This window comes from Collinsella sp. AF04-24 (assembly GCF_003465685.1).
In the GTDB taxonomy this organism is placed as follows: domain Bacteria; phylum Actinomycetota; class Coriobacteriia; order Coriobacteriales; family Coriobacteriaceae; genus Collinsella; species Collinsella aerofaciens_AP.
In genome coordinates this window covers 1-57124 of the sequence record NZ_QSBK01000001.1, presented here as the reverse complement: position 1 = coordinate 57124, position 57124 = coordinate 1, and the positions used below count along the sequence as shown (strand labels likewise).

Below are 57124 nucleotides of genomic sequence, written 5' to 3'. Positions count from 1 at the left end.
CAGCCATATCGAGCAGCATGTGCCACGGCTGCATACCAGGGCATATACCCAGCTCGGCATAGCGCGGCAGATCCTCGGGCTGAACCGTCTCGTTGTGCTCCATGGAGTGGCGGCAACCCCGCTTACCATGCAAGCGCTCGCCCTCCTCAAAGCAATCAAGCACAAAACGCACCGAGCGATCGCCGATCGTATGGACGCGCGTGTCAACGCCCCATTCCTGCGCCCTGACAATGGCGGCACGGATGCGCTCTGGATCCTCCGCGGGCTCACCGCAGGTATCGGGCGCGTTGGAATAGGGTTCAAGCATCCAAGCGGTGTGGTCGGAGCACACGCCATCAAGAAACTGCTTAAAGCCGTGCCACTCGACCTGCGTACCCGAGAAGGCGTATTTCTCCTTGATCTGCTCGAGCGTTAAGGACTCGTTTTCGAACAGATCGGTGTACAGGAACACGCGCAGTGGCAAGTCGCCCTTGGCATTAAGACCTGCCAACACCGCATACGGGTTTTCCATGCTCACAAACGTAGGATTGACCATGCCGACCGTAGTGATTCCCAGGGCATTGGCGCGCCGGGCGGTTTTTGCAAACGACGCGTCAACAACCTCGGGCGCTGGGTCGTAGACCTCGTCCATAAAGAAGACGCCGGCGTTGTTGGAAAACACGCCCGTCAGATTGCCCTCGGCATCCTTAAGGATCTTGCCGCCTGCGGGATCGGGCGTCTGCGAAGTTACTCCCACCTTGTTGATGGCGCAGGTATTGGCGCTAAAGGTATGCAGGTCAACCTGCTGCAGAAAGACCGGGCGGTCCGAGATGTACTCATCGATCATCGCGGCTGTGGGCATCTCGGGGACATCCCACTGGAACTGGATAATCTGGCAGCCCAGAATCCACTCGTTATCGGGATGGTCGGCCGCAAACGCCACGACACGTTCCATCGCCATCTCAAAACTGGTGCAGTCGATGAGGTTGACGGCAAAATCGGGGTCGGTCATAAACGCGCCCTGGGCAAAATGCGTGTGCGAGTCGATCAGGCCGGGCATGACGAGCTGGTCGCCAAAGTCGCGCACCTCGGTATCGGGACCGATAAACGGTGCCAGGTGAGCATCGTCACCGCAGGCAACAATCTTATCACCGCGCACGGCAACGCCGCCCTTAAACGGCTCGAGCCCATCGCCGGTAAAGACGGCGTTGCTCTTGATAACTACATCAGCCTTGTCCATGTGAGCCTCCTCAGGCATCTTTGGTTGCAACGCGGACGCACCGCCCGCGTGGGCACTCGGTTGGGAGCGTAGCGCTCCCGCATCGGCGCGTGCCTACAAGCCGTGCTCGGACGTCTGTCCCACGTCCGCGGCTTCGCGCTACACCCATTGATACACAGGGGCAAATCCGTGCCAAGGCCAGGGATCGCAAACGGTCAGTTTAAGCAGGTTTACACGCTTTACCTGCAGGTTTATTGTCTGAGATTATTACCGCGTCATTACGCCCAACGGCGTGCCCGCCCACACGGCAAGACCCGCATGCAAGGAAGAATAGGACTAGGAACGCCAAAAGGCATCTATGAGGTCATCTCGGTTGGAGACACCGCTTTTAACGTAGATGCGATGCAAGTGCGCCTTGACAGTGCCAGGGCTGATGACCAACTCGCTGGCGATGTTTTGGGCGTCGTTGCCCTTCAGCACCAGCGCGAGCACCTCCTGCTCGCGCCGCGACAGCTTATGGGCATCGGCATAGATCACAACGCGTGATGCTAGATCGTCCCCAGAGCGTGCGCTCTCGGCCGCCACGTCCTCATCGGCACGCGGATGACGGGCATACACGCGCAGGATATGGCTAAACTGGCAAAAGAGTTGGACCGCGCATGCCATGAGCAGCACGTTTTCGGAGATATTGCGCTCGGACAGATACCACAAAAAGAGGCTGATGACGGGGTTTTGAGAGTCGGGGCGACAGAGCAAAATCATGTAGGTGTCCTCGGCGATTACGCAAAACGCAAGAACGAGTGCCACCTTCCAAAAGAGCTTTGAGCGGTCGAGGTCGAGTTTCTCAACACGCGTGGCCCTGTGCCGGTAATGCCAGGCGGCATAGGCAAGACATCCTACATTGCCCAGGTCACGCGTGAGCCAAAAGAGATACTGCTGCATCTCTCCGGCAGCACCGCTGCGAGGCACCAGCACCAATTGCAAGATTGAAAACGGCACGATAGCAAGTCCGAGCATGCGCGACGTCGGCCTTTTGCGCAAGCGCGCAAACATCCACAGTACCACGCAGGCATAGATGGCAATACCGAGCACGCAGCGCAGCAAGGGGTGCTGCAACGGCTCGCTAAAGGTAACAGCGTAGTCGTATTTGAGCCGATTGTACTCGTCAAAAAAAATGACCGACATATCGAGCATGTAGAGCAAAAAGCCCGCCGCGGCCACCAGGCTGTCGCGACGGCGCGTCATGAGCCAAACCACCAATGCCACGGCACTGGTCACCAGAGCCACACCCATGATAATCGTGGTGTAGATATAGAACGCGAAACTCATGCCCGCCTCCCCTGTCTAGATGCCGTGAGGATGTTGACAGATTCTTTGCCGCAAGATTAGACTCACCGATTAAACGTACTGTATCGTTTAGATAAACAAGCTGTGTCTCACCGATGAAAGGAGATGCCATGGCGCCTATCGCACCGCTCAAAATACTCGTTGCCCCTGCCGCCAAGGCCATCGTCCACCTGTGCGACTCACTTACCTACAATGACGTCCCCTGTGTCGTCGAAGAGCGTTCGGACAGCTGCCCCTACCTGGGCCACGTCCCCTACTTTGCACCCAAGCTCGCATCTGATCCCGAGCAGCGTGAGCAGTAATCCAAGATGCATCTAGCACCGCACAACTCGCGGCGCTACTGTTTTGGTGCAAAGCGACCTGTCCCCCTTGCGCCAACGCCGGGATTGTCGATGCTGCGGCCGCGGCGCGATATGAGGCGCGAAACCTCGCCCAGCAACACGCCGATCACCACACCCATGAGGATCGGCAACTTTGCCATCTCGGCAGGTGAGCTGTTGAGCGGCACAATCGTAGCAACAATCGAAAGCACGAGCTCCACCACGGGAATCGCAAGCGCCACCGCGAGCACCTTGCCCTCGAAAGGCGCACGGAACACACGCGAGCGATTATCGTGCTTGCGCAGACGCCAAAACGCTGGGAACATGGGGATATAGCTCATGAGCAGAAAGACGACGTTCATCGAGAAGAAGACCCAAAAGACGTCGGAACCCTCACCCAGCGGAATCTGGAGCAGCAGCACCAGACTGGCAAAACAGCCGTTAATGAGCGCCGAGCCGTTGGGCATGCCGGTCTTTTTGGACACCAACGCAAAGGGACGCGGCATGTTGCCATGGCGCGCGGCATAGCTCGCTACGTTGTTGACGCCAAAGCTCCAGCAGATCATATTGGCGAACAGCGTCACCAAAAAGGCCACGCCCACGACCATCGTCAGCGGGTGGGTGCGCCCCACCATAGCGGCGACTGCGTCCACAATGCCCGAATCGAGTGAAAGATGCTCGGTGGGAACCGCGGCTCCAATGCCAATGCCACAGATGATGTAGATCGCCGCAATGGCCACGCCACCGGCAATAACCGCCTTGGGGATATCACGCGACGGGTTCTTCATCGTGCTGGCAAAGGTCGCGACCACCTCAAAGCCCATAAAGTTGAACAGGATAATCGATAGGTACGTCAACGAATTGGTGTCGCCCAGATCTGGAATGAAGGTCTTAAACGACATGTCGTTGGCAAAACCGTTGTTGCAGGCAAACCAGATGCCGATGATTCCCACCACGGCGGTAATGAGCACCTTGATGACGGCGCCGCCATCCATGACCCAATCGGCCTCGGCCACCGGCTGCATTGCCATGACCGTGACGCCCCACACAAAGGTAAGCTCGATGGCAATTCGGACCCCAAGCGAAAATTCGATGCCCCATACCGCATTGATGACACTGGGGAACATGCAGGCGATACTTGCCACCCACAGTGGAAAGTTGACCCAATAGCACCAGGAGCAGCGTGCACCCCAACGGTCTCCCAAGCCCAGGCGAACCCAGTCGTACAGGCCGCCCTCGGAATCGAACGCCGTACCGAGCTCGGCCACCACCAGGCCATAGGGAAGCAAAAACGTAATGATAAGGAAGATCCACCAGAAGAACTGCACGTTACCCATGGCAGATGCCGGAGCAGCCGCCTCGATGGTAAAGACAACGCAGATAACCGAGAGGATGACCTCGAACAGGGAGAACTTTTTACCTGCCATGGCACGCTTCCCCTACAGCAAAAAGGATGGCATCTGTACCGAAGGCGCAGCCCAAGGTAGGGTTGCAGGCCGCGTCACCGGTGCAGGTGCCATCCCAAAGAGAAGAGAGGATGCAATTGTTGGACCAACGCTCGCGGAACAGGCGCGTGTAGATAACGATACGCTGGTACATAGATACTCCGATCAAAACGGCCGCGATTGCGACCGGAATCTTTTGGCAATTGAAGACGCGTCTGACCTGGGATATTCAAGCGAACAATTGGCCTAACCCGCAATAAATCCCAGATCAGACGCGTACTCAATCAAAGAGGCGGGCACTCCGAAGTGGAGGCAACGGAGTGCCCAAAGAAAAACCCAGCCGACCAAGACATCGAATAAACCGACCATCAATGCCCCGAGATGGTCACGGTGCGATTCACCGACTGTCCGATTGATCGGCTGGGTTCCCGAAGCATCACGGCTCGGAAAGTCAGACGTTTACTCGGCGTTCTCAGGTGCGCCAGATTGGCGCGAACGAGGAGCGTAGCGTACTGACGCTACGTAAGCGACGAGTGAACGCCAAGGTGGCGTGCCTGAGTTACGCCGAGGGCTCCTGCTGGGTAATGCAGTGGATATTGCCGCCACCGAAGACGACCTGCTCGGACTGAACGCCGACGCACTTGTAGACACCCTCGCCCCAGACCTCGTCGTAGATCTTCTGGAGCGTGTCGACGGCCAGCTGGTCGTTCTCGTCGCCGTACTGCGGGACGATAACGCCGTGGTTGGTCACGAGGTAGTTCATGTAGGAGGCGATCAGCGGCTCGTCGGGGACGCGCGGCTCGGCGTTCTCGTCGGCGTCGATGGTGTCGCAGGAAGCCTGGTCCATGAACAGCGGGTTCACGGGCATGCAGAGCTTGTAGACCTTCATCTTGCGGCCCTTGGCGTCGACGGCGTTGGAGAGGGTCTCGTAGGCAGCGTGGCACTGCTCGTAGAACGGATACTCGGGATCGTCGGTCCAAATGCAGGCCATGACGCCCGGCGCGATGAACGTGGCGACGTCGTCGATGTGGCCGTTGGTCTCCTCGGGGTCGATGCCCTCCTTGACCCAGATGACCTTCTCGACACCCAGGTAATCCTTGAGGTGCTCGTCCATGTAGGCGCGAAGCTCCTCGCTCCAGGGCTCAAACTTCTTGCGGTACTTGGGCCAGATGGACTCGGGATCCTCTTCCTCCTCCAGAACCGCAGAGCAGGTGCGGCCCGGGGAAAGCAGGCACTGGTCGGTCACGACAAGGGTGCCCTCGCCGTCGACGGTGATGGAGCCGCCCTCGAGGATCATGTCGTCGGGACGATAGCGGCGGCAGCCGGAGAGCTCAGCCATCTTGAGGGCGATCTGCTCGTCCTTGTCCCACGGGAAGTACAGGCCGTCGACGAGGCCGCCGTAGGCGTTGAAGTGCCAGTGGTTGGCGCGCTTCTCGCCCTTGCCGTTGATGACGTAGGTGGCGGCAGTGTCGCGGAACCAGGCGTCGTCGGTGGTCATCTCGATGACGGTGACGTTCTCGTCGTTCTCGAAGACGGCCTTGCAGTTGGCGTAGTCGACCTGGTTGGCGCACATATAGACCGGGGTGAACTCGGAGATGGCGCGGGCGATGGCGGCATACTGCTTCTGGGCCGGCTTGGCGCCGTGGGCCCAGGTGTCGGTGCGGTGGGGCCAGCCCATCCACACGCGATCCTGCGGGGCGAACTCGGCGGGCATGAAGAAGCCGTCGGCCTTGGGGGTGGACTCGGACTCGGTGATCGTACGCATAAGATTTCCTCCAAATCGAACGATCGCTTGCTGCGGGCGGGTTACCCGCAGCCTAAAACCAAGAGATGGTAGGCGCCCGTTCCCCGGCAAAGGTCGGGGCGCCCGGTGCCGGTTTTCACGGAATCGCACCGGCAAGCGACGACGTAACCAAGTGCGCGGAGACAAAACGCACGAAGGATACGGAAGAGAGATTGGGGTGGGCGGTGGTTACCGGAGCTATCGCTCACACCCACCCCGGGGGAATGGTTAGCAAACCTGTCGCTTGGACACGCCTCCGAAGAGGCTAGAGTGCCCGGAGTCGGGAGCGACAAGCCCGACGAAGCGCGCGTTGGTACACGAGGAGGGTTGGAGCCCCAGAACCGGGTGCTCTAGTTCTCCTCGGCCTCGGCGGCCTCCTCAGCGAGACGCTGGGCTGCGAGCTCAGGGGTCAGACCCTTGTACTCGGTCTCGCGGCCCTTAGCGCTGACGACGCGGACGACCTCGCCGATGAGCACGAGCACGATGAAGATAACGATCATCGGGACCTTGTCGCCAATTTCAGCAGCGGAGAACGGGATCAGCGTGGCAACGATGGCAAGAACCAGCTCGATGCAGGGGGTGGCCAGCATGACCTTCATCATGGCGCCCTTAAACGGGAACGTGAAGATGCGCTCACGGTTGGGGTCGTTCTTACGAAGGTTGAGGAACGCCGGGAACATCGGGATGTAGGTCAACAGCAGGAAGACGACAGAGGTGCCAAAGAGCATCCAGAAGACACCGTTGGAGATGGCGTCGATGGGAACGAGCTGCAGGCACAGCACCAGGGAGGCAACGACAGCGTTGACCAGGTTGGCGCCGTTGGGCATGTCGTCATCCGAGATCATCGAGGCGAAGACCTTGGGCATGTTGCCGTGCTCGGCAGCGTAGCGAGCAACGGAGTTAACGCCGAAGGACCAAGCGGCCATGTTGGCGAACAGGGTGATCAGGAAGGCGATGCAGATGACCTTAAAGATCATGGAGTCGCCCACCATGGTCTGGACTGCGACGATCATGCCGTAGTCGGGATCGATGGAGTCGGCCGGCACGGCGGCGCCGATGCCAAAGCCAGCGAACAGGTAGATCACGGCGATGGACAGGCCACCGACGATGATGGCCTTGGGGATATCGCGAGCGGGATCGGCCATGTCGTCGGTCATGGTGCAGATGACCTCGAAGCCCATGAAGTTAAAGATGATGATCGACAGGTAACCGAGAGCGTTGGTGTTGGTGAGCTCGGGCAGGAAGGTGGCAGCGGACATGTCGTTCGCAAAACCGTTCTCCATGGCATACCAAATGCCCAAAGCGCCAACGATAACGGCGACGGCGACCTTGATGATGGCGCCACCGTTAAGGACCCACTCGGAGTCGGCCGCCTTGGAGCGGCCCATGAGATAGACGATCCACACAAAGGCAAGATCGATACCCATCTTGGCGATCAAGTTGAACTCGACGCCAAAGACCATGCCCAAAATGTCGGGGAACATGGTAGCCAGCGAGGCGATCCACAGCGGGTAGTTGACCCAGTAGTAGTACGAGATGCGGGCGCCCCATTTGTCGCCCAGGCCATCGCGTACCCAGTCGTAAATGCCGCCCTCGCCGTCATAGGTGGTACCGAGCTCGGCAACAACCATGCCGTAGGGAAGCAGGAAGGTCAGGATCAGGAAGATCCACCAGAAGAACTGCTGGTTGCCAATGGCAGCAGCAGGAGCGGCGGCCTCGCAAACGAAGACGACGCAGATGATGGTCGAAATGACCGTCAAAAAGGAAAGCTTTTTCTTTCCGTCGCTCATGATGAGCTCCTTCGCTCAGTCTTGGACAGATCCGAGGCCCAAGGTACTAAGGCAATTGCCTGAGCCTCGGTGAGCGGGCGACAGGAGACGAGCATCCGCCGCCCGCAAACGTGCGTTTAGCGGGCTTAAGGCTTAGAGCTGCTCGAGAGCCTCGAGAGCGGCGTGAAGCTCGGCCTTGGCGGAGTACTCGACACCCTCGTCGTTGAGCGGGGTGCGCTTGCCCAGGGCAGCGAGGAGAGCACGGATGGAGTGCTTGCGGTTCTCGGCCTCGACCCAGCACAGGGAGCGCTCGGGATCGTCCATAACCTCGTCGACGACTTCCTCGTTGCGAGTGGCCGGCAGGCAGTGCATGAACTTGGAGTTGGGGCCGGCGAAGTTCATCATGTCCATGGTGACCTGATACTTGGGGTAGAACACGTCCATGTAGTTCTCGCCCGAGACCTCCTCGTCGTACAGGCCATACCACACGTCGGTGTAGATGAAGTCGGCGCCCTTGATGCACTCGATGTCGTCGGAGATGACGACGGAGCCGCCGGAGACCTTGCAGTTCTCCTCGGCGATGGCCATCATCTGCTTGCCGAACTCGGCGCGCTCCTCAACGGTGCCAACGTGCAGGCCGCCGTCGGGGATCTGGTGGCCCCTGGGTCCAAACTGGACAAACTTCATGCCGACCTTGGAGGCGATGAACATGAGGGAGACGCAGACCTGGGTGGCGTCGCCGATGAAGGCCAGGGTGCAGTCCTCGATCTTCTTGCCCTCGGGGAGGTTCTCGAGCATGGTCATGAGGTCGCCCATCTCCTGCGTGGGATGGTTGAACTCGGACATGCCATTGATGACGGGCACGGCGGAACCCTTGGCGAGGCCGACGACGTCCTTGTGACGGTCAACGCGAGCCATCATGATGTCGAGCAGGTCGCCCATGACGCGAGCGGTGTCGCCCAGGGACTCGTGGCCACCGAGCTGAATGGTGCCAGGGCCATAGAACTGAGCGTGGCCGCCGAGGTCGCACATGGCGGTCTCGAAGGAAAGACGGGTGCGGGTGGAAACCTGCTGGAAGATCATGCCAAGGCTCTGGTTGCGGAGCAGGTGCGGATAATAGCCGTCAACCTTGATGGCCTTCTTCATTGCCAGGCCAAGATCCTCGATAGCCAGGATCTGCTCTTTGGTGAAGTCGTTGGTGTCGATGAAATCCTTAGGCAGCGCCATGTCGATTCCTTTCCGCCGGTCGTGCCGACTATTGCTATGAGGCGCTCGAACATCACGCCTCGTGTTGACAAGACCATCATTCACCCGTATGCAATTTTTACCTAGTTTATTCGGGATTAAAGACCGTTCACGGAGTTACATCCCCTCTAAACCAATATAAACCCGCAGGTAGCCAGCTTGCAGGGGGTTTACTATCTAGAACCGCGAACGGTATACGGCTATGCTGTATCTCGGCGCCTAATCCGCAATGGAACGAAGGGTTGAGACGTCTATATCCCACAAGGTATACAGGGCTCGGCCATAGATGAAATGAGATGGGACGGTGGCAGATGAACACCCTGATGTTCTTCTATACCCTAGCGATACTCGTGATCTGTATTGTGACGGCAGTGCTTTCGCTTGCCGCCTATGCCTCGTCTCGTCGACGCTTCTTTATCTATGGCAGCGGCGTTTTTATTTGCTATGCCATCGAGATGACCGAGATCTTCTTTTTTGAATACACGTTGCAAAACCAGAGTTTTCCAGCCAGCGACTATTACTCAATTACCATGCCTGTGTTGCGGACCCTTGTGGCGACCGCTTCACAAGCTTTTATCTGGCTCATTGCCATGGACTTGCTCGACAAACATTCAAAAAAGCAGTTTGTTATTCCCGTCGCAACGTTCTTCCTGAGCGAGCTGCTGATCATTGTCGCTGTCCCCTACGGCCCCATACATCAATGGCTCTACTACACGATGCGTCAGGTATTCCTTGTATTTGTGGGACTGTATATCTTTTGGACGGCGCATAAAAGCACGCAGGTCGAGCTTAAGGCGCGCGTCAACAATCAACGAAAGCACCTCATTATCGGCGCCATTCTGGTCGGGTGCATCGTTGCCGAGGATTTCTACAACATCCTTGTTGTTCCCATGAACCTGGCACCCTCTTGGCTGCAGCTGTACCTGTCCGAGCGCAACTTTAGCGAGAACATCTTTGCGTGCTACTTTGCGATTCTGCTGATCATCTATGCCTATCACGTGCTTTCGATTCGCATGCAGGAGGCGCCCGAGGAAAAGAACGTCAGCGATCTTGATCGACACATCGAAGAGCAGATGCCCTTCTATCGCAACGCCTACAAGCTCTCCAACCGCGAAACCGAAGTCATGCGTCTGGTTGTGTTGGGCAAATCGAACCAAGAGATCGCTGACGAGCTCTTCCTTGCCGTGGGTACCGTCAAGACCCACATCCACAACATCCTGGTCAAAACCGAGCAGCAAAACCGTACGACCCTGATCCTCCACTTTTGGAAACGATAACCTACCAAAAAGGGACAGGTTTATTTTGGCAGGTTTTATCTGGGCAAATGCCAAAACCGCCGCGAGGGAGTTACTTTCCCTCGCGGCGGTTTTCTAGCAGTAAAACCAAGTGAGTAGGCTTTTGGCGGGATGCCGAGCACGCCCCAAAACGCCACAGCCCTGACCTGCGGTTTTGTTGAGCGTTTGTCGCAATGTGCTCGGCAGATCCAAAAAAGTCTACTCACTTAGTTTTGAGATGCATCAGGCGGGCAAAAAACCGCCGCGAAGGGGGCCCGGCTTCCTTCGCGGCGTTTGTTCGCTGTGGTTATGCGACGGTTTTGCCCGTCTGTTACTCACTGTAGCGGGTGGCGATGGCAGCTTGTACCATGCCGGCGCTTATGAGGTACGTTACCAGGAAGTAGCCACCATAGGCCGCCAGGAAAATCGCGCAGGTGAGGCCCACGGTGCCGGCGATGCTCATATCTCCGAATATGCTCACCAGCTCGATGATCACCTTGAGCGCCACAAAGGAGTGCGCCAGGCCCACTGCCAGCGGGAACAGGAAGAATACCGCTTGCTGCGCCATCACCGAATGGCGAATCTGGCGGTCGTCACAGCCAATCTGTGCCAGCACACGATAGCTGCGGCTGCCGTCGGCCACATTGGAGAGCTGCTGGATCGACAGTATCGCCGCGCACGCAACGACCAGTACAAAGCCAATGTAGATGGCCAGATAGCTAATCATGCCGTTCATCTGCGCTGCTTGCGTGTACATCTCGGAACGCGTGATGAAGACTCCCCACGACCCCGGCTCCTTGCCGTCAACGAGCAGATTATCGAGCAAGGTGTATTTAATGCTCTCGTCTGCCTCGGTCGTATCCATACCCTGTTTGTAATTAACGAGCAGATCACTGGAATACGGCTGCAGATTAAGCTGGGACAGCAGCTCATCGGCTACGACCACGGTACCGGGATTGCTGCCCATCGCCGAGTTGGCGATGGCCGCCGTGTCCTCGTCCGACTTATCGGTTGCGGGCTTGAGCTCATGCCCGTCCAAGGTGAGGGTATGGCCGCCAGCCATATACTTGGTGTACAGGTCGCCCAGCTCACCGCCCATATCACACGTGAGCAGATACTGGTCGCGGCCAATGCTCACCGGCTCCTCGCCCATCATCTGGCGCAGTTTGTTGTACTGGCTCGCCGGCGTCACATACAGACCCATCGCATCGGCGTTGCTTCCCTCGAGCGCCTTGGGAAGCTTTTCTCCCATGGCCTTGCACATCTCACCCGCCACCACCGAGGGGCCCGAGCCGCCAAGCGGGTAACTCAGATACGAATCGATCTGCACATGCTCACCGGCAACATCGGCGATATTGACCTTCTTGCCTGTCTCATCGTTGTTGTCCGCCGACTTGCGCTCGCCATGCCATGCAGCGTACAAATCGACCGTTGCATCGGCCAGCACCATGCGATCGGCCTCAGACGGATTGACATACTCCTTGTAGTAGTCGAGCGTTTCGGGCGTGTAATAGACATACGTCTGAGACACGTCAACAGGGTTATAGCGCTCGAGGTTTTCGTTCATCACGTTGGCGATCGACATACCGCAGGTCACCGAGGTAATGGCCAGAAACAGGATCATCGCGATAACGCCCATCGAAAAGCACACCGTGTTGACCTTGGCCGCAAGCTGGCGCACGGTAAACATGTTGAGGCCGCGCCAATACACGCTGCGTAGGCTCTGCAGCAGCTTGATAAGCATGCCCGAAAGGCCCCAGAACAGGGCAAAGGTACCCACCGTAACCATGGCCGTGGTGATACCAAACTGGTTCATGGCCTCCTGCAGCTTACCCTCCGTCGCGGTGAGCGGGAACCCATCGCGCAACAGGCGGTAATAGGCCACGCCCACCAGCACCACGCCCACGACAAAGATGGCGATCGCAATCCAGGGGTTGCGCGTCTTGATGCTCTCGTTGCGCCGCTCGGCGCCCATAAGCTCGATGAGCTTGGTACGGCGCACGGCGCGAAGGTTCAGCAGTAGCGTAAGCACAAACATCACGAGCATGCAGGCAAGGGTCAGGTTGAACGCATGCATCGAGAAAAAGAAGTGGAAATTAGCGATCTGTGTCTTAAAGAGCGAGGCCGTAAAGAATGTCATGAGCTGGGAGAGCCCCACGCCCAGCACAATGCCGGCGACAAAGGCGCCGACCGAAACGATCACGGTCTCGAGCGCCATGATCGTGGCGACGCGCCCGCGGCGCATGCCGAGCACCTGGTACAGGCCGAACTCCTTTTTGCGGCGCTTCATGATGAAGTTGTTGGCATACACCATCAAAAAGGCCATGACGCCGGCCAAAAAGTACGTCAGGTAGCCGAGCATGCTGCCCATGAGCTCGGACAGTCCCTCCTCCTTGATGCCGGCAATGTCGACCTGCATCGAGACGGTATTGAAGGCATAGAAGACCGTGACACCCAGGGTGAGCGTCAGCAAGTAGACAAGGTAATCGCGGCCGGCGCGGCGGACGTTGCCCCAAGCGAGTTTACAGAGCATCGGAGCCCTCACCGCCCATCATGGCAACGACCTCCATAATGCGGTCGAAGAACTCTCGGCGGTCGGTGTCGCCGCGGCGCAGCTCGGTGAAGATCTTGCCGTCACGAATAAACAGCACACGGCTCGTGTAGCTGGCAGCAAAGCTGTCGTGCGTGACCATGAGCACCGTGGCGCGCAGGCGGCGGTTGAGGGCCTCTAGGCTCTCGAGCAGCAGGCGGGCGCTCTTGGAATCGAGGGCGCCGGTGGGCTCGTCGGCCATGATCATGGTGGGGTCGGTGACGAGCGCGCGAGCCGCGGCAACGCGCTGTTGCTGACCGCCGGACATCTGGTAGGGATACTTGTCGAGCACCTGGCTAATGGACAGACGCGCGGCTACATCCTGCACGCGGGTCGAGATCTCTGCCGAGTTTGTGCGGGCGATGGTGAGCGGCAGGGCGATGTTCTCGCGTGCCGTGAGCGTATCGAGCAGGTTGGAGTCCTGGAAGATAAAGCCGAGCTCCTCGCGGCGGAACTGCGAAAGCTTGGCCTGCTTCATGCGCGTCACATCCTGGCCGTTGATGCGGATGGTGCCACTCGTGGCGCTATCGATGGTCGAGACGCAGTTGAGCAACGTCGACTTACCCGAGCCCGAGGCGCCCATGATGCCAACAAATTCGCCGCGGTTGACGGTAAAGCTGACATCGTTGAGCGCACGGGTCACGTTGCCCAGCGCTCCATATACCTTTTCGAGATGCGCGACCTCCAGTACCGGGGTCGCCATGTGCGTGGTTTGCATACCGAGTCCTTTCTTGCGATTAGTCTACGGCATCTATAGTCGCAAGAAGCCGAGTCGGCTACCATCGATATGGCTTACGCTTGCCTTACCGTTGTGTAAGGTACGGGTAGCCACTCTGTTATGTGTTGATGTTGAGAGAGGGCTCCTGTTGAAGACTGTTCATGTTGCCGCCGGGATCATTCGCAAGGATGGATCTGACGAGCTACTTGCCGTGCAGCGCGGCTACGGCGACATGCAGGGACTCTGGGAGTTCCCAGGCGGCAAACTTCTGCGCGGCGAGACGCCCGAAGACGCTGTTCGCCGCGAGCTTATGGAAGAGCTGCAAGTAAAAGTCATCAATCTGCGTGATTTTTACACCGTTGAGTATGACTACCCCGATTTTCATCTCTCAATGGAGTGCTATTACTGCTCGCTGGCTAAAGAGTCCGGCGAGCCCCAGAAGCACGACCGTCAGCTCGATATCCGCTGGATTCCACGCACCTCGCTTGCCACGGTGGAGTGGATGCCCGCCGACAAGGGGCTTATCGATGCACTGATTGAGCTAAAGGAAGACCGGCTTGAGGCCAACGGCAGCACCAATGACGCCGAGGCCGCCACGGCTGACGAGCCTGCCGCCAAATCCAAGCGCAAACCTAAGCGCCGCAGCAAAAAGCGCCCCAAGCCCGGCCTGCTGGACGGCATCGACACCTCGGACCTTTCCGCCGACGAGCGCGAACTGGTGCGCCGTCGCGCCGCCATCAAAAAGTCCATGAAGGGCAACAAGCGCGCCAACACCAAGCCCGAGCTGCTCGTACGACAGCGCCTGCGGGCAGCGGGCCTTACGGGTTATCGCTTGGAATGGAAGGTTCCCGGCAAGCCCGACATCGCCTTCCCCGGGCGCAAGATCGCCATCTTCGTCAACGGTTGCTTTTGGCATCGCTGCCCTAAGTGCAATCCGAGCCAGCCCAAGCGCAATGTTGAGTTTTGGGAGGCAAAGTTCCGTCGCAACGTCGAGCGTGACCACGCTGCCGTGGCAGCACTCACTCAAATGGGCTGGACGCCCATAACTATCTGGGAATGCGAGCTCAAAAAAGATCACATCGACGCCACGATGGAAAAGGTCATCGAGCAGGTACGGGCTGCAGAGCCGCAGCGCTAACAGCGAGCATTCACACGCCCCACACAGGCGAGCCACATCCACGTCACAAACCTTAGAAAGCCCTTAAGCCCAAAACCTTTCAAGAGTGTTACTCGATACCTCTGACCTGCGGTTTCATCGTAATGCCAAACCTCATTAAGCCTTTCTTTAGCGCTTCTTTGCGACGGCCGCGGCATAATACTGCCAACGCACGGGACCTAGCAGCAAACCTCGCGCGCAATCTTTTGGTGGACATCGAGGAGGCCGCATAAGCATGCATTCTTCCAATGACGCAGCACAGCAGCCATCCCTAAAACATGCAAACCTTTTCTCCTTCCCCCCGACACAGAGAAACGGCCTCCCCGACTCCCCCACCACAAAAGCCAAACGCTCAACCGACCAGAGCCACAACTTGCGAGCATCCTTCGATAAGCTCCAAGCATCCCTAGACAAGGCGTTCCCCGAACAGGCAAGAGCAATCTAAGCCCATCGCGCTTTATACTGATGCCATGCGAAACATGGATCACATAGAATTGCACCGCGGAGGACGCGAGGAAGCGTTTCCCGAGACCGCCGAAGACTGGCCCTATATTGCCGAACGCGCAGAATTCGCTCGCTATCCGGGCAATTCCGTCCCCTGGCACTGGCATTCCGAAGTTGAGCTTTTCTACATGGAGCAGGGAGCGATTGACTATCGAACGCACGCGGCTCATGAGCACGTACGCTTTGAGGAAGGGTCCGCCGGCTTTATCAACGGCGGCGTTTTGCACAGCACGCTGCAATCACCCAATTCGGCGCCAGCCATTCAAATGCTGCATATCTTTCAGCCGTCGATGCTCGGCGATCCCGCGGGACGTCTCCAAAAGCGCTACATCAACCCATTGCTTCAATGTCGAGGCGTCGATGTGCTCAAATGGTCGCCCACCAATCCCGACGATATGCCCTTTATCGATTTGCTGAAGAGCTCCTTTAGCCACGACCTTCAACGGCCGCAGAACGAGATGGCGCTTCGAAATAGTTTGTCAGAGCTCTGGATTCAGATTAACGCCAAGACCGAACCGCTCTTTTCTTCCGACGGCGCCTCTTGGATGACCAGCCGCGACGTACAGTTCAAAGCAATCCTGGACTTTATCCGCGCAAACTATGCAGCCGCTATAGATGTGCCCCAGATGGCATCTGCAGCCGGCGTAAGCGAAAGAGAGTGTTACCGCATTATCGAAACTTGTGCAGGAACGACCCCGGCGGCATATCTACGCGCATACCGCATAAACCGTGCTTGCGAACTTTTGGCACACACCACGAGAACGGTACAGACAGTCGCGCGCCAATGCGGATTTATAACAGCAAGCCATCTTGGCCAGGTATTTAAAGAACAAATGGGGTGCACTCCTTCGAGCTATCGAGCAGCGAGGCAGAATCTCGATAGCACCAGGCAGAAATCCCGCTAGCCCTTCTTCTGTCACTGCATCAAACTTGCAGGCAAACAACAGAGAGGAGCAATCATATGAAGCACTTTGACCATATCGTATTTGACGTTGATGGGACATTGGCAGATACAGAAGAAAGCGTTCTGTCATCGCTTGTCCAGATTGTCCAAGAAGAGACCAGCAAAACGCTTCCCCGACACGAGCTTGACTTTGCCCTCGGCATACCCGGCAAGGATGCCCTTGAGAAACTTGGGATCTACTCGCAGGCAACGTTGGATCGCTGGTGCCAAGTTGCCGCCAGCTTTAAAAGCACCATCAGCGTGTTTCCAGGTTTGCTTGAAGTCATCGCAACACTCGCCGATAGCGGCTGCAAACTTGGCATCGTCTCCTCACGTGCGCGCGACGAATACGCAAAAGAAATTGCACCCCTTGGTTTCGATAAGTATTTTGAGCACATCATCCTTGTCGAAGACACAACCGAACATAAACCCGCACCCGCACCCATGCTCGAATATCTCCGACGTGCGGGCGCGAATCCTGGCAACGTCGTCTACGTTGGCGACACCGTCTACGACGAACAATGCGCAACTTCAGCAGGGGTCAGTTTTGCCCGAGCAGCATGGGGATCACACCAAGATATCCCAAACGCCACCTACAACCTCAAAACCCCCAACGACCTACTAACCCTAACAACCAAATAACCCACGCGCCCCACCCTTTCAGCCCTAACGCCACAAGGGCGATTGAACAGGACAGCTTGGGCGGGCCCCCGTACTTAGTTTCCAAAATCATTCCGCAGCGCGAAGGCTTCTTATTTTTTTTCAGACCTAACGCCACAAGGGCGACGACCTCGAGTAGGTCAACCTGGGAGGGACGAGGGCTTAGTCCCCCAATCTTTCCGCAGGGAGCAAAAAGCCTCGCCGCACGAAGTGCGCAGCGAGGCTTTTTGCATGCCCGAGGACGATTGGGGAACTAAGCCCTCGTCCCTCCCCGGGATATGTAGCGAGTCGGAGTACCCTTGCTGTTACTCTGCCTTGCCCACAGAGTTGAGGTTGGTCATGCGGATCTTAACCAGCTCGGTGATCTCACGCATGCCCTCCTTGGCCGGCTTCTTAGGATCGAAGCAAGCGGGGTTCTCGGCCATGTAGGCCATGAAGCCCTTGGTGTAGGCCTGACGCAGCTCGGTGGCGTAGTTGACCTTGCAGATGCCGTTCTTCACGGCCTCGGCAACCTGCTCATCGGGCACGCCGGAGGTACCGTGCAGAACCAGCGGCACGTCGACGGCGTCGCGAATGGCCTTGACCACGGACTGCTCGATGTGAGGATCGCTCGTGTACACGCCGTGGCTGGTGCCAACGCCAATGGCCAGCGAGGTGCAGCCGGTGCGCTCAACAAACTCCTTGGCCTCGGCAGGATCGGTGTAGGGGCTCTCGCCCTCAACCGCGGGACCGTCGTCCTCCTTACCGCCGACCTTGCCGAGCTCGGCCTCGACGGGCACGCCCATGGCGCGGCCAGCGTCGGCGACGGACTTGGTCAGGGCAATGTTGTCCTCGAAGGACTCGTGCGAACCGTCGATCATGACGGAGGTGTAGCCCGTGCGGAAAGCCTGCATGCAGCGGTCATAGCCATCGCCGTGATCGAGGTGCAGGGCGACGGGCACGGAAGCGCGCTCGGCGGCAGCCTTGACCATGCCGTAGAAGTAGTCCAGACCAGCGGTCTTGATGGTGCCCGGGGTGGTCTGCATGATGACGGGGGACTTGGTCTCCTCGGCAGCGGCCAGAACGGCCATAACAAACTCGAGGTTCTCGACGTTGAACGCGCCGACGGCGTAGTGGCCGGCCTGAGCGTCCTTGAGCATCTTTTCGGTGGTAACAAGTGCCATGAGCGTTTGCTCCTCTCCCTCGCCCGCATCTGGACATCGGGCGTACGTGTCCGCAAGGCGTTTTACCTTGCGTTTTGCTGCGCTCATTGTATGAAATTCAGCGGGTATGCATGTGCGAGATATTGAGCCCATGCAGGTCAATACAGTCGCTTTTGAAAAGTAAACGGAAGGAATTGGAGCTGAGTGGGCGTGTTCGATATTGAATTTTGGGCGTTAAACGTCTTTCTTTTATAGAAAAAGTAAGTAATCGAAAGGCGTTTTCTTACTTAAAAAGAAAATGAACGAAAATAGACTCAACACAATTCCCGCAAATATCAGACGATGATGGAGCGGATATGGCCTATGCAACAACCCGAGCTTTCGCCGATGAGCGGCGTGCCGCCATCATGGAGATGCTCGAACATAACGCCTCGGTGCAAGTGGCAGAAATCGCCCAGACCTTTGGCGTGTCCTCCGTTACCGCCCGTGCCGACCTAGACGCGCTCGCCGAGTCCGGCAAGCTGCGCCGCACGCATGGTGGCGCTGTGTCGCTCCAGAAGCGGCTGACCGTATCCACCCAGGATCGCCGCATCAACGTTAATGTCGCCGCCAAGCAGGCCATTGCCCAAAGCGCTATCAGGCTTGTTAACGACGGCGACACGGTGCTTGTCGACTCCGGCACCACCGCTCTCGAGTTTGTCCGCCTGCTCGACCAGCGCGATGGCATCACCGTCATCACGGCCGACATTACCATTGCCGATTACATCGACGAGAGCATGCCCTCAGTCGATGTCGTCATGCTGGGCGGGGCACTGCGCAAAGGCCATCGCTATCTGTACGGCCCACTTACCATGCAGGCGCTCCAAATGGTCCACGCCGATCTTGCCGTCATGTGCCCTGGCGCTTTCGTTCCCGGCTGCGGCTTTACCACCGACTTTCCCCAGATGGCTGAGACCAAAACGGCCATGATTGGCGCCGCCCGCCAAAGCGTGGCCCTCATGGACGCCAGCAAGGTCAACGGACGGGGCATGTACCGCTTTGCCGAGCTGACCGACGTCAACGCCATCGTGATGGACCGTGACCCCGATCACGCCGTCGCCACCTCAATCGCCGAGATCGTCGACAACGCCCGCCCAAATCTCCTCATCGCCGGCGCTTAAACAAAAACCACCACAAAGGTTCACCGTCCCCTTTGTGGTGGTTTGAGCGTTAAACGTGAACGTATCGCTACTTGGAGAGCTCGTCAGCGAGGGCCTCGATCTGAGCGCGCGAGGCGTCGTTGAGCGAACCCAGGACGGTCACCTTGTTCTGCGTCAGGGTGATGTCCTTCATACCCTCGAGCTCCTTGGTCATAATCTTGGCAGCTGCGGGCGCCCAGGAGCCGCCCTCGACGAGCGCCACCGTACGGTTCTGGTAGGCATGCTCGGCAAGCGTATGGATAAAGGTGCTCATGAATGGGAAGATCTCGCCCTGATAGGTAATGGAAGCGAGTACCAGACGGTCATAGCGGAACGCGTCCTCAACGGCCTCGGCCATGTCGTCGCGAGCCAAGTCAAAGACGGAAACCTTCTGGCCGCGAGCCTCGAGCGCAGATGCAAGCTCCTCAACGGCAGCCTTCAGATGGCCGTAGACGCTCGCGTAGGCAATGGTGATGCCCTCGTCCTCGGGCTGATAGCTCGACCAGGTGTTGTAGGTGTCGAGGTAGTAGCCCAGGTTCTCGGTCAGCACGGGGCCATGGAGCGGGCAGATGATCTGGATGTCCAAATCGGCGGCCTTCTTGAGCACGGCCTGCACAAACTTGCCGAACTTGCCCACGATGCCAAAGTAGTAACGGCGCGCCTCGCAGGCCCACCCTTCCGGATCCTCGATGTCGTTGGCGCCAAACTTGCCAAAGCCGTCGGCACTAAAGAGCACCTTGTCGGTAGCCTCGTAGGAGAAGAGTACCTCGGGCCAGTGAACGTTGGGGGCGCCGACAAAGGTCAGGCTGTGGCCACCTAGATCAAGCACGTCGCCCTCTTTGACAACCATCTTGCGCTCGGGGAAGTCGGTGCCAAAGTAGTTGACCATCATGCGGAAGGCGCCCATGCTTGCCACAATCTGCGCCTGGGGATAGCGCTCCATAAAGGCGGCGATACCGGCGGAGTGATCGGGCTCCATGTGATGGATGACCAGGTAGTCGGGCGTGCGGCCGTCGAGTACGGTCTCGAGGTTGCCGAGCCACTCGTCGACAAATCCGCCATCGACCGAATCGGCGACAGCGATCTTCTCGCCCAAGATAACGTAGCTGTTGTATGCCATACCGTTCTCGGACACGTCGTACTGGCCCTCGAACAGGTCGATGTCATGATCGTCAACGCCAATGTAGCGGATATCCTTGGTGATCTCCATCAGGCAAAGCCTCCTAGATAGACAAATGAACCCGTCTATCATAGCACTCGCCTTCATAGTCACGGCTATCTGCCGGCATCCTTACCGATTGTTATTGATATGCAACGCCGAGCCGTTGACCTGCGAAAACTATGCGCGCGGCGCTGCCGTGGTGTGTCGAACGATGAGCTGACCGGGAATACGAATGGCGACGGTTTTGTCCGATGCCCCCGCCTTGGGAACTGCGCGCTCGAACACCTCGCGCCCGCGCTGATGCAGATCGAATCGAACGGTCGTGAGCTCGTTATGTGCGACAAAGTCGTCGAGCGAGTCATCGACGCCCACCACGCTCACGTCCTCGGGCACGCGCAAGCCGCTATCGCGCAGCGCGGCAATGGCGCCGTTTGCCATCTGGTCGTTTGCCGCGTAAATCGCCGTCATGGTGCGGTCGTGCTCAGCCAAGTACCGAGCGGCCTCGTAGCCGCTGTTGGCAGACCAGTCGCCCTCGAGTGGCGCCTGCGGCTTAATGTGCTTGCGCTCGAGTGCGTCCTGCCAGCCGGCGCGACGAAACTGTTCGTCAACCGAAAAGGACGGGCCACCGATAAAGCGAATCTGCTCGTGTCCCAGCTCAAACAGATGATCCATGAGCAGCAGCGAGCAACCGTAATGATCGGAGTCGACCGTAGTCACCCGCGGGTGCGCGTACATGGTAACGATAACCGTTCCAATGCCCGGCAACGGATCGAACGTCTCAAAATCGGGCGCTATGCGACTCATGCCGATGATGATACCGTCCACGGGCAGCGCGGCCATACGACGCGTGGCCTCGGCAAGCGAAAACTCCTCGGTCTTGGACATCTCGACCAGCGTGATGGCGCAGCCGTGCTCGCGGGCCGCGCTGGCAATGCCGTCGATCATCGTCAGGTTGCCAAACTTGGTGACATCGTTGACGCACAGGCCGACCGAATGGTAACGACCATCGCGCAGCGAACGACCGGCATAACTCGGACGGAAGCCGAGCTCTTGCATCGCGGCCTGCACGCGCTGGCGCGTCTGCTCGTTAACGTTGGGCAAGCCGTTGGCGACGCGCGAAACCGTCTGCTGCGAAACGCCAGCAGCGCGGGCGACGTCGGCCATGGAGACCGGACGCGTACCTGTATCGTTGGACGGGCGCCTTGCCACAGGATCACCTTCACCCTTGCGAGATCTGAATAGCGTGCATGCCGGCCCGGGCAGAAACACACCCCGCGCCGAAGCCCGCTATCGTCGGACGCATGTTAACGTACTCTACTTTTTCAATCCGCAACTCTTCTGCTCTATAAGTCCATACGGCAATACCGTTCACGGCTGAATTTCTACCGATTACCAGATTCTCAAAAAGTGATAAGTGTTGTGTTATGAGTACGTTAACATAGCCCGTAACGTGCGGCATCGTAGATGCTGAGTTCACGCCGCTTCAGATTGTTAACGTACTCACTACGACGGAAAACTCGTCAGTATGCGCCAAGGAAAGGACCCTCATGACCACCCCCGACGAAAAGACATTCGCCGCCCTCACCAAGCTGTTTGAGGAGGAGTTTGGCCCCATCGGCGATCGCCAGGTGCTCTATGTGCACGCGCCTGGCCGCTCCGAGATCAGCGGCAACCATACCGACCACGAGGGTGGCCACGTTATCGCCGGCTCGCTCGATGTCGCCGTTGACGGCATTGCCGTGGCGACCGACACCAACAAGATTCGCGTCGCCGACGAGGGCTATCCTACGTTTGAGATTACGCTCGACACGCTAGACGTTCAGGAGTCCGAGAAGGGCACGTCCGCAAGCCTCGTGCGCGGTATGGCCCACGAGGTCGCAGCGCTTGGTGTTGAGCCCCAGGGCTTCGACTTCGCCTTCACCTGCTCCGTCCCCTCGGGTGGCGGCCTTTCCAGCTCTGCCGCCGTCGAGGCCGCGTACGGTCGTGCCATGGAGACACTCTGGGGCGCGCCCGCCATTGAACCCGTCACGCTCGCTCAGATGAGCCAGCGCACCGAGAACAACTATTACGGCAAGCCCTGCGGTCTTATGGATCAGGCGGCTGTGTGCCTGGGCGGCCTCGCCTACATGGACTTTGAGGATCAGGCTCAGCCTAAGACCCAGAAGCTCGAGCTCAACTTTGAGGATCACGGCTATGCGCTCGTACTCGTTAAGGTCGGCGCCGACCACGTGGCCGCCACCGACGATTACGCTGCCGTTCCGCGCGAAATGCAAGACGTCGCCGCCGAGTTTGGCAAGGCACGCCTGTGCGAGGTCGACGTTGCCGACTTTGACGCCAAACTCCCCGAGCTGCGCGCCAAGCTGGGCGACCGCGCCTGCCTGCGCGCCGTTCACTACTGGTACGAGAACGGCCTGGTCGACAAGCGCTGGGCAGCGCTCAACGCCGGCGATATCGATCAGTTCCTGATCCTGACGCGCGAGTCCGGCGCCAGCTCCGCCATGTACCTGCAGAATGTTGTTGCCAAGCTGGGATCTGAGCAGCCTTCCATGTATGCCCTGGCGCTGGCCGAGCACGTGCTCGACGGCCGCGGCGCCGTTCGCATTCACGGTGGCGGCTTTGGTGGCACCATCCAGGCCTTCGTGCCGCTCGACCTGGTCGACACCTTCATTGCCAAGATGAACGGCTGGCTGGGCGAGGCCTCTGCCCGCCACTACGCCATCTCTGACAAGGGGGCTTACGCGGCATGGCTGTAATGACCGACGTGCGCGAGGCCGCGCAGAACCTGATCGAGTACGCTATCCATCGATCGATGATCGGACAGGACGATCGCATCTGGGCCTACAACACCATTTTGGAGTGCATCGGTGCTACGGGCCCGGCGCTCGATATGGCCTGGGCGCTCCAGGTTGAGAAACTCTCGCTCTTGCACCCCGATACCCTGCCCGACTTTGACCTTGAAGGCACGCTTGCCGCGCTTGCCGAGACTGCCGTTGCCAACGGTGCTGCCGAGGACACGGCGTCGGGCCGCGATCGCATCGCCATGCGCATCATGGGCGCGCTCATGCCGAGGCCTTCGGTTGTAAACGAGGAATTCAATGGGCGTATGGGCGTCAACGAGCCCCGTGCCGCGACCGACTGGTTCTACGGCCTGTGCTGCGACGCCGGCTACGTGCGCCGTGCCGCCATCGCGCGCAACATCAAATGGAGCACCCCCACCAACTGGGGCGATCTTGAGATCACCATCAACCTGTCCAAGCCCGAGAAGGACCCGCGCGATATCGCCGCGGCAGGTGCAGCTAAGAACACGGACGAGAAGTATCCCGCCTGCCAGCTCTGCATCGAAAACGAGGGCTATCCCGGACGCTCCGCCGCAGCCGACGGCGGAGCTCACCCCGCCCGCCAGAATCTGCGCGTTATCCCCATCCAGCTCGACGGCGAGCGCTGGGGCTTCCAGTACAGCCCGTACGCGTACTTTAACGAGCACTGCATTGCCATGAGCTCCGAGCATCGCCCGATGCACGTCGACCGTAAGGGACTGACCTGCCTGCTCGATTTTGTGGACCTGTTCCCGCACTACTTTATTGGCTCCAACGCCGACCTGCCCATCGTGGGCGGCTCGATTCTTTCGCACGACCACTTCCAGGGCGGCGCGCACGAGTTCCCCATGATGCATGCCGCCGAGGTCTCGCAGTTTCGCGTGCCCGGCTTTGACCAGGTCAGCGGCACCGTGCTGCAGTGGCCGCTTTCGGTGCTGCGCCTGCGCTCGCATGACCGCGCTCAGCTGCTCGATGCCGCCGAGAAGATTATCCTCGCCTGGCGCGAGTGGAGCGATGAGTCGGCTGGCGTCATCGCGCACACAGCCGATGGCGTGGCGCACAACACCGTGACGCCCGTCATCCGCCGCGTCGACTCCCGCGGCAATGCCGGAGGCGAGATCTACGAGGCCTACTTGGCGCTTCGCTGCAACATCACGACCGACGAGCATCCGCTGGGTGTGTTCCACCCGCATGCCGAGTACCACCATATTAAAAAGGAGAACATCGGCTTGATCGAGGTCATGGGCCTGGCCATTCTGCCGCCGCGCTTGGTTCCCGAGCTCGGCGCTGTCCGCGAGCACCTGCTGGCGGCCAAGGCCGATGTCAGCTACGATCTCGCCGGCTCGCTCGAGGGCGATGATCTTTGCCGCAGCCACGCCGCATGGGCCGAGGACGTTTTTGTCCGCCGCGCCGACGAGCTTACGGCCGACAACGCCATCGATATCCTGCACGAGGAGGTCGGCGTGGTGTTTGGCCACGTGCTCGACAACGCCGGCGTCTTTAAGTGGGACGAAGCCGGCCGCGCCGCCCAACAGCGCTTTATCGACTCACTGTAGCATACGAGTTCGAGCCTCATCAGCGGCCACGACATAACCGCCCACACGACAACGGCGCCCGCCGGCAACATCGCCGACGGGCGCCGTTTTCGAGTGTTCGGTGCCGCGACTCCTAGAGTTCAGTCACGACAACGTTGTTGAAGATTTCATCCCAGCGGTCCATGACCAGATGGCCGGTCTTGGGATCCATGGCGTTGAGCTTACCGCAGGTATTGGCGGTCTTGAGCACCGTGACGTCGTCGGCACCAGCAGCAATGGCATGCGCAAAACCGGCGATGGTCGAGTCGCCGGAACCCGTTGCGTTCACAGCCGCAATCGCGGGCGTCTTGGCGCGGAACGCGCGACCCTCATGGAAGCCCACCGAACCGGCAGCGCCCATCGAAACGACAACCCAGGGAATACCGGCAAAGCGGCCATCGGCGGCAAGCGCCTCGCGCAGGGCATCGACATCATCGGTCGTAAAGGACGTACCCAGTAGGCCGTTAATCTCGGTCAGGTTGGGCTTTACGAGCTCGGGCTTGGCATCGGACTCCAGCGCTGCCTCCAGCGATTCACCCGAGGTGTCGAGCAGCACCTTGGCGCCCGCCTCCTCGGCGATCTTGACGAGCTCGGCATAGTAGCCGGCATCGACGCCACGCGGCAGCGAGCCCGAAAGCGTCACGACGTCCGCCTTCGCTGCAAGCTCGGCGAACTTGGCCGTAAAGGCCTCGAGCTCGGCCGGGGCGATTTGCGGGCCGCTCTCCAGCAGCTCGGTCTGATTACCCTCGTGCAGAATATTCAGGCAAATGCGCGTCTCACCGGCGATGGGCACAAAGTCGTTCTTGACGCCGTCGGCATCCATAAGCTCGGCCATATAGGCACCCATGTGGCCGCCAAGCAGACCAGTCGCGAGCACGTCGTCTCCCAGTTGCAGCAGCACGCGGCTCACGTTGAGGCCCTTGCCGCCAGCGGTCTTTTCGGGCGTCACACGGTTAACGTCGTCAATGACCAGCTTGTCGAGCTGATAGCGCGTATCAATCGACGGGTTCATGGTAACGGTCAGAATCATATTGAACTCCTGTTCCGGGGCGGCATGACCCACCCCAAACATACGATAGCTCGTTAAAGGATCTCGATCTCAAAACCGCGAATGACGGTCTCCCCCGGCTTGGCAACCAGGCAGCCACGCTTGTGCTCCAGAATATCGTCCTCATCGGAGCAGGTAGACAGGCCGCCCCACGGTTCCACGGCCACAAAGTCGCCCTCGGGCTTGCTCCACACAATCAGGTATGGCATATCAGGGAACGTCAGGCGCACGCCCTTGTCCTCGGTTTTCTTGGTCAGCGTAACCACGCGGCTCTCGAGCACGTCAAAGATGGTCTCCGCGAAGTCGAAGAGTTCGTGGGTAAGCGGCAGGTTCTGGTCGATCATGGGGTTCTTACTGCGATGCTCAACATCAATCAGGCCCGTCGAGGGAACGGCAGTACAGAGCTCGGCGGCCTCACGCTGATCAAAACGAAGCTCATAGTCGTCATAGGACTCGCCCTCGTCGAGCGGGCACTTAAAGCCGGGGTGGCCACCCACAAAAAACGGCATGTCCTCGGTGCCCTCATTGGTCACCTCGTACGACACGGCCACCTTTTCCGAATCGACCTTGTAGCGAGCAACGATCTTAAACGGATACGGGTACTGCTCGAGCAACTCGGCATGGTCGGCAGAGCTTAGGCTCAACGCAGCCATGTTGTCGCTCTGCTCCTCGAGCTTCCACTCCTGCTTGCGGGCAAAGCCGTGGCGGGCAAGCTTGACCTCGCGGCCACCCATGGTCATTGCGTGACCGTCACGAAGGCCGCCGCAAATCGGAAAGCAAATGGGTGCCTGGCCCGACCAGACCGAAGGATCGCCCTGCCACAGGTACTCGCGACCGTTGGCTTTAATCGAAGTGAACGATCCGCCAGCCGTGCTCAGTGCCACACGAATAGAACCGTTATCAAGAACAAACTCCATAGGAGCCTTCCCTTTCGTACGCCAGCCCGCCAAGTCAATAGGGCTGATAGAAAACCGGCCCGCGCCCCCTCACAGAAACGCGAGCCGTCAATTGAAAAGCTGCAGAATGCCGGGGACCGCCAAGAGCGAAGCACTCAAGCCAAGCAAGCAAACGTGTTATCGGAGCAGCTAGCTGTACCAGAAAGCTTCGCAACAACAAGGGCAACCCCACAGGCACCCTCAACGTCAGCGAGCGGCGCTCAGGTGCCCCAGGTCGCCGCGAAAGAGGAGCGACGCGTACTTCATGTACGCGAGCGACGGTTTGAGCGGCGAGATGGGGTGCCTGGGGGCCGCGCAGCGTCGACCGATCCGGCGTTTGTTAAAACGCCGGAACCCCCTTAGTCGTGATACTCGCCGCGGTCCCACTTCTCGAGGAACTCGTCAAAGAAGTGCGGGTCAGCCTGAGCCTCGGCGTCGGCCTTATTGCAAGCGTCAATCTTGGCGATCAGGGCGTCGTGCTCGGGAGTCTTCTCGTAGGGCTCCTCCAGGAAGGCAAGCATAATGTCGGCCATCAGGAACTCACCGGTGATCTTACCGCCAAAGCCCACGATGTTGGCGTTGAGCTCGCGACGGGCATACAGGGCAGAGGTCATGTCGCGAACCAGGGCGCAGCGAGCGCCGGGAACCTTGTTGACGGCGTTGGTGATGCCGATGCCGGTGCCGCACAGGGCCACGCCAAAGTCGGCCTTGCCGCTGGCAACAGCCTCGCCCACGGCCTTACCATAGATGGGATAGTGCGTACGGGTGTGGCTGTAGGTGCCGCAGTCGAGCACCTTGTAGCCAGCCTGCTCCAGGCGGTCGGCCAGATAGATCTTCTCGTCCGTAACGATATGGTCGCAACCGATTGCGATGGTCTTCTTCATCAGAACGTCCTTTCGTCTGAATTCACAAGTTGAGGTAGAAGTTCGAGTTCTCGGTGGCTCTCGTTAGGCCATCTTGTTGAGCATGTCGACACGGATCTGGTGACGGCCGCCGGCGTACTGAGCGCGCAGGAACTCGCGGGCGATCTTCTTGGCGACCTCGGTGCCCACAACGCCCGGGCCCATGGTGACCATGCGTGAGCCGTTGTGCTCGCGGGTCATGTAGGCGGAACGCTCGTCGGAAATGTTGGCGACGACCATGCCCTTGATCTTGACGGCGGCCATATAGGAGCCGACGCCGTACTTATCGAATGCGAAGCCCTGGGAATCCTTGTGCTCCAGCAGGTCCTTGGCAACGGCGGTCGCGGAATCGACAAAGTCCGCAGCAGGGGTCTCGGAATAGTCGACGACCTCGTGACCGTCGGCGATGAGCATCTCCTTGATGGACTCCTTCATCGACATACCGTCGGCATCGGAAGCGATTACAACCCTCATGACATCCTCCTTGAGAGATACGCAGGTGCGTAGTTTCTGTTTGGAAGTGTTGAATCGCGCTCAGGTCCGGGCATCTGAATGTGCGGTTCTTCACTGTTCATGTTTATTTGAACACATTCGAACATCGGGTGCAACCATTATTTGTTTATCTTTGTTCTTTTTTGAACAAATACCGTTCACGGTTGATTGCCGACCGTTTGAGCCCGGCGCAGACGTAGCGACCATGTGTTCAACAGACAAAAGGGCGGCCGAGAACGTGTCTCGGCCGCCCTTCTTACGGTTGATCTTCCAAAGATCGCTTTGCCGCCTACTCAGACTGCCCACTCTTCTTGGCATGTTTGGACGGAGCGCTCAAGAAACGACCCGTCAGATAGTTCGCGGGACCGGAGACATCAATCCCCAGCAGCACGTGTCCTAGCCATAGGAACGCCACGAGCACCAGTAGAGGAATCACGCACGAGGTCACGATCATCACGATGACGCCTTCGATGAGGTCGGTCACCTGCTGCACGATCTTGTCGGTCATCTGCTTGGCACCGCTGGTCACCGACGTGACCAGGCTCGAGGCCCCGTCAGTCAACTGCTCGAGCACGTTTTTGGACTCCGTGGTCTCGGACTTTTTCTTGCTTGCTTTGGAGCTGTCGCTATCTGCCGCACTCGCAGCGTCGGCCGCCTTTTGCTCGGCTGCCTCGATGCTCACTCGATACGTTTCGTCGACCTTTTGCGACACCCATACGCTTGCAGGCACCAACGCCATGCCGATCATGGCAACCACCAGCACGCGAGTCGCCACGCGGCGCAGGACGGCGCTCGTGCTCCAGCGCCCGTGAATGCCGAACGACACCGCAAAGAGCACCAACGCAAGCGGGATTAAGATGCCCAAGCCAACTGACCACAAAATCGTGAGCAAATATTTCTCTAGGTATAGCACGGCAAGCACGATACCAAGGTTGCCTGAAAGCTGCGCGAGCTGCTCGGCGACCGGCGTTCCCGTATCGCCCGGCAGCGCCGTGATGCCCGCAGACAGCGCCACGCACGAGGTCGTGAGTGCCAAAACGTTGCCCTTCTTTTGATCGATGACCTCGATGGTGGAGTCCCAAGTCTTGGTATCGGCAAAATGCGGACGAGCTACAAAGCCCGACAGCAGCGCCAGCACCACGAGCGCAACGATAAAGCCAATCTGGAGCTTTTTGTTTGCGCACACGACATCGGACAGGCTGGGCTGCAGCTCGGTTACCGTCGTATGCTCGGTTATCTGGACAGGACGCCCATGAGCCATCTCATACGCGTCTCTTTTTTGAATTGATCCGTTGTCCGGCATTTGGATACCTCCTCATTCCGGCCTGTATTGCGGTGGAAAGTATACCCACCCATCGAAAAACCGAACGGCAGGAGGCGCAACAAGCTGCTGCATGATCCGCCCGCCATGAAATGGGCCCATCTACTACGTTTAACCGCCCATCCCCGACCATGCCACAAAGCGAAAAAACAAAACCGCAGGTAGAAGTCCTGCGATTTTTCATGAAACGCGGGTGTGTTCGAGGGTATCGGGTTAAACGTAGTAGATGAGCCAGTTTCGTGGCGAGCGCTGCCAACCGATCCTCCGGGGACGGGAAAAGCGGGTCATTTGGGGCTGTCGGCCCCTATTTCGCCGCAACCTAGATAGGTGGAATACAAAAAACCCTGCCGCGGATAGCGGCAGGGTTTTTGGAAGGGGACGAGGTTGTGAGGGTTCGTTAGGCGAGCTTGGCCTCGAGCTCAGCGATGCGCTTGTAGGCATCGATGGTAAAGCGGGTCTGCTTCTCCAAGATCATGGTGGTCATGAGGGTGTCCTGAGCGTGGGCCATGATGAAGGTCATCTCCATCTCGCCGCCGCCGGCCTCCTGCGAAAGCAGCTTGGTCTGCGTATCGTGGGCGCCGATAAGTGCATCGCTGGCATCCTTGTGCAGCTGTTCGGCCTTCTCAAAATCACCCTCGCGAGCAGCATCGAGTGCTGCAAGCAGATCGGTCTGGGCGTCACCTGCGTATGCGACAATCTCGAATCCAACCATCGAGATTTCTTCTTTGGTTGCCATATTGCGTTCCTTTCACATATGAACCAATGGAGAGCATCGCGTCCGGGCATACGCGCTGCGTTCTGTATAGCAGAAACATTATCATTCAAACAAAAAAGAACAGCGCAAAACGTAATTTCGAGCTATGAACGGTCAATTTTCGCCCGTGAACGGTTTTTAAACCAATCTGAACAATATCGAACACAGTTAGCGGCAACCCAAACAGGACCGCACCCTAACGCAAATCGCGCACCGTATCGCCCTCTACGAGCACACCGGGGATCAGCATGTGCTCCACGCCAGACGCACCCCCCTCGGCGCCGGCGATCTTGTCGACCGCCCACATGCCGACGCGCTTGTTGTCAAAACGCACCGTGGTCAGGCGACGATCGGGCACGATATCGCCCAGGCTGTCATCAACACCCGCCACGCTCACGTCCTCGGGCACGCGCTTTCCGCGCGATTCGAGCCCGCGAATGCAGCCGTAGGCCATGGCGTCGTTGGAAGCATAAATGGCCGTACAGGTCGGATCGTCCGCCAGAGCCTGACCGGCGGCATATCCGCTCTGTGCCGTCCAATCGCCACGGACGAGTCGCGGCGGCTCAATACCATGCGCACGCAATGTCTCGCGCCAGCCCTCCTCGCGCTGCATGCCCGAAAGCGAGCGCTCGGGACACGAGATAAAGTGCACGGTCTTGTGCCCCTGCTCCAACAAGTACTCGACCACCTGGCGCGAGCAATCGAACTGGTCGTTATCGACCGTCGAGCACAGCGGGTGCTCCAGCATAGTAACGAGCACCGTCTGCATACCGGGCAGCGGCTCGAAGGAGCCAAAGTCCGCCGGCATGCGGTTCATGATCACAACCATGCCATCCACCGGCAGCGCGCTCATGCGCGACGATGCACTCTCGAGGGTATACGGATGCCCGTCTACTTTAGTGAGGGTGATGGCATAGCCATGTTTGTCGGCCGCAGCGGCAAAGCCCTCCATACGGTCGAGGTTGCCGGTGCCGGTAATGTTGAACATGGCGACGCCGACGGTCTTAAACTTGCCGCGACGCAGCGAACGGCCGGCAAAGTTTGGACGATACCCCAGCTCGCGCATGGCGGCACGCACGCGCTCCTTGGTCTCGGGGCGCACGCTGGGCGAATCGTGCACGGTGCGCGAGACCGTCTGCTCCGAGACGCCCGCGAGACGCGCCACATCCTTAACGGATACCGATTTTTTAACAGCGGCCATAGGTCGATCTTTCTATGTCAACGATGCCATTGGTGACACCCTACGCAGTCATTTTTAACGCCTTCAAGTATATCCAACGCCTCCCCCACCATACGCTCACCACCCAAAACCTACCGTTCACCGACATTTTTGCTTCCCCGAACAGCTTTTGTCGACCAAATGTTAACGTTGCCATTGTGCAAACACAGAGCCACCGGGCGGCTCAAACGTTTACGCGCAAGGAATCGACGGTCCACAGGCACAGGGGCCATCGGTTCGCGTCTTATTTTGTGTCGCAAAATGGCAACGTCAACATTTTGGCAACCAAACGTCAAAAGCTACCATCGTTGCCAACCCACCGACTCTTAGGAGCTTTGCATGGAGCAACTCATCGCCATCATCGAAAAGGGGCAGCCCTTTTTCAACGCGATCGCCCGCAACAAGTACCTCAAGGCGATCCGCGACGGTTTTATCTCCGTCATCCCCATCATCATCTTCTCGTCCATCTTCTGCCTGGTAGCCTCGGTTCCCAATATCTGGGGTTTCTACTGGCCCGATGACATCAACAACGCCCTATGGAAGTGCTACAACTACTCCATGGGCATCCTGGCCATCGCCTGTGCCGCCACCACGGCCAAGCACTTCGCCGACGCTCAGAACCGCGATCTGCCCAAGAACAACCAGATCAACTTCATCTCGTGCATGTGCGCGGCCATCATCGGCTTCTTGCTCCTTTCGAGCGACACGATCGCCACGGACGCTGCCAGCGGCTTCAACACCACCTACCTTGGTTCCAAAGGCCTGCTGACCGCCTTTATCGCTGCGTTTGTGACCGGCATCATCTACAAGTTCTTCATTAAGCGCAACATCACCGTCAAGATGCCCGAGCAGGTTCCGCCCAACATCTCGCAGACCTTTAAGGACATCATCCCCTTCTCCGTCTGCATCACCGTCTTTTGGGTCTTTGACATCGCCTTCCGCGCTGCTTTTGGCTTCTGCTTTGCCCGGGGCGTCATCCAGGTGTTCCAGCCCCTGTTCACCGCTGCCGACGGCTACATCGGCCTCGCTGTGATCTACGGCGCTATGAGCCTCTTCTGGTTCGTGGGCGTCCACGGCCCCTCGATCGTCGAGCCCGCCATCGCCGCCGCCCTCGTTGCCAACATGACCGACAACCTGGCTGCGTTCCAGGCCGGCCAGCACGCTTCCGCTGTCCTGACCCAGGGTGCCCAGTACTTCGTCGTCTGCATGGGCGGCACCGGCGCCACGCTCGTCCTGGTCTTTATGTTCTGCTTCCTGGCCAAGTCTCAGGAGATGCGCGCCGTCGGTAAGGCCGCCATCGTCCCCGTCTGCTTTGCCGTCAACGAGCCGCTGCTGTTCGCCGCGCCCATCGTGCTCAACCCCGTCTTCTTTGTCCCGTTTGTCTTTGCCCCGATCGCCAACATCTGGATCCTCAAGATCTTTATCGACTTCTTGGGCATGAACGGCTTTATGTACACCCTGCCTTGGACCGTCCCCGGCCCCATCGGCACCATCATGGGCCTGGGCTTCCAGCCGCTCGCTTTTGTGATGCTCGCCCTTATCCTGGTCGTCGACTTCGTTCTGTACTACCCGTTCTTCCGTGCCTATGACGCCCAGAAGTGCGCCGAGGAGGCCGAGATCTCCCAGGAGGAGCTCGCCGCCAAGAACGCCGAGAAGGCCGCCAAGCTCAACGATGCCTTCCAGGGCAAGGCTGACGCCAAGAGCGTTGCCGCCGGCGCTGCTGCCGAGGCCGTGAAGGCCGACTCCCCCGCCGCTTCCGCAGCACCCGCTGCCGAGACAACGACCGCCAGCGACCTCAACGGCAAGCGCGTGCTCGTGCTCTGCCAGGGCGGCGGAACCTCGGGCCTGCTCGCCAACGCGCTGGCCAAGGCCGCCAAGGAGCGCGGCATTAACCTCGAGACCGCTGCCGAGGCCTATGGCAACCACGTGGACATGCTCCCCGACTTTGACCTGGTCGTCCTGGCCCCGCAGGCCGCAAGCTACCTGGCCGACCTGCAGAAGGACTGTGAGCGCGTGGGCAACAAGTGCGTCGCCTGCCGTGGCAAGCAGTACATCGAGCTCTCCCAGAACGGCGACAAGTCTCTCGCCTTCGTGAGTGAGCAACTTTCGAAGTAAGTAACGCCCAGGGCCAGCCGACCATCCAAGACCGGCTGGCCCTTCGATTTAGACGATTGGATCATCATGTCCGTTAATCCTGCTAGCGTCACCAACCCGCCCGCGCAGTTTCCCGAGGACTTTGTCTTTGGCGGCGCCACCGCTGCCTACCAGGTAGAGGGCGAGACCCGCACTCACGGTAAGGGCAAGGTTGCCTGGGACGACTTTCTGGAGGCCCAGGGGCGCTTCTCCCCCGATCCCGCTTCGGACTTCTACAACCAGTACCCTGTCGACCTGGAGCTGTGCGAGGAGTTCGGCATCAACGGCATTCGCCTCTCCATCGCCTGGAGCCGCATCTTCCCCAACGGCACCGGCGAAATCAACCCCGAGGGCGTCCAGTTCTACCACGATCTCTTCGCCGAGTGCCACAAGCACCACGTTGAGCCGTTCGTCACGCTGCATCACTTTGACACGCCGCTTCCCCTCTTTGAGAAGGGCGACTTCCTCAACCGCGAGACCATCGACGCCTTTGTGGACTTTGCCACCTTCTGCTTTAAGGAGTACGCCGACCAGGTGACCTACTGGTTCACCTTTAACGAGATCTGGGCCGACGCCTCCAACACCTACATCGAGGGCACCTTCCCCGGTGGCGTCAAGGCGCATCTGGCCGAGGCCTTCCAGTGCGAGCACAACATGATGCTCGCCCACGCCAAGGCCGTGCTGGCCTTCCACAACGGCGGCTTTAAGGGCAAAATCGGCGTCATCCAGTCGCTGGAGTTTAAGTACCCGCTCAACGAGAACGACCCCGCCGACATCAAAGCCGCCAACAACGAGCACGTGCTGCAAAACCAGTTTTTGCTCGACGCGACGTTCCGCGGCGAGTATGCCCCCGACACCCTCGAGTGCGCCAACCGCCTGGCTGCCGTCTCGGGCGGCACCATCGAGATCTTGGACGAGGACCTCGAGATTATGCGCGAGGCAGCGCTCCACAACGACTACCTGGGCGTTAACAACTATCAGTGCCGTTTTTTGAAGGCTTACGATGGCGAGAACGACCTGCACCACAACGGTACGGGCGAGAAGGGCACCGGTCGCTGGCGCGTCAAGGGCATTGGCGAGCATGTGAACAAGCCCGGCATCCCCACCACCGACTGGGACTGGATCATCTATCCCGAGGGTCTGTTCGATCTGCTCGTCTACATTAAGCAGCGCTACCCCAACTACAAGCAGATCTTCATCACCGAGAACGGCATGGGCTACAAGGACCCCTACAAGAACGGTTTTGTGGACGACCAGCCGCGCATCGACTACATCGAGCAGCACCTGCGTTGGCTGCTCAAGGCCATGGAGGTGGGCGTCAACGTGGGCGGCTACTTCCTGTGGAGCCTGCAGGATCAGTTCTCCTGGACCAATGGCTACAACAAGCGTTACGGCTTCTTTTACGTTGACTTTGAAACCCAGAAGCGCACGCCCAAGGCAAGCGCCTACTGGTACAAGCACGTGGCGCAGACCCGTCGTCTGGACTAGTGGCTGGCGGGGTTGCCCGCTCACACAACCTGTCCCCATTTCTCAGCCGGGGGCGGCACGTCACACGGCGCGCCGCCCCCGGTCTTTTTGTTTTTTGGCTGGTCGGGAGCCGTTTGTCTCGATCTGTAACATCTAGCCGAGTTTTTTGGTCCTAGCTGTTACAGATTGAGACGAACAGGATTGCTCTTTCCGAAGAATCTAAATCTGTAACACGTAGCCCGCTTTTGACCGTCTACCTGTTACAAATCGAGACAAACGGAGTAGGACCTAACCCCGTATGTCCCTAACAGTCGAGCGTTCGACCAGCGTACTCGGCACATGAATCGCCTCGATAGACGAGCTCTCTCCAATCGCCGCCTCAAACGCAAGCTTACCGACACCGCGCAAATCAAATCGCAGCGTCGTCAGCCGATTGTGAGGAACAAGTCCCTCGAGTGCGTCGTCGATACCAACCACGCTCACGTCGTCGGGCACGGACAGGCCCGCGTTCTCGAGCGCGGCGATAACGCCCAGCGCCATCTGGTCATTTGCCGCAAGCACGGCAGTCGGCGCCTGCGACCCGCCGGCAAGCACCTCGGCCGCAATCCGCTCGCCCATGGCGTACCCACTGTCCGCACTCCAATCGCCACGCAGCATCGGAGCGGCATCGACATGAGCACGACCCAGCGTATCGCGCCAACCGGCCTCACGAAAACGCGAGGAAATCGAGTTTTCCGGACCCGCCACAAACCGCATATTCGAGTGACCATGTTCCAGCAGATAATTGGTCAACAGCTCGCACGAACCATACTGGTCGGAGTCGATCGTCGTGCAGCGCGGATGCGCATACATGGACAGGATGACCGTTCGCACTCCCGGCTGGGGAACAAACTCCTCAAAATCGGGAGCCATGCGGTTCATGTTGAGAATCATGCCGTCGACGGGTCGCTCGACCATGCGGCGCGAGGCATCGGCAAGTGTATAGGGCTTGTCGCCGCCCATCTCGATCATAGTGACGGCAAAATCGTGCTCGCGCGCCGCTTGCATGATACCCTCGAGCGTCGCCAGGTTACCGACACGTGTGATGTTGTACATGCACAGGCCAATAGAACGATACGACCCGCCGCGCAACGCCGCTCCAGCAAAATTGGGACGAAAGCCCAGCTCTTCCATGGCGGCCAGCACACGCTTGCGCGTCTTTTCCGTCACGTTGGGCATACCGTTGACCACGCGAGACACAGTCTGGCGGCTCACGCCAGCGAGCGCCGCAACCTCTGCCGCGCTCGCCGAATGACCATTCCTTGTCTGCTGAGCCATGCCTTCCACGCTAACCTGCTTCCCAACTATTCCCCGCGCCCATGGCGCATCGTACATACATTGATAACGTGCTCATGATACCCGAGCCATATACCACAACATGAAAACTTCTGTCAATCAAAACCGCTTACCGAACAAATACAACCGTTCGCGGCTGTTTGAAGTTGTTTTGTTTCTATACATCCCAGCCGGATGTTAACGTGCTCATTGTCAAATGTTCACGTGCTCATTTTGGTTCTAATCATTTTAAGATAGTGTTTATCGGGCTTTTTCACCGCTGAACGCTAACCAGGGAGCCTCCTGAGCGCAAACGCACAATATCGAACAGCGAGACGAGAGGGTGTATGCATATGTCTTTGCTAAACCGCGTACAGCAGCTGCCGAAGGGCTTTGTTTGGGGCGCCGCAACCGCCGCGTACCAAACGGAAGGTTCCACGAAGGTGGCAGGCAAGGGTAAGACCATGTGGGACGATTACCTTGTCGCCCAGGGTCGCTTTTTGCCCGACCCGGCCAGTGATTTCTACAACCGCTACGAGGAGGATATCCGCCTTTCTGCCGAGCATGGACTCAACGCCATTCGTGTGTCCATCGCCTGGACCCGCATCTTCCCCAACGGCGACGATGCCGAACCCCTCGCCGAGGGCGTTAAGCACTACCACGAGCTGTTCGCCTGCTGCAAAAAGTATGGCGTCGAGCCCTATGTGTCCCTGCATCACTTTGACTCCCCCGCCGCCCTGTTCAACCAGGGCGACTGGCTCAACCGCAAGACCGTCGACGCCTATGTGCGCTATGCCGAGTTCTGCTTCCGCGAGTTCCGCGAGGTCAAGAATTGGTTCACCATCAACGAGCTCATCAGCCTCTCGCACTCCCAATACATCCAAGGCAACTTCCCGCCCAACCATCACTTTGATGTGACGAGCGGCATCCAGAGCCAGCACAACGAGCTCGTTGCCCACGCCCGCGCCGTCAACCTGTATAAGGATCTTGACGAGACCGAGCACCTGGGCGGCCGCATTGGCATGGTCAACGTCCTGACGCCGGCATATCCTGCCACCGACTCGCCCGCCGACCAGCACGCCGCCGACCTGTACAACGCCTTCTACACCGACTTCATCATGGACGGCGCCTTCCTGGGCCACTACTCCGCGCGCACCCTCTCACTCATCAACGAGATTCTGCGTGCCAACAACGCCACGCTTACGGTTGAGGACAGCGACATGGAGGAGCTCGCCAAGGCGGCGCCCCGCAACGATATGTTCGGCCTCAACTACTATCAGTCGGCGTTTATCGCCGCCTACGATGGCGAGTCCACCAACAGCTTTAACGGCACCGGAGACAAGGGCACCTCGTGCTTTAAGTTTAAGGGCGTCGGGCAGCAGGTCGATATGCCGGGTATCCCCACCACCGACTGGGATTGGCTCATCTACCCGCAAGGCCTCTACGACACGCTCAAGCACATCAGCGCCACCTATCCCAACCTCCCCGTCATCTATATCACCGAAAACGGCCTGGGCCACAAGGACCCCGAGCCCGACGCAAACGGCATCGTCGCCGATCCCGAGCGCATCGACTTTGTCGACCAGCACATGGAGAAGGTGCTCCAGGCGCGCGCCGAGGGCGTCGACGTCCAGGGCTACTTTATCTGGAGCCTGCAGGACCAGTTCTCGTGGGCCAATGGCTATAACAAGCGCTACGGCCTGTTCTACATCGACTTCGACACGCAAAAACGCTACATCAAGCAGTCGGCACTCTGGTACAAGGAGCTCGCCGACACTATGGCGGACGCGCAGTAGCGCATCGCCTCGCTTTCCCCCGAGAAGGGAGCGGCCCTATGCGATACAAACCCAGCCGCTCCCCTCTCTCCCCCTGGGACCGACCCCGCCTGCACCCGGGCTTTTAGCAAGCGGGAGACCATATAGGTTTTCAACGTCCATGCCATTAAGATTTCATGCAAAGAGGAGCGTGAACTATGGAATCGATCGTTAAGTTCTTGGAGAAAGGTCAGCCGTACTTCGACAAGGTCTCTAAGAACATCTACCTTCAGGCCATTAAAGACGGCTTTTTGGCAGCAATGCCCATCATCCTGTCTTCTTCTGTCTTCCTGCTTATTTCGACCCTGCCGGGCGTTGTCGCCACGGTCGGCGGCTTTACGCTGCCCGACTGGTGGAACGTCGACGTCGTGAACTTCTGCAACAAGGTTTACAACTTCACGATGGGCGTCGTGGGCATCATGGTCGCCGGCACCACCGCAAGCGCGCTGACCGGCTCCAAGAACCGCCGCATGCCTGCCGGCAAGGCCATCAACGCCACGAGCACCATGGTCGCCGCCATGTGCGCTATGCTCATCTTGGCCGTTACCCAGACGAGTGCCAAGATCGACGGTGCCGATGTCTCGGTGTTCTTTACCGACAACATGGGCACCAAGGGCCTACTGAGCTCCTTTGTCGCCGCATTTGCCACGGTCAACATCTATGCCTTCTGCATTAAGCGAGACATCACCATCAAGCTGCCCAAAGAAGTCCCCGGCGCCATCGCCCAGAACTTCCGCGACATCTTCGCCTTCAGCTTCTCCATCCTGTTTGTCGCCGTCATCGACGTTATCTGCCGCACCTGCTTGGCCGTCCCGTTTGCCAACGTCATCTCCACGCTGGTGAGCCCGCTGTTCGCCGCTGCCGATTCCTACGCCGGCCTCGCCCTCATCTGGTTCATGATCCCGCTGTTCTGGTTCATGGGCATCCACGGCCCCTCGGTCGTTAAGCCTGCCCTCAACGCCGCGCTGTTTGGCAACATCACCACCAACCTCGCCACGCTGCAGGCCGGCGGTCACCCCGCCCTCGCCCTGACCGAGAACTTCGGTAACTACATCGGCGAACTCGGCGGCACCGGCGCCACGTTCATTGTCCCGATCATCTTCCTGCTCTTTATGCGCTCCAAGCAGCTCAAGGCCGTCGGCAAAGCCTCTGTCGTACCCGTGATGTTCGCCGTCAACGAACCGCTGCTGTTCGCCGCGCCCATCATCCTCAACCCGTACTTCCTGATCCCGTTCCTGTTTGCCCCCGTGGCCAACGTCCTCATTGGTAAGTTCTTCATCGACTTTTTGGGCATGAACGGCTTTATCTATGCCATGCCGTGGGCACTCCCCGGACCGATCGGCACCTTCATCGACACCAACTTCCAGCCGATCTCTCTGGTCCTGGTTGTCGTCCTGCTGGTCGTTGACTTCTTAATCTACTACCCGTTCTGCAAGGCCTACGACAACGTCCTGTGCAAGCAGGAGGCCGAGACCCTGGCCGAAGAAGAGGCCGAGGAGACCAAGGCCGTCAAGACCGCTGCCGCCCCCGCCGTTGAGGCTCCTGTTGTCGAGACCGCTTCTGCCACTGAGGCCTCCGCAGCTCCGTCCGCCCTTAAGGGCAAGGATCTGAGGGTTCTGGTTCTGTGCGCTGGCGCCGGCACCTCTGCACTGCTCGCCAACGCGCTTAAGGAAGGCGCCGACGAGCTGGGCATCGACATTACCGCCAACGCCGGTGCCTACGGCAGCCACTACGCCATCATGGACCAGTACAACGTCATCGTCCTGGCTCCGCAGGTTCGCACCTATTACAACGAGATGAAGGCCGACACCGACCGCCTGGGCATCACGCTGCTGTCGCCCAAGGGCAAACAGTACATCGACCTCACTAAGGACCCCAAGGGTGCCGTCGCCTGGATCGAGGAAAACCTCGAGGCATAAGACGCTGACGCCACCTGCCGCTCGCAGAAAAAAATGGCCCGTGCATCGATGCGTGATGCGCGGGCCATTTTGTTTAGACCGCACCCGTCCTCCTGTTCATCTCAATCTGTAACATCTAGCCGAGTTTTTGGGTCCCAGCTGTTACAGATCGAGATGAACGAGCCGAGCACGTCTATGCCCGCAGATCCTTCACACTGGAGCGCTCGACCAACACGCCCGAGACGAGCGTACGGCTTCTGGAGCTCGGGGCTTCCAGACCGGCGACGACCTCGTTAAGCGCACGGATGCCCAGCTCGCGGTGGCGAAACTTCACCGACGTCAGAATCGAGTTGGGAATCGTCTTATAAAGCTCATCGTCGAAGCCGATCACGGACACGTCGTCGGGCACACTGAGCCCTTTGTCACGTAGAGCCATCATCACGCCGTTTGCCATGCAGTCGTTAGCGGCGAGGACCGCCGTGCAATCGGGTTTATCGGCAAGCACAAGGCCCGCGGCGTAGCCACTATCCGCATTCCAATCGCCTTGTAGAGGCTCAGGCGGCTCAATGCCACGCGCCTCGAGTGCTGCACGCCAACCTTTCATACGGCACTGGCTCGACAGCGACTCTTTCTTACCCGAAACGAAATACACGTTCTTGTGACCATGATTCAAGAAGTACTCGCATGCCATGCGCGCGCCGTCCTCTTGATCGTCACTGACGGTGGAGCAGGTAGGATGCTCCATCGGCGTAATAATCACCGTCTTGAGGTCTTTCGGCGCCTCAAAGGTATCAAAGTCATCGACCATCTGACGCAGGTTGAAAATCATGCCGTCGACGGGAAGCTGCGACATCCTACGTGCCGCTTCGGCAAGGGTCATCTTCTCCCCCGCCCGCTTTTTAATCATCGTGAGCGCAAAGCCTCGCTCTTCGGCGGCATCGGCGATACCGTCAATCATGTCCACGTTGCCGCCCGACAAGTGGAACAGCACCACGCCGATGCACCCGTAACGGCCCAACTTGAGCGAACGCGCGGCAAAGTTGGCTCGAAACCCGAGCGCCTCCATGGCCGAATGAACCTTATCGCGTGTAGACTCGCGCACGCTATCGGGCTCGTTGATCACGCGCGACACCGTCTTGAGAGAAACGCCCGCGGCAACTGCCACATCGTTCATTGAGACATTTTTCTTGTCCATCGTTGCCACTGCTTCTCCAGTCGGTTCCCTATCGATCGTTCTTTGCGTTCTAGCATACACTACCTGCCTGACTGATAAATCAACCGTTTACCGAACAATATCGACCGATCACCCGTATATCCTTGTTGCTCTTCCAAAAATGTCTTACGTTGTCATTAACGAAATGACAACGTTGTCATTTCGCAATGCCTTCCTTAAGCAGGAAGGTTTCCGGGCAGTCCTGACCATCCATCGACGACCAGTTCCATCCACATGCATCGCGCATCAAGTAGCAAAGGAGCTCTATGGACGCCATCGTAAAGATGCTCGAAAAGCATCAACCGTTCTTTGAGAAGATCTCGAGGAACATATACCTCCAGGCCATCAAGGACGGATTCCTTGGGTGCATGCCCATTGTCCTCACCTCTTCGATCTTTCTGCTCATTGCCACCCTTCCCGGCGTAGTCGGCGTCACGCTGCCCCAGCCGCTCATCGACTGGTGCAACAAGCTCTACAACTTCACCATGGGCGTCATGGGCATCATGGTTGCCGGCACCACTGCCAAGAACTTCACGGCTTCCATGAACCGTCGCATGCCCGCCGGCAAAGTGCTCAACGACGGTTCCACCATGGTGGCCGCCCAGTGCAGCATGCTGCTGCTCGCAGTCACGCAGTTCACCACCAAGTTCAACGGCTCCGAGCTTTCGGTCTTCGATTGCACCAGCATGGGCACGCGCGGTCTGTTCTCGGCCTATATCGCCGCGTTCATTACCGTGTGGGTCTATAAGTTCTGCGTCTCGCGCGATCTGACCATTAAGCTGCCTAAGGAGGTCCCGGGCGCCATCGCTCAGAACTTCCGCGACATCATCCCCTTTGGCGGTGCTGTCATCATCTGCGGCATCATCGATGTCGTCGTGCGCAACCTCATGGGCGTTCCGTTCTCCGAGCTGCTTATCAAACTGCTCTCCCCGCTCTTCACCGCTGCAGAAACCTATCCTGGCCTTATCCTTATCCAGGCAGCCACCGCGTTCTTCTGGTTTATCGGCGTCCACGGCCCCTCGATCGTCCAGCCGGGCATCGACCCCATCCGTCTTGCCAACCAGGCCGAGAACCTGCAGGTTCTGCTGGCCGGTGGCCACCCCGCCCACTCCCTCACCTTTAACATGTCGCTCGTGGGTGAGCTCGGCGGCACCGGCGCCACGTTCATCGTGCCGCTTCTGCTGATTCTCTTTATGAAGTCCAAGCAGCTCAAGGCCGTCGGTAAGGCCTCGATTGTTCCTGTTGCCTTCGCCGTCAACGAACCGCTGCTCTTTGGCGCGCCGATGATCCTTAACCCCTACATGCTCATCCCCTTTGTTGCCGCCGGTTGCGTCAACGTGAGTGTTGCCAAGTTCTTTATCGATAACGTGGGCATGAACGGCTTCTCCTTCGTGGTGCCTTGGGCTACCCCTGCCCCCATCGGCATCTTCATCACCACGAACTTCCAGCTTATCGCCCTGGTATTTGTCGCGATTATCATCTTGCTGGACGCCATCATCTACCTGCCGTTCTTGAAGGCATACGATAAGCTGCTCTGCGACCAGGAGGCCGAGCGCGCCGCCGAGCTGGGTCTCGAGTCCGATGGTGCTGCCGCCATCGCCGCCAGCACCTCTGCGCCCGCTGTCGAGCAGACCGCCGCTGTCACCGCTTCCGTCGAGCCGACCGCCGCTGCCGCCGACAGCAAGCCTGTCGCCGATCAGCCCGAGCCCGCCGCCGACGCATCCGCTAAGAAGGACGTCGACGGTCTGAAGGTCCTCGTCCTGTGCGCCGGCGCCGGCACCTCTGCCATGCTCGCCAACGCCATCAAGGAAGGTGCTGCGCAGACCGGAGAGAACATCGCTTCCTCCGCAGGCGCCTATGGTCAGCACACTGCCATCATGGATCAGTACGACGTCATCGTGCTCGCCCCGCAGGTTCGTAGCTACTACAACGACATGAAGGCCGACACCGATCGTCTGGGCATTAAGCTGCTCGCCCCGCGCGGCAAGGAATATATCGACCTTACCCGCGACCCCGCTGGCGCCATCAAGTGGCTCCGCGAGAACCTCGACTAGTTCCTCCCTCTGTTGGTGCCCGGATCCCCCGTTCGGGCACCTCTCCCTATTCGTATCCCACAGAAAGGATGACTCATGACCAACCCCATGCAGTTCCCCGACGGCTTTGTGTTTGGCGGCGCCACCGCCGCTTACCAGGTTGAAGGCGAGACCCGCACACACGGCAAGGGCAAAGTGCCCTGGGACGATTTCCTGGCTGCTCAGGGTCGCTTCTCCCCCGATCCTGCAAGCGACTTCTACAACAAATATCCGGTCGATATCGACTTGTGCCAGCGCTTTGGCATTAACGGCATTCGCGTCTCCATCGCTTGGAGCCGTATCTTCCCCAGTGGCACCGGCGAGATTAACCCCGAGGGCGTCGCTTTCTATCACGAGCTTTTCGCCACCTGCAACAAAGCTGGCGTTATCCCCTATGTCACGCTCGATCACTTTGATACGCCCGAGGCATTCTACCAGGACGACGGCAAGGGATTCCTGACGCGCACGACGATCGATGCCTTTGTCGAGTACGCCAAGTTCTGCTTTGCCGAGTTCACCGAGGTCAAGCACTGGTTCACGTTTAACGAGATTCCCGCAACCGCCGAGGGCAGCTTTATCGTCGGCAACTGGCCGCACGGCGAGAAGTACAGCCTGGACAAGGCCTTCCAGCTCATGCACAACATGATGGTGGCCCACGCCAAGGCTGTCGTCGCCTTCCATGAGGGCGGCTTTGAGGGCGAGATCGGCATTGTCCAGAACCTGGAGCCCAAGTATCCCCTCGACCCCAACAGCGCTACCGACTGCGAGGCCGCCCGCATGGCCGACGTCATCAACAACCGCTGGGTACTCGACGCCACCTTCCGCGGCCACTATGCAGCCGACACCATGGAGGCCGCGACCAAGCTGGCCCATATCGCCGGCGGCGAGCTCGACGTCCGCGACGAGGACATCGCCGCGCTGACCGCCGCGCTCCCCTACAACGATTGCCTGGGCGTCAACACCTACAAGTGCCAGTTCCTGCGTGCCGCCGAGGGCGAAAACGACATCAACCACAATGGCACCGGCGACAAGGGCTCCTCGCGCTGGTTCCTCAAGGGCGTGGGCGAGTCATGCGTGCGCGAAGGCGTACCCACCACCGATTGGGACTGGATTATCTATCCCGAGGGCCTCTACGACCTGCTGCTCCGCATTAAGAACGATTACCCCAACTACAAGAAGATCTACATCACCGAGAACGGCATGGGCTATAAGGACGACTTCGAGGACGGCTTTATCGACGACGCCCCTCGCATCGACTACATGCGCCAGCATCTCGCGTGGATCCTCAAGGCAATCGACGGCGGCGTGAACGTCGACGGCTACTTTGTGTGGTCGCTGCAGGATCAGTTCTCCTGGACCAACGGCTATAACAAACGTTACGGCCTGTTCTACATCGACTTTGAGACCCAGAAGCGCTATCCCAAGGCGAGCGCGTACTGGTACAAGAACGTCGCAGAGACCGGCCTACTCATGGCCTAATTTTCGCCGCATACCCCTTGTCGGCCGCATGCGAATCCCCCACGGGTTCGCATGCGGCCTTTTTTATTTTGGCTCGGTCCGAACAGGCCGTTTGTCTCAATCTGTAACATCTAGCAGGGGTTTTCGGCCCTACCTGTTACAGATCAAGACAAACGAATGGCCCGAACTTGAAGATCTCGATCTGTAACATCTAACACGGTTCTCTACTCCCAACTGTTACAGATTGAGATAATCCGACGACGCCGACGTTTTAATATACCGTGGTACAATTGTGTCCCAACGCAAAGGAGGTGCCCATGTCCGCTTGTGTGCCCGTCCGTGACATGAAGGACACTGCCACATTCACCGCACTTGTTGAGTCTGAGCGCGACGTTACCGTAACCAAGAACGGCTACGAGGCCATGCACTGCATCAGCAGCGACCAGTATCGCCTCATGCAAGAAGAAATCGCCAAGGCAAAACTGTTGTCTCGTATGATGTTGGCAGAAGACGAAATATCGCAAGGCGACTACAGCGACTACGAATCCTTTGCGGCTTCGATACGAGACAAATATGACCTATAACGTCGTAATCCTCAAAAGCGCGCGATATGAGTACGAGAGTATTGTCGGATACCTTGCTCAAATCCTCAAGAATCCGCGTGCAGCAGGCAATTTTGTCGCTGAGTTTGAATATCAGCTTGATCTGCTTCGCGAGCAGCCGCTTTTACGTCCCCTCTCGCACATGCAAGAGCTGGCGGCACGTAATTACCGATCGTTTCCCGTCAACAACTACGTGTGTCTATACAAGTTTGAGCACGAAACAATCTATATAGCCCACATCTTTCATCAGTCACAGGACTACGCCCGCCTGGTCTAGCCCACAAGCTGAATACTTGGCCCGAGCGCATATAGCATGTCATTTTGCGCGTCATTGTGAAGCGATAATCCCCGCGCCGGCAGAGGACAGAAGTATCGTCTGCAGCGTTAGCTAGCAGATGACCCGCGTGTGTTCCTCGATGGCAGTGCGGTCCTCGGCGGTAATACCCGGCTCGCACACCACGGCGTCCAGGCTGTCCAGGCGGCAGAAGGTGTAGAAGTCGCGCTTGCCGATCTTGCTGGAGTCGGCGATCAGATAGCGCGAGTCGGCCTTGCTAAAGGCGAGCTGCTGGATACGGCCCTCGTCCATGTTGGACGTAGACACGTCGCCATCCAGAATGCCGTTGGCGCCGATAAACGCCGCATCGATGCCCAGCGCACGCAGGGTATCCTCGGCCGTTGGTCCCACAAAAGCGGCGGTGCGGCGACGGTACATACCGCCCACGAGACACAGGTCGCAGTCTTCGCGCGCCTCGAGCAGGTTAAACACCGAAAGCGAATTGGTCACAATGCGCAGGCGGCACGCCGGCAGCATCGAGGCCATCTGCTCAACCGTAGTGCCCGTACCCAAAAAGATGGTCGAGCCCTCCTCGATAAGCTCCACGGCGCGGCGCGCGATCTGCAGCTTTTCCTCGGCATGCTTGGTGCGCTTTTCGCTGTGCGAATACTCATGGCGTAGCATAGCGTGGGGACGGCCCTGTGCACTGCGGGCTCCGCCGTGCACGCGCTCAATCTCGCCCAGGCTCGCAAGTTCCTCAAGGTCGCGGCGGATCGTCATGTCCGAGACGCCTAACGCATCTGAGATCTCCTTAACCGAGACCGTGCCCTGCTCTTCGAGCAGCTGACGAACCCTATCCTGTCGCTCTGCCTTAATCACGATGAATCCTCGCCGTTCTTTGCGCACATATCATTCAAACAGTAACGAACAAATTGTATCAGACTCGTGCGCGTCAAAAATGAACGCCCGCACAGCTCCAATCATCACTTTTTTGAGAAAAATACCCCCAGCTTTAGTGGGGTGTAGTGATAATCTCGCCTGTTCGCGCTACAGTTTGTCGGAATACCTCGATGTTAGGAACCAAATGATCACTTCCGAGCTTTTCGGCACCGCGCCGTGCGGTACCCCCGTTCATCGCTACACCCTCAACGGGCCTGAGATCTGCGTTCGCATTATGGACTATGGCGCCACCGTGCTGGGCATCGATGTGCCCGACATTCCCGGCAACGTACGCGATGTGGTGCTGGGCTTTGATAAGCTCAAGGATTACTTTGACAACCCCGCCTGCTTTGGTGCGACCATCGGCCCCGTGGCAAACCGCACCGCGGGCGCCACGATCACCATCGACGGCACAGACTGGCATATGCCCGCCAACGAGGGCGCCAACAACCTGCACAGCGATCTTGAGCACGGTCTGCATAAGCGCGTGTGGGATGTTGAGCTCGACGAGGTCCACAACGCTGTTCGCATGACCACCTCGCTTGAGGATGGCGAGCTGGGCCTGCCCGGCAACCGCACCTTTACGGCCGTGTTTACCGTGACGCGCACCGGCGTCTTCCGCATCGAATATGGCTGCGAGAGCGACCGCGCCACGTACGTGTCCATGACCAACCACACGTACTTTAACCTTGCCGGCCATAACGCCGGCATGGACTGTGAGCACTTCTTTGTTGCCAACGCTGCCCACTACCTGCCCATCAACGACCAGAACATCCCCACCGGCGAGATCGCTCCGGTCGAGGGCACGCCGTTTGACTTCCGTGAGCTGCGCCCCGTCGCTCCCGGCATGGAAGCCGACGACCCGCAGATTAAGCAAGCCCGTGGCTACGATCACTGCCTGTGCATCGATGGTTATCAGTACGGCCGCAACCTGCGCCGCGCGATGCACGTCGAGGAGATGTGGACCGGTCGTGAGATGGACTACTACACCACTGCCCCGGGCGTGCAGCTCTACACCGGCAACTGGCTGGGCGACGAGCACGCCAAGGACGATGCCAACTATGGCTGGGGCGCCGGCTTTGCCCTCGAGGCCGAGATGTACCCCGACACGCCGCACCAGCCTCTGTTCCCGCAGGGCATTGTGGGCCCGGGCCATCCCTACAGCAATGTGATCGAATACCACTTTATGAGGCACTAAGCCCGCAACGCGACATATCGCACAGCAACGCCCGCCGGCACCACCGCCGACGGGCGTTTTTCTATCCAGTCGAACGCCCGTCGGCGGTGGTGGCGTGGGTCGGCCTGACGCCCTCCGAGCACTCCAGCGGGGAGAGCGACCGCAGGGGCGCGATCACCAAGGTCGGCAACAAGCACCTGAGGAAGACGCTGGTCGAGGCCGCGTGGCACTACCTGACGTGCTCGGGGCGGCCGAAGGACCTCGCCAAGGGCCAGGCCCCGGACCGGGGCGCCCGGAGGCATGCCGCCAAGGGCGTGCGGAGGCTGGTCGAGAGGCGGGAGGCGCTGCTCGCGCGCGGGGTCCACGGCAACAAGGCGAACGTGGCCACGGCGCGCGAGCTCGCCTGCTGGGTATGGGCGGTCGGCCTCATGGCCGAGGAGGCGTAGGGGGGGGCGGTCCCCCGCACATAAGCCAATCACCCCGGAAGCGGTTCGATCCGAAGCCGTTGAGGCGAACCTCAGGTCCCTTTTCTGCGAGCGCCCAGGGCGCCACACGCGTGCACAGACTGTCGGTTCGACGTAGAAGCCTCAGCCGCAGCAACGGATTGCCCGGCGAGAGATCGCCGCGGGCGGATATTAAACTGCAAAGACGAGCGTCGGTAAGACACGCCGAGGTCGCCGCGGACGGGTTGATATAGGGAGGGGGCCTGACCCCATATCGCTGGGGCCAGGCCCGATTTTGCCTCTTGACAATGTCCTGCTCATATTAAAAGGAACGTCCCCAAGTGCCAAGGGTGTCCCCAACGACTAGTTGAATGGGGTCGGGATTGGAGCTGGGGAGGTAGCGGATTTCTAGCTCTATGCCGAGTTCTTGCAGCTCTTTGAAGGCGGCGATGTCTGTGTCGTCTACGGCAACTGTAGGCGTCGCGGGACGCTTGCCCTCCCCTGCTTGTATGTGACCGATACTGATCTTGGTAATGGGCACACCGCCCTTGACCAGCGCGAGCGCATCCGCGGGCGACGCCACCATGATGAGAATCCATTGGCGCGGCGTTGCGGTATGAATGATGTCGATGGTCCTTTGCACCGAGAAAAACCGCGTCCACACGCCCTCGGGCGCCGCGACCCTCATAGGCGCCCACTTGCGCGAATCCGCCGCAATCTCGTCGTTGACGATTAGGACGAGGTTGGAACCCATAGCCTCGTTCCACAGCTCAACGTCTTGCCCGTAAATAAACCGGTCATCGATACGCGTGAGAAGAATCTTGGGTTGAGCCATGGCAGTCCCATTCTGTTTGAGACTCGTAAGAGCGAGACATCACGTCTCTAATATTAGTGCATTTAAAGTGAGAAAAGCCGTCAGAACACTTGCACGGATGTGCGATGTCCCGTATCATAGACAGCCGTTGACGCCTCAGTTGCGTCACCACATGGCCGCCAGCGTAGCTCAGTTGGTAGAGCACCGCTCTCGTAAAGCGGGGGTCACCGGTTCGAGCCCGGTCGCTGGCTCCATTGCACAAGATAGCCGCCTTCGGGCGGCTTTTTTGTTGCCGATTCGGCCACTCGGTGGACTTCGGATTTAATGCTTAGAGGGCGGGGATTTACCAAAGTGAAATTTTAATGAAAAGAAACCCAGCTGCAACAATTGCCATGGTGAGGGCTCGAATTGGCCATATAGATTTAAAATAGCCACGATACCTTCTCTTTTGCTGGAACGATATATCTATACAAGGTTGTGAGCGGAAAACAAAAATACGTCGATTGCTATCCGACAAACGGGTCTGGAATTGCATTCACCGGCATTTCGGGGCAGATTGATACACATGTACGAAAGGGAACCTATGTGGTGCGTTGGGTTGGAGCTGCTGCAGGCCCGATATGGATTGCGGTCTTGCGCCCCGATGTCCAAATAGATTTCTCTCTCTAGACGGGAAGTTGCTCATGGACGCCATATATGACGGAGATGACTGGGTCGATCATTATACTTGGCGCCTGGTCGGTTCGAACGACAATGGGGATGTGGTGTTTGATGGACTATGTCCAAAGCATCTTCATCCTTTTGTCTCGTCGTTAATTGAGAGTTCCGCTCGTGTTGCCCCCTACAGCTCCGCATCGCTTCATGATACGGACGTTTTGAAGACCATAAGGGAGTCAATTGACGAGGGCACGATGAGCGGCCCGCTGTTTTCTCGGCTTGTGGGGCTAGATGAGATTGGCTCGAAACGACTGCTTGCGGGCGAAAAAGTGGAGCTCACTTATCGGTCGATGATTTCAATCCTGCGGCTAGCCGATGTTCTTCGCAAATAAATGAGGCGCACATCCACCAATCCAAGCACAACGCCGCCGGCAACTCCCCTACTCAACAAAAACCCCGCCAACCGCAATCCCCAAGGGAACTGCGATTAACGGGGCTCAAGCGCGTCCCTCAATGGAATCACGCCAGCATACGAACAGCTCAGCCGAGCAGCGCGCTACTCCTCCCAGTAAGCGTCTGCAAGCAGCTTAAAGCAAATCTTCTTGACCGGCTGTGCGCCATCGCCCGGGAACTCGAGCGTGGGCATGTGAGGCTCGCCGGCAACGAACAGTGCAAACTTATCGTCAGCAAGATCGCCGGCGATCGAAGCGTCGGAATCGACCAGATCGTAGTCGTCCTTCTCGTCAAACTCCTGAACCAGCGTCAGGCTGCCCGTGGCAACCTTAAAGGCCTCGCGACCCTCAATGTCGATCTGCAGGTCGTGATAGCGCTGATGCGTCTCATAGTGAGCCTCGGCCTCGGGACGCGTCGTGGGAGCCATGACGTTCGCATAGACCTTGTCGCCCAGAATCGGATGGCTGCCGACCTCGAGCTCTGCCGGGTCGTTCTCCTCGAGCCAGTCGATCAGCACGTCGAGGCCCTTGAGCATTCCGCGGTACTCCTCGATATCGCCCAATGCACCGTAAATCATCTAAATCCCCTCTCGGATCGCTTCTTTGGCGGCTACTCGGCAAACGCATTGCCGACGCTGTTGCCACCCACATACGCCTCGACCAGGGTAAGGTCGGGATTGAACACGACAAACTCGGCGTCGCGCCCCAGCATAATGCTACCGCACTTGTCGTCGACATGAGCTAGCAAGCAATGCCGGGGCCGACGCCCAAGCTTTTACAGCTCGGTCACGACAACGCCGTTGTAGACCTCATCCCAACGGTCCATGACCAGATGGCCGGTCATGGGATCCATGGCATTGAGCTTGCCGCAGGTGTTGGCGGTACGCAGCACCGTCTCGTCGTCCGCGCCAGCAGCAATGGCATGCGCGAAGCCAGCGATAGTGGAGTCACCAGAGCCCGTAGCGTTAACGGCAGGGATATCGGGCGTCTTTGCGCGGAACGCACGGCCATTGTGGAAGCCAACGGAGCCGGCAGCGCCCATGGACACGACGACCCAGGGGATATCGGAGAAGCGGGCATCAGAGGCGAGCGCGGCGCGGAGCTCGTCCACATCGTCGGTGGTAAAGCTCGTACCCAAAAGGCCGTTGATCTCGGTCAGGTTAGGCTTGACCAGCTCGGGCTTAATTTCGGACTTAAGGGCGGCCTCGAGCGAAGCACCCGAGGTATCGAGCAACACCTTGGCACCGGCGTTCTCGGCAATGCCCGTGATCTTGGCATAGTAGTCTGCCTCGACACCGCGGGGCAGCGAACCCGAAATAGTGACGACGTCGGCCTTGCCCGCAAGCTCGGTAAACTTGGCGGTAAAGGCATCGAGCTCCTCGGGGGCAATCGTCGGGCCGCTCTCGAGCAGCTCGGTCTGGTTGCCGGCGTGGAGAATGTTGAGGCAAATGCGAGTCTCGCCCTTGATGGGCACAAAGTCGTTGTTAATACCGTTGGCGTCCATGAGCTCAGCCATGTAGGCGCCCATGTGGCCACCGAGCAGGCCGGTTGCCACAACGTCATCGCCCAGCTGACCCAGCACACGGGCCACGTTAAGGCCCTTGCCGCCGGCGGTCTTTTCGGGCGTCACGCGGTTGACGTCGTCGATGACAAGCTCATCGAGCTGATAGCGCGTATCGACGGACGGGTTCATCGTAACGGTGAGGATCATTTTTAGCTCCTTATCTCGCAGGCTCCTTGTGCCTCGCGATACGAGTCGACAAAACGGAATTACAGAATCTCAATCGTGAACGAGCGAACGACGGTCTCCTTGGGCTTGGCGACAAGGCAGCCGCGCTTATGCTCAAGCACGTCGTCCTCATCGGAGCAGGTCGAAAGGCCGCCCCAGGGCTCAACTGCCACAAAATCGCCCTCGGGCTTACTCCACACGATGAGGTACGGAAAGCCCTCGAAGCTCAGGCGAACGCCCTTGTCCTCGCCCTTTTTGGAAAGCGTGACCTGACGACTCTCGAGTACGTCAAAGATGGTCTCCGCAAAATCGAAGAGCTCATGCGACAGAGGCAGCGTCTTTCCCACCATGGGGTTCTTGGAGCGGTTTGCCACGTCAATCAATCCAGTCGAGGGAACGGCGGTGCAGAGCTCCGCAGCCTCGTCTTTCTCAAAGCGTAACTCGTAGTCCGTATAGGCCTCGCCCTCGTCGAGCGGGCACCTAAAGCCGGGGTGTCCACCGATAAAGAACGGCATGTCCTCGGTGCCCTCGTTGGTCACCTCATAGGAGACGCGCACGGTATCCCCCTCAAGCGCATAACGAGCGACAAGCTTAAACGGGTACGGATAATCGCTCAGCAGCGCGGCGTTATCCTCCGAAGCCAGGCACATCGCCAGCTCGTTCTCGCTCTGGCTCAGCAGCTTCCACTCCTGTTTGCGCGCAAACCCGTGGCGAGCGAGCTTCACATGATGCCCGGCAAACGTCATGGCGCTACCATCACGCAGGCCTCCGCAAATCGGGAAGCAAATCGGTGCCTGGCCGGACCACACGGCGGGATCACCCTGCCACAGGTACTCGCGACCTCCAGCCTCAATCGAGGTAAACGAGCCGCCGGCCGTGGAGACCTTGATAGAAATCGAATCGTTGGAGAGAGCGTATTCCATTGTCCATCCTTTCGAACAACTGCTTTTTGCTCGCAAGAACCCGTCTCGGCCCTGACCAAAGGACAAACCCGCACGTTCATCGATGCGTCCGGTATCCCAGCCATGCAACGGGGTACCATACAGACATTGATGCAATTACAGCTGAAAGGCCTTCTTATGCGAACCATCATCCTTTATGCCTCACGCCACCACGGCAATACGAAAAAGCTCGTGGACGCCATCGTCGAGGCACACCCCGAGATCGATACCCTCGACGTCAAGGCGCTCGGCAAAAACGAGTATCCCAACCTGCACGAATATCATCTGATCGGTGTCGCCACGGGCATCTATTACTCCGAGATCGACAAGGACATGGCACGCGTGCTCACGAACGTGCTGCAGCCGCAGGACAAGGTGTTTGGCCTTATGACCTACGGTGGCAAAAACAAGTGGTACGGCAAGGATATCGATGGCATCTGCCGCATGAGGCAGGCCATCTTTATGGGCGTCTACGGCTGCCCCGGCTTTGATACGTGGGGGCCGTTCAAACTCACCGGCGGTGTCCAAAAGGGGCACCCGAACGCTGGGGAAATTAAGGGCGCCGTCGACTTCTTCGACAAGATCGAAGACGAGTATGGCGACATCATCGTCGAAGAGTATGCCAAGCGCGAGAAGCGTCTAGCCTACGAAAAGGAGCATCCTGCAGGAGGCCTGGTGGCCGGCGTTAAGCGCACGGCAAAGAAGATCGCTAACAAGCTGTAACTGTAAAGGTGCTTTTGAGCGTTTAACCCATACGGCGGGTCCGAGCAGATTCGGGCCCGCCGTCTTTTTCTATCGTTACTCGGTAAAGGCGTTACCGACGCTCTGACCGCCAACATACGTCTCGACGAGGGTGAGCTCGTGGTCGAACACGACAAAGTCGGCGTCGCGACCCGGCATGATGCTGCCGCACTTATCCTCGATGTGCGCGGAGCGTGCCGGCACCTCGGTTGCCATGCGAATGGCGATATCGGCGCTGGCGATGCCCCAGTCGACGATGTTCTTGACACCCTGGGCAAGCGTGAGCACCGAGCCGGCAATACTCTTGCCGTCGGCGAGCCAGCACAGGTTGTCCTTCATGATGACGTCCATGCCGCCACTGGTGTAGCTGCCCTCGGGCATGCCGCCGCAGCCCAGGCAGTCGGTGATGAGTACCGTGTGCTGCCAGCCCTTTGCCTGCAGCAGCGCCTTGATGGCGGCAGGGTTTACGTGCTTGCCGTCACAGATGATCTCAGCGTAGGTCTCGGGCGTGGACATGGCAGCACCCACGACACCGGGCTCACGGTGATGCAGCCCGCGCTGGCCGTTATAGGTATGCGTAAAGCAGCTGGCACCGGCGTTGATGGCGGCGATGCACTCATCGTAGGTGGCGTCGGAGTGACCGATGCTGGTCACGACGCCCTTCGCGTTGAGGGCGGCAGCATAGGTGGCAGCGCCATCGCGCTCAGCGGCCATAGCGCTCTTGACGATACGTCCGCCAGCAGCCTCCTGCCACTGGTCGAAGACCTCCTCGGAGGGATCGATCAGGTAAGCGGGGTTCTGCGCGCCCACGTGCTTCATGGTAAAGAAGGGGCCCTCCAGGTAGATGCCCTGAATGCGAGCACCGCAGAAGTCGGGGCCGCGACCCTCGTCCGCCTGGGCGATAGCGGCGCAGGCGTCCTTGATCTGCTCAACGCCATCGGTGAACGTCGTGGGCAGCCAGCTGGTGGTACCGCGACGGGCAAGCTCGGTCGAGCTGATATCGATGCCTTCGGGATCGTTATCGGTAGTTGAGTGGTTGTAGAAGCCATGGATGTGAGTATCGACCATACCCGGTGCGATCCACGATCCCGTGTAGTCCTTAATCTCGCAAGAGGGCTCGTCGGCCTGCCAGGCGCCAAAGACGCCATCCTCGACCATAAGATAGCCGCCCAGTTGCGGGCCTGCCGGCAAGAAGAACTTGTCAGCCTTAATTGCGTACGTGCTCATATGCACTCCTTGCTTCTAAAGCAGTTGACTGTGGTGATGCTTATACCCGGTCCATGTAAAAACAAAAAGCGCCCGCCCGCCGTTATGAGCGGACGGGCGCCCTTACAGGGGGACGCGATTAAGCGGTGAAGGGGTGAATCGTCACGCCCTTAACCACGCGGTTGACCGTGCCGGTGGGGCTCGGCGTATCGGGCGTGTTGCCCACGCGCACGGAGTTGAGCAGGCTGATAGCCTGGGCAAACATCACGAACGGCAGGGCAAGGTAGCCCTCGGGAAGCGCCTCGTAGCCCTTAAAGGTAAAGGACTCGCCCTCGTAGACGGTAGCGCCATCCTGCTGAACGGCAACGGTGTGCTGAGCGATCTTGTCGCCACCGATCTCGTTGAGGATGTCGATGTCGTACTGACGGGTGTAGGCGTCGTTGTTGACGAACACGAACACGAGGGTCTTGTCGTCGACGAAGGACTTGGGTCCGTGACGATAACCCATAGAGGTGTCGTAGGAAGTAGCGACCAGACCGTGAGCGAGCTCGAGGATCTTGAGCTGGCTCTCCTGGGCAAGGCCACCGAAGGAGCCGGAACCCAAGTAGGTCACGCGGTTGAAGTCGCCAGCCAGGTAATCGGCGACCTCGGGCTCACGAGCGATGACCTCCTCGCCCATCTTGGCGATGGTCTCGACCCACTCGGCCTTCTGCTCGTCGGAAGCCTCGTCAAAGATGAGGGTAGAGAGCAGGGTCATGCAGGTGTAAGAACCGGTCATGGCGAAGCCCTTGTCGTTGGCGCGCGGGATGAGCAGCGTCAGCGCATTGGGGTCATCAGCGGACTCGACGGCGAGCTTGCCCTCGGGAGCGCAGGTGATGTTGAGGAACTTGACGTTGTGGACGAGCTCCTTGGCGACGGCAACGGCGGCAAGGCTCTCGGGGCTGTTGCCAGAGCGGGCAAAGGAAACCACGAGCGTGGGATCCTCGGCGCGCAGGAAGTCGCGCGGCGCGCTCACGATGTCGGTCGTGGCGATGGGCTTAAAGTCGTAGAGATCAGTGTTGCCAGCGTGACGCAGGTACGGGGCGCAGGTATCGCCAACGTAGTCGGACGTACCGGCACCGGTGAAGACAACGGACAGACGGCCCTCGCCCATAGCGCGAGCCTCGGCCAGGAAGGCCTCGATGGCCTCCTTGTTCTCGCGATAGATGTTGAGCGTATCACGCCAAAGCTCGGGCTGCTGAGCAATCTCGGCCGTGGTGATCTGGGCGCCGAGCTCGGTGAGCTCCTCGACACTCTTCTCGAACATTTCTAATACCTCTCTCTAGAAGTAATCCTCTGACGTGCAATTATACACTTCAGTTGGTTATCTGGTAGTAACCAGTTAAATACAAAGAATCATCATATGGAAACGGTGAAAACACTAGTCGCTACGCTGGTGGTAAACCTTGTATTTAAACTGATCGGCACGAGCAACCGAGAGCGTATACTCCACAACCTCGTTTGACTCGTTATACGTAGTCCTAACCAAATCGAGCACAGGCGAGCCCTCGACGATTTCCAAAAGGTGGGCATCGGTGGGACGGGCTATGCTCGCATAGAACTCCTCTTCGGCCACGCGTATTTTTTGCTGAAAGTCTTGCTCAATCACATCGTAAAGCGGCTTACGCTCCAGCAGCGGTCGCTTTAGAGACAGAAATTGACGAACCGGTAGATAGCTGCGTTCGACCATCATGGGCATGTTGTCGGCAGAACGAAGGCGCTTGAGCTTAAAAATGCGATCACCGATACGTAATCCCATATGCTCGGCCAGATTCTTATCGGCCTCCATCTCGCAAAACTCGAGAATCGTGGTCTCGGGGACGCGACCCATCGCGCGCATCTGCTCGGTAAAGCTGTAGGACTGCATAAGATTGGTTGCCTTTGCCGAACGGTCGGTCACAAAGGTACCGCGACCGTGCTGCCGAACCACCAGTCCTAAACGCTCCAGTTCCTGCAGAGCTAGGCGTACCGTAGTGCGCGAGAGACCATAGCGCTCCGAAAGTTCGCGCTCGGAAGGAATCATGTCACCGGCGCGATATTCATGGTCAATCTTTTCGGTCAGAATATCGACCAGCTGATCGTACAGCGGTTGCTTACGCGCTCCGATCGCCATCCTATCCTCCCTTTTGCTCAAACTAGGCTACTACCTTGGGTGTTAAGCATTATCGGTCTGCAACACCCGAATCATTAAGAAAATCAGAACCACCCTTAAAAAGGGTGGTTTGCTCTTAGGGTATAACCCACGG

49 protein-coding genes and 1 tRNA gene (1 of these 50 cut by a window edge) are annotated in these 57124 nt (G+C 58.8%); 22 read left to right on the top strand and 28 right to left on the bottom strand.

Features of this window, described 5'->3' with window-relative positions; genetic code table 11:
- Window positions 1-1219 carry the 5' portion of an amidohydrolase gene (locus DWV32_RS00250; RefSeq protein ID WP_158566020.1) on the bottom strand. It extends 410 nt beyond the left edge of the window, so 1219 of the gene's 1629 nt are visible here — the first part of the coding sequence; its start codon is at window positions 1217-1219; its stop codon lies beyond the left edge, outside the window.
- Between the two features lie 315 nt (window positions 1220-1534).
- Window positions 1535-2527, bottom strand: a complete 993-nt coding sequence (locus DWV32_RS00245) for a helix-turn-helix transcriptional regulator (RefSeq protein ID WP_117756852.1) — start codon at window positions 2525-2527, stop codon at window positions 1535-1537.
- A gap of 128 nt (window positions 2528-2655) precedes the next feature.
- Between DWV32_RS00245 and DWV32_RS00240 the strand changes: the two genes are divergently transcribed.
- Complete coding sequence (locus tag DWV32_RS00240) at window positions 2656-2847, top strand: hypothetical protein (protein ID WP_117756851.1); 192 nt, start codon at window positions 2656-2658, stop codon at window positions 2845-2847.
- Between the two features lie 35 nt (window positions 2848-2882).
- On the opposite strand, the gene DWV32_RS00235 is transcribed toward DWV32_RS00240, so the two are convergent.
- Complete coding sequence (locus tag DWV32_RS00235) at window positions 2883-4292, bottom strand: APC family permease (RefSeq protein ID WP_117756850.1); 1410 nt, start codon at window positions 4290-4292, stop codon at window positions 2883-2885.
- On the opposite strand from DWV32_RS00235, the gene DWV32_RS10095 reads away from it, so the two are divergent.
- Window positions 4291-4560: a hypothetical protein gene (locus DWV32_RS10095; protein WP_147325424.1), complete on the top strand. Its 270-nt coding sequence runs from the start codon at window positions 4291-4293 to the stop codon at window positions 4558-4560. The genes DWV32_RS00235 and DWV32_RS10095 overlap by 2 nt on opposite strands.
- Before the next feature lie 309 nt (window positions 4561-4869).
- On the opposite strand, the gene DWV32_RS00230 is transcribed toward DWV32_RS10095, so the two are convergent.
- From DWV32_RS00230 to ptcA, 3 genes are all read right to left on the bottom strand, one after another.
- Window positions 4870-6075 carry an agmatine deiminase family protein gene (locus DWV32_RS00230; RefSeq protein WP_022094159.1) on the bottom strand — a complete coding sequence of 402 codons (1206 nt, stop codon included), beginning with the start codon at window positions 6073-6075 and terminating at the stop codon, window positions 4870-4872.
- Window positions 6076-6443: 368 nt separating this feature from the next.
- Window positions 6444-7883 (bottom strand): APC family permease, encoded by a 1440-nt coding sequence (locus tag DWV32_RS00225; protein WP_117756849.1) that lies wholly within the window; start codon window positions 7881-7883, stop codon window positions 6444-6446.
- Window positions 7884-8015: 132 nt separating this feature from the next.
- A complete protein-coding gene (gene ptcA, locus DWV32_RS00220) occupies window positions 8016-9089 on the bottom strand; it encodes a putrescine carbamoyltransferase (RefSeq protein WP_117756848.1) in 1074 nt (357 codons plus the stop codon).
- A 329-nt stretch (window positions 9090-9418) separates the two neighbouring features.
- Here ptcA and DWV32_RS00215 point away from each other — a divergent pair, with 329 nt between their 5' ends.
- Window positions 9419-10384, top strand: coding sequence for a response regulator transcription factor (locus tag DWV32_RS00215; protein WP_158566019.1), 966 nt, complete (start codon window positions 9419-9421; stop codon window positions 10382-10384).
- A gap of 328 nt (window positions 10385-10712) precedes the next feature.
- Here DWV32_RS00215 and DWV32_RS00210 read toward each other — a convergent pair whose 3' ends face one another.
- Complete coding sequence (locus tag DWV32_RS00210) at window positions 10713-12914, bottom strand: ABC transporter permease (RefSeq protein ID WP_117756846.1); 2202 nt, start codon at window positions 12912-12914, stop codon at window positions 10713-10715.
- The gene (locus tag DWV32_RS00205) at window positions 12904-13689 is read right to left on the bottom strand and encodes an ABC transporter ATP-binding protein (RefSeq protein ID WP_006234847.1); all 786 of its coding nucleotides are present in this window, start codon (window positions 13687-13689) and stop codon (window positions 12904-12906) included. Before DWV32_RS00205 ends, DWV32_RS00210 begins: the two co-directional genes overlap by 11 nt.
- Window positions 13690-13837: 148 nt before the next feature.
- On the opposite strand from DWV32_RS00205, the gene vsr reads away from it, so the two are divergent.
- The 3 genes from vsr (at window position 13838) to DWV32_RS00190 (ending at window position 16934) form a co-directional block, all read left to right on the top strand.
- Window positions 13838-14827 (top strand): DNA mismatch endonuclease Vsr, encoded by a 990-nt coding sequence (gene vsr / locus DWV32_RS00200; RefSeq protein WP_117756845.1) that lies wholly within the window; start codon window positions 13838-13840, stop codon window positions 14825-14827.
- Between the two features lie 497 nt (window positions 14828-15324).
- Window positions 15325-16254 (top strand): AraC family transcriptional regulator, encoded by a 930-nt coding sequence (locus DWV32_RS00195; protein ID WP_158564428.1) that lies wholly within the window; start codon window positions 15325-15327, stop codon window positions 16252-16254.
- Window positions 16255-16310: 56 nt separating this feature from the next.
- Complete coding sequence (locus tag DWV32_RS00190) at window positions 16311-16934, top strand: HAD family hydrolase (protein ID WP_089572377.1); 624 nt, start codon at window positions 16311-16313, stop codon at window positions 16932-16934.
- Between the two features lie 323 nt (window positions 16935-17257).
- Here the strand turns inward: DWV32_RS00190 and DWV32_RS00185 are convergent, their stop codons facing one another.
- On the bottom strand, window positions 17258-18115 hold the full coding sequence (locus DWV32_RS00185) for a class II fructose-bisphosphate aldolase (protein ID WP_022095149.1): 858 nt from the start codon (window positions 18113-18115) through the stop codon (window positions 17258-17260).
- Between the two features lie 335 nt (window positions 18116-18450).
- On the opposite strand from DWV32_RS00185, the gene DWV32_RS00180 reads away from it, so the two are divergent.
- Window positions 18451-19254, top strand: coding sequence for a DeoR/GlpR family DNA-binding transcription regulator (locus DWV32_RS00180; RefSeq protein ID WP_117756843.1), 804 nt, complete (start codon window positions 18451-18453; stop codon window positions 19252-19254).
- 67 nt (window positions 19255-19321) lie between these two features.
- Here DWV32_RS00180 and DWV32_RS00175 read toward each other — a convergent pair whose 3' ends face one another.
- On the bottom strand, window positions 19322-20482 hold the full coding sequence (locus DWV32_RS00175) for an FprA family A-type flavoprotein (protein ID WP_187361794.1): 1161 nt from the start codon (window positions 20480-20482) through the stop codon (window positions 19322-19324).
- Window positions 20483-20611: 129 nt separating this feature from the next.
- Window positions 20612-21598: a LacI family DNA-binding transcriptional regulator gene (locus tag DWV32_RS00170; protein ID WP_117756842.1), complete on the bottom strand. Its 987-nt coding sequence runs from the start codon at window positions 21596-21598 to the stop codon at window positions 20612-20614.
- A 383-nt stretch (window positions 21599-21981) separates the two neighbouring features.
- Here DWV32_RS00170 and DWV32_RS00165 point away from each other — a divergent pair, with 383 nt between their 5' ends.
- On the top strand, window positions 21982-23187 hold the full coding sequence (locus DWV32_RS00165) for a galactokinase family protein (protein WP_117756841.1): 1206 nt from the start codon (window positions 21982-21984) through the stop codon (window positions 23185-23187).
- Window positions 23178-24806: a UDP-glucose--hexose-1-phosphate uridylyltransferase gene (locus DWV32_RS00160; RefSeq protein WP_233540365.1), complete on the top strand. Its 1629-nt coding sequence runs from the start codon at window positions 23178-23180 to the stop codon at window positions 24804-24806. The genes DWV32_RS00165 and DWV32_RS00160 overlap by 10 nt, the downstream gene beginning before the upstream one ends.
- A 112-nt stretch (window positions 24807-24918) precedes the next feature.
- On the opposite strand, the gene DWV32_RS00155 is transcribed toward DWV32_RS00160, so the two are convergent.
- From DWV32_RS00155 to DWV32_RS00125, 7 genes are all read right to left on the bottom strand, one after another.
- Window positions 24919-25854, bottom strand: coding sequence for a hexose kinase (locus tag DWV32_RS00155; RefSeq protein WP_117756915.1), 936 nt, complete (start codon window positions 25852-25854; stop codon window positions 24919-24921).
- Between the two features lie 53 nt (window positions 25855-25907).
- Window positions 25908-26789 carry an aldose 1-epimerase family protein gene (locus DWV32_RS00150; protein WP_117756840.1) on the bottom strand — a complete coding sequence of 294 codons (882 nt, stop codon included), beginning with the start codon at window positions 26787-26789 and terminating at the stop codon, window positions 25908-25910.
- 377 nt (window positions 26790-27166) lie between these two features.
- Window positions 27167-27691: a galactose-6-phosphate isomerase subunit LacB gene (lacB, locus tag DWV32_RS00145; RefSeq protein ID WP_006234831.1), complete on the bottom strand. Its 525-nt coding sequence runs from the start codon at window positions 27689-27691 to the stop codon at window positions 27167-27169.
- 63 nt (window positions 27692-27754) lie between these two features.
- On the bottom strand, window positions 27755-28183 hold the full coding sequence (gene lacA / locus DWV32_RS00140; protein WP_006234830.1) for a galactose-6-phosphate isomerase subunit LacA: 429 nt from the start codon (window positions 28181-28183) through the stop codon (window positions 27755-27757).
- A 307-nt stretch (window positions 28184-28490) separates the two neighbouring features.
- Entirely contained in the window at window positions 28491-29504 is a 1014-nt protein-coding gene (locus DWV32_RS00135; protein ID WP_147346197.1) for a hypothetical protein, read from the bottom strand.
- Window positions 29505-29919: 415 nt separating this feature from the next.
- A complete protein-coding gene (locus tag DWV32_RS00130; RefSeq protein ID WP_006234827.1) occupies window positions 29920-30258 on the bottom strand; it encodes a PTS lactose/cellobiose transporter subunit IIA in 339 nt (112 codons plus the stop codon).
- 214 nt (window positions 30259-30472) lie between these two features.
- On the bottom strand, window positions 30473-31477 hold the full coding sequence (locus DWV32_RS00125) for a LacI family DNA-binding transcriptional regulator (RefSeq protein WP_117756838.1): 1005 nt from the start codon (window positions 31475-31477) through the stop codon (window positions 30473-30475).
- 357 nt (window positions 31478-31834) lie between these two features.
- Between DWV32_RS00125 and DWV32_RS00120 the strand changes: the two genes are divergently transcribed.
- Window positions 31835-33610, top strand: a complete 1776-nt coding sequence (locus DWV32_RS00120; protein WP_117756837.1) for a lactose/cellobiose PTS transporter subunit IIB — start codon at window positions 31835-31837, stop codon at window positions 33608-33610.
- A gap of 66 nt (window positions 33611-33676) precedes the next feature.
- Window positions 33677-35116 (top strand): 6-phospho-beta-galactosidase, encoded by a 1440-nt coding sequence (gene lacG / locus DWV32_RS00115; protein ID WP_117716314.1) that lies wholly within the window; start codon window positions 33677-33679, stop codon window positions 35114-35116.
- A gap of 267 nt (window positions 35117-35383) precedes the next feature.
- Here the strand turns inward: lacG (DWV32_RS00115) and DWV32_RS00110 are convergent, their stop codons facing one another.
- On the bottom strand, window positions 35384-36412 hold the full coding sequence (locus DWV32_RS00110) for a LacI family DNA-binding transcriptional regulator (RefSeq protein WP_055310566.1): 1029 nt from the start codon (window positions 36410-36412) through the stop codon (window positions 35384-35386).
- A gap of 344 nt (window positions 36413-36756) precedes the next feature.
- Here DWV32_RS00110 and lacG (DWV32_RS00105) point away from each other — a divergent pair, with 344 nt between their 5' ends.
- Together lacG (DWV32_RS00105) and DWV32_RS00100 are read left to right on the top strand one after the other, a co-directional pair.
- The gene (gene lacG, locus DWV32_RS00105; RefSeq protein WP_006234822.1) at window positions 36757-38205 is read left to right on the top strand and encodes a 6-phospho-beta-galactosidase; all 1449 of its coding nucleotides are present in this window, start codon (window positions 36757-36759) and stop codon (window positions 38203-38205) included.
- Between the two features lie 176 nt (window positions 38206-38381).
- Window positions 38382-40142, top strand: coding sequence for a PTS lactose transporter subunit IIBC (locus DWV32_RS00100; protein ID WP_022094682.1), 1761 nt, complete (start codon window positions 38382-38384; stop codon window positions 40140-40142).
- Window positions 40143-40314: 172 nt separating this feature from the next.
- Here DWV32_RS00100 and DWV32_RS00095 read toward each other — a convergent pair whose 3' ends face one another.
- Window positions 40315-41316, bottom strand: a complete 1002-nt coding sequence (locus DWV32_RS00095) for a LacI family DNA-binding transcriptional regulator (protein ID WP_117756836.1) — start codon at window positions 41314-41316, stop codon at window positions 40315-40317.
- 284 nt (window positions 41317-41600) lie between these two features.
- On the opposite strand from DWV32_RS00095, the gene DWV32_RS00090 reads away from it, so the two are divergent.
- The 4 genes from DWV32_RS00090 to DWV32_RS00075 all read left to right on the top strand — a co-directional run bounded on the left by DWV32_RS00090 (window position 41601) and on the right by DWV32_RS00075 (window position 45743).
- Window positions 41601-43388 carry a PTS lactose transporter subunit IIBC gene (locus DWV32_RS00090; protein ID WP_117756835.1) on the top strand — a complete coding sequence of 596 codons (1788 nt, stop codon included), beginning with the start codon at window positions 41601-41603 and terminating at the stop codon, window positions 43386-43388.
- Window positions 43389-43463: 75 nt separating this feature from the next.
- A complete protein-coding gene (gene lacG / locus DWV32_RS00085; protein ID WP_199576971.1) occupies window positions 43464-44885 on the top strand; it encodes a 6-phospho-beta-galactosidase in 1422 nt (473 codons plus the stop codon).
- A gap of 296 nt (window positions 44886-45181) precedes the next feature.
- Entirely contained in the window at window positions 45182-45448 is a 267-nt protein-coding gene (locus DWV32_RS00080) for a type II toxin-antitoxin system Phd/YefM family antitoxin (protein ID WP_117735487.1), read from the top strand.
- The gene (locus DWV32_RS00075; RefSeq protein WP_117583553.1) at window positions 45438-45743 is read left to right on the top strand and encodes a type II toxin-antitoxin system RelE/ParE family toxin; all 306 of its coding nucleotides are present in this window, start codon (window positions 45438-45440) and stop codon (window positions 45741-45743) included. Before DWV32_RS00080 ends, DWV32_RS00075 begins: the two co-directional genes overlap by 11 nt.
- A 111-nt stretch (window positions 45744-45854) precedes the next feature.
- Here DWV32_RS00075 and DWV32_RS00070 read toward each other — a convergent pair whose 3' ends face one another.
- A complete protein-coding gene (locus DWV32_RS00070; protein WP_233540364.1) occupies window positions 45855-46619 on the bottom strand; it encodes a DeoR/GlpR family DNA-binding transcription regulator in 765 nt (254 codons plus the stop codon).
- A 205-nt stretch (window positions 46620-46824) separates the two neighbouring features.
- Between DWV32_RS00070 and DWV32_RS00065 the strand changes: the two genes are divergently transcribed.
- Window positions 46825-47877, top strand: a complete 1053-nt coding sequence (locus DWV32_RS00065) for an aldose epimerase family protein (RefSeq protein WP_158566018.1) — start codon at window positions 46825-46827, stop codon at window positions 47875-47877.
- An 86-nt stretch (window positions 47878-47963) separates the two neighbouring features.
- Window positions 47964-48302 carry a transposase gene (locus DWV32_RS00060; RefSeq protein WP_233540363.1) on the top strand — a complete coding sequence of 113 codons (339 nt, stop codon included), beginning with the start codon at window positions 47964-47966 and terminating at the stop codon, window positions 48300-48302.
- A 319-nt stretch (window positions 48303-48621) separates the two neighbouring features.
- Here the strand turns inward: DWV32_RS00060 and DWV32_RS00055 are convergent, their stop codons facing one another.
- Window positions 48622-49134, bottom strand: a complete 513-nt coding sequence (locus DWV32_RS00055) for a PTS sugar transporter subunit IIB (protein WP_117756833.1) — start codon at window positions 49132-49134, stop codon at window positions 48622-48624.
- A 157-nt stretch (window positions 49135-49291) separates the two neighbouring features.
- On the opposite strand from DWV32_RS00055, the gene DWV32_RS00050 reads away from it, so the two are divergent.
- Window positions 49292-49367, top strand: a tRNA-Thr gene (locus tag DWV32_RS00050).
- A 429-nt stretch (window positions 49368-49796) separates the two neighbouring features.
- Window positions 49797-50162, top strand: coding sequence for a hypothetical protein (locus DWV32_RS00045; protein ID WP_117736085.1), 366 nt, complete (start codon window positions 49797-49799; stop codon window positions 50160-50162).
- A gap of 164 nt (window positions 50163-50326) precedes the next feature.
- Here the strand turns inward: DWV32_RS00045 and DWV32_RS00040 are convergent, their stop codons facing one another.
- From DWV32_RS00040 to DWV32_RS00025, 3 genes are all read right to left on the bottom strand, one after another.
- On the bottom strand, window positions 50327-50800 hold the full coding sequence (locus DWV32_RS00040) for a YhcH/YjgK/YiaL family protein (protein ID WP_117756832.1): 474 nt from the start codon (window positions 50798-50800) through the stop codon (window positions 50327-50329).
- Between the two features lie 197 nt (window positions 50801-50997).
- The gene (locus DWV32_RS00030; protein ID WP_117756831.1) at window positions 50998-51933 is read right to left on the bottom strand and encodes a hexose kinase; all 936 of its coding nucleotides are present in this window, start codon (window positions 51931-51933) and stop codon (window positions 50998-51000) included.
- Between the two features lie 59 nt (window positions 51934-51992).
- On the bottom strand, window positions 51993-52874 hold the full coding sequence (locus DWV32_RS00025; protein ID WP_117736082.1) for an aldose 1-epimerase family protein: 882 nt from the start codon (window positions 52872-52874) through the stop codon (window positions 51993-51995).
- A gap of 156 nt (window positions 52875-53030) precedes the next feature.
- Between DWV32_RS00025 and DWV32_RS00020 the strand changes: the two genes are divergently transcribed.
- The gene (locus DWV32_RS00020) at window positions 53031-53615 is read left to right on the top strand and encodes a flavodoxin domain-containing protein (RefSeq protein WP_233540362.1); all 585 of its coding nucleotides are present in this window, start codon (window positions 53031-53033) and stop codon (window positions 53613-53615) included.
- Between the two features lie 75 nt (window positions 53616-53690).
- On the opposite strand, the gene nagA is transcribed toward DWV32_RS00020, so the two are convergent.
- The 3 genes from nagA to DWV32_RS00005 all read right to left on the bottom strand — a co-directional run bounded on the left by nagA (window position 53691) and on the right by DWV32_RS00005 (window position 56991).
- Window positions 53691-54860 carry an N-acetylglucosamine-6-phosphate deacetylase gene (gene nagA, locus DWV32_RS00015; RefSeq protein WP_117635803.1) on the bottom strand — a complete coding sequence of 390 codons (1170 nt, stop codon included), beginning with the start codon at window positions 54858-54860 and terminating at the stop codon, window positions 53691-53693.
- 118 nt (window positions 54861-54978) lie between these two features.
- Complete coding sequence (locus DWV32_RS00010; protein ID WP_117756829.1) at window positions 54979-56145, bottom strand: SIS domain-containing protein; 1167 nt, start codon at window positions 56143-56145, stop codon at window positions 54979-54981.
- Between the two features lie 114 nt (window positions 56146-56259).
- Entirely contained in the window at window positions 56260-56991 is a 732-nt protein-coding gene (locus tag DWV32_RS00005; RefSeq protein WP_117756828.1) for a GntR family transcriptional regulator, read from the bottom strand.
- Window positions 56992-57124 lie beyond the last annotated feature (133 nt).

What these genes read in the sequence shown, in the direction of transcription:
- DWV32_RS00245 (WP_117756852.1), bottom strand. Translation starts at nt 2,527, where the DNA reads ATGAGTTTCGCGTTCTATATCTACACCACGATTATCATGGGTGTGGCT.
- DWV32_RS00240 (WP_117756851.1), top strand. Translation starts at nt 2,656, where the DNA reads ATGGCGCCTATCGCACCGCTCAAAATACTCGTTGCCCCTGCCGCCAAG.
- DWV32_RS10095 (WP_147325424.1), top strand. Translation starts at nt 4,291, where the DNA reads ATGGCACGCTTCCCCTACAGCAAAAAGGATGGCATCTGTACCGAAGGC.
- DWV32_RS00235 (WP_117756850.1), bottom strand. Translation starts at nt 4,292, where the DNA reads ATGGCAGGTAAAAAGTTCTCCCTGTTCGAGGTCATCCTCTCGGTTATC.
- DWV32_RS00230 (WP_022094159.1), bottom strand. Translation starts at nt 6,075, where the DNA reads ATGCGTACGATCACCGAGTCCGAGTCCACCCCCAAGGCCGACGGCTTC.
- DWV32_RS00225 (WP_117756849.1), bottom strand. Translation starts at nt 7,883, where the DNA reads ATGAGCGACGGAAAGAAAAAGCTTTCCTTTTTGACGGTCATTTCGACC.
- ptcA (WP_117756848.1), bottom strand. Translation starts at nt 9,089, where the DNA reads ATGGCGCTGCCTAAGGATTTCATCGACACCAACGACTTCACCAAAGAG.
- DWV32_RS00215 (WP_158566019.1), top strand. Translation starts at nt 9,419, where the DNA reads ATGAACACCCTGATGTTCTTCTATACCCTAGCGATACTCGTGATCTGT.
- DWV32_RS00210 (WP_117756846.1), bottom strand. Translation starts at nt 12,914, where the DNA reads ATGCTCTGTAAACTCGCTTGGGGCAACGTCCGCCGCGCCGGCCGCGAT.
- DWV32_RS00205 (WP_006234847.1), bottom strand. Translation starts at nt 13,689, where the DNA reads ATGCAAACCACGCACATGGCGACCCCGGTACTGGAGGTCGCGCATCTC.
- DWV32_RS00195 (WP_158564428.1), top strand. Translation starts at nt 15,325, where the DNA reads ATGGATCACATAGAATTGCACCGCGGAGGACGCGAGGAAGCGTTTCCC.
- DWV32_RS00190 (WP_089572377.1), top strand. Translation starts at nt 16,311, where the DNA reads ATGAAGCACTTTGACCATATCGTATTTGACGTTGATGGGACATTGGCA.
- DWV32_RS00185 (WP_022095149.1), bottom strand. Translation starts at nt 18,115, where the DNA reads ATGGCACTTGTTACCACCGAAAAGATGCTCAAGGACGCTCAGGCCGGC.
- DWV32_RS00180 (WP_117756843.1), top strand. Translation starts at nt 18,451, where the DNA reads ATGGCCTATGCAACAACCCGAGCTTTCGCCGATGAGCGGCGTGCCGCC.
- DWV32_RS00175 (WP_187361794.1), bottom strand. Translation starts at nt 20,482, where the DNA reads ATGGAGATCACCAAGGATATCCGCTACATTGGCGTTGACGATCATGAC.
- DWV32_RS00170 (WP_117756842.1), bottom strand. Translation starts at nt 21,598, where the DNA reads ATGGCCGACGTCGCCCGCGCTGCTGGCGTTTCGCAGCAGACGGTTTCG.
- DWV32_RS00165 (WP_117756841.1), top strand. Translation starts at nt 21,982, where the DNA reads ATGACCACCCCCGACGAAAAGACATTCGCCGCCCTCACCAAGCTGTTT.
- DWV32_RS00160 (WP_233540365.1), top strand. Translation starts at nt 23,178, where the DNA reads ATGGCTGTAATGACCGACGTGCGCGAGGCCGCGCAGAACCTGATCGAG.
- DWV32_RS00155 (WP_117756915.1), bottom strand. Translation starts at nt 25,854, where the DNA reads ATGATTCTGACCGTTACCATGAACCCGTCGATTGATACGCGCTATCAG.
- DWV32_RS00150 (WP_117756840.1), bottom strand. Translation starts at nt 26,789, where the DNA reads ATGGAGTTTGTTCTTGATAACGGTTCTATTCGTGTGGCACTGAGCACG.
- lacB (WP_006234831.1), bottom strand. Translation starts at nt 27,691, where the DNA reads ATGAAGAAGACCATCGCAATCGGTTGCGACCATATCGTTACGGACGAG.
- lacA (WP_006234830.1), bottom strand. Translation starts at nt 28,183, where the DNA reads ATGAGGGTTGTAATCGCTTCCGATGCCGACGGTATGTCGATGAAGGAG.
- DWV32_RS00135 (WP_147346197.1), bottom strand. Translation starts at nt 29,504, where the DNA reads ATGCCGGACAACGGATCAATTCAAAAAAGAGACGCGTATGAGATGGCT.
- DWV32_RS00130 (WP_006234827.1), bottom strand. Translation starts at nt 30,258, where the DNA reads ATGGCAACCAAAGAAGAAATCTCGATGGTTGGATTCGAGATTGTCGCA.
- DWV32_RS00125 (WP_117756838.1), bottom strand. Translation starts at nt 31,477, where the DNA reads ATGGCCGCTGTTAAAAAATCGGTATCCGTTAAGGATGTGGCGCGTCTC.
- DWV32_RS00120 (WP_117756837.1), top strand. Translation starts at nt 31,835, where the DNA reads ATGGAGCAACTCATCGCCATCATCGAAAAGGGGCAGCCCTTTTTCAAC.
- lacG (WP_117716314.1), top strand. Translation starts at nt 33,677, where the DNA reads ATGTCCGTTAATCCTGCTAGCGTCACCAACCCGCCCGCGCAGTTTCCC.
- DWV32_RS00110 (WP_055310566.1), bottom strand. Translation starts at nt 36,412, where the DNA reads ATGGCTCAGCAGACAAGGAATGGTCATTCGGCGAGCGCGGCAGAGGTT.
- lacG (WP_006234822.1), top strand. Translation starts at nt 36,757, where the DNA reads ATGCATATGTCTTTGCTAAACCGCGTACAGCAGCTGCCGAAGGGCTTT.
- DWV32_RS00100 (WP_022094682.1), top strand. Translation starts at nt 38,382, where the DNA reads ATGGAATCGATCGTTAAGTTCTTGGAGAAAGGTCAGCCGTACTTCGAC.
- DWV32_RS00095 (WP_117756836.1), bottom strand. Translation starts at nt 41,316, where the DNA reads ATGGACAAGAAAAATGTCTCAATGAACGATGTGGCAGTTGCCGCGGGC.
- DWV32_RS00090 (WP_117756835.1), top strand. Translation starts at nt 41,601, where the DNA reads ATGGACGCCATCGTAAAGATGCTCGAAAAGCATCAACCGTTCTTTGAG.
- lacG (WP_199576971.1), top strand. Translation starts at nt 43,464, where the DNA reads ATGACCAACCCCATGCAGTTCCCCGACGGCTTTGTGTTTGGCGGCGCC.
- DWV32_RS00080 (WP_117735487.1), top strand. Translation starts at nt 45,182, where the DNA reads ATGTCCGCTTGTGTGCCCGTCCGTGACATGAAGGACACTGCCACATTC.
- DWV32_RS00075 (WP_117583553.1), top strand. Translation starts at nt 45,438, where the DNA reads ATGACCTATAACGTCGTAATCCTCAAAAGCGCGCGATATGAGTACGAG.
- DWV32_RS00065 (WP_158566018.1), top strand. Translation starts at nt 46,825, where the DNA reads ATGATCACTTCCGAGCTTTTCGGCACCGCGCCGTGCGGTACCCCCGTT.
- DWV32_RS00055 (WP_117756833.1), bottom strand. Translation starts at nt 49,134, where the DNA reads ATGGCTCAACCCAAGATTCTTCTCACGCGTATCGATGACCGGTTTATT.
- DWV32_RS00045 (WP_117736085.1), top strand. Translation starts at nt 49,797, where the DNA reads ATGGACGCCATATATGACGGAGATGACTGGGTCGATCATTATACTTGG.
- DWV32_RS00040 (WP_117756832.1), bottom strand. Translation starts at nt 50,800, where the DNA reads ATGATTTACGGTGCATTGGGCGATATCGAGGAGTACCGCGGAATGCTC.
- DWV32_RS00030 (WP_117756831.1), bottom strand. Translation starts at nt 51,933, where the DNA reads ATGATCCTCACCGTTACGATGAACCCGTCCGTCGATACGCGCTATCAG.
- DWV32_RS00025 (WP_117736082.1), bottom strand. Translation starts at nt 52,874, where the DNA reads ATGGAATACGCTCTCTCCAACGATTCGATTTCTATCAAGGTCTCCACG.
- DWV32_RS00020 (WP_233540362.1), top strand. Translation starts at nt 53,031, where the DNA reads ATGCGAACCATCATCCTTTATGCCTCACGCCACCACGGCAATACGAAA.
- nagA (WP_117635803.1), bottom strand. Translation starts at nt 54,860, where the DNA reads ATGAGCACGTACGCAATTAAGGCTGACAAGTTCTTCTTGCCGGCAGGC.
- DWV32_RS00010 (WP_117756829.1), bottom strand. Translation starts at nt 56,145, where the DNA reads ATGTTCGAGAAGAGTGTCGAGGAGCTCACCGAGCTCGGCGCCCAGATC.
- DWV32_RS00005 (WP_117756828.1), bottom strand. Translation starts at nt 56,991, where the DNA reads ATGGCGATCGGAGCGCGTAAGCAACCGCTGTACGATCAGCTGGTCGAT.